The organism is Pseudonocardia tropica (assembly GCF_040105315.1).
GTDB lineage: Bacteria > Actinomycetota > Actinomycetes > Mycobacteriales > Pseudonocardiaceae > Pseudonocardia > Pseudonocardia alni.
Genome location: NZ_JBEDNP010000001.1, coordinates 228,752 through 284,481, shown reverse-complemented (window position 1 = coordinate 284,481; position 55,730 = coordinate 228,752). Strand labels below are relative to the sequence as shown.

At 74.1% G+C, this 55,730-nt stretch carries 58 protein-coding genes and 1 tRNA gene (2 of these 59 running past the window's edge); 25 read left to right on the top strand and 34 right to left on the bottom strand.

The window, feature by feature from the left end:
• From WHI96_RS01380 to WHI96_RS01340, 9 genes are all read right to left on the bottom strand, one after another.
• Positions 1 to 65: the 5' end (the start) of a hypothetical protein gene (locus WHI96_RS01380; RefSeq protein WP_345648049.1), read on the bottom strand. It extends 2,356 nt beyond the left edge of the window; 65 of the gene's 2,421 nt are visible here — the first part of the coding sequence; its start codon is at positions 63 to 65; its stop codon lies beyond the left edge, outside the window.
• A complete protein-coding gene (locus tag WHI96_RS01375; RefSeq protein ID WP_425571646.1) occupies positions 62 to 910 on the bottom strand; it encodes a LytR/AlgR family response regulator transcription factor in 849 nt (282 codons plus the stop codon). Before WHI96_RS01375 ends, WHI96_RS01380 begins: the two co-directional genes overlap by 4 nt.
• A 171-nt stretch (positions 911 to 1,081) precedes the next feature.
• Positions 1,082 to 1,969 (bottom strand): S49 family peptidase, encoded by an 888-nt coding sequence (locus WHI96_RS01370; protein WP_345648044.1) that lies wholly within the window; start codon positions 1,967 to 1,969, stop codon positions 1,082 to 1,084.
• A gap of 123 nt (positions 1,970 to 2,092) precedes the next feature.
• Positions 2,093 to 3,304, bottom strand: a complete 1,212-nt coding sequence (locus WHI96_RS01365) for a sensor histidine kinase (protein ID WP_345648041.1) — start codon at positions 3,302 to 3,304, stop codon at positions 2,093 to 2,095.
• A gap of 32 nt (positions 3,305 to 3,336) precedes the next feature.
• A complete protein-coding gene (locus WHI96_RS01360) occupies positions 3,337 to 4,215 on the bottom strand; it encodes a DNA-formamidopyrimidine glycosylase family protein (RefSeq protein ID WP_345648039.1) in 879 nt (292 codons plus the stop codon).
• Between the two features lie 8 nt (positions 4,216 to 4,223).
• Complete coding sequence (locus tag WHI96_RS01355) at positions 4,224 to 4,664, bottom strand: hypothetical protein (RefSeq protein WP_345648036.1); 441 nt, start codon at positions 4,662 to 4,664, stop codon at positions 4,224 to 4,226.
• Between the two features lie 108 nt (positions 4,665 to 4,772).
• The gene (locus WHI96_RS01350; protein WP_345648033.1) at positions 4,773 to 5,297 is read right to left on the bottom strand and encodes a cupin domain-containing protein; all 525 of its coding nucleotides are present in this window, start codon (positions 5,295 to 5,297) and stop codon (positions 4,773 to 4,775) included.
• A gap of 42 nt (positions 5,298 to 5,339) precedes the next feature.
• Positions 5,340 to 5,720 carry a hypothetical protein gene (locus WHI96_RS01345; protein ID WP_345648030.1) on the bottom strand — a complete coding sequence of 127 codons (381 nt, stop codon included), beginning with the start codon at positions 5,718 to 5,720 and terminating at the stop codon, positions 5,340 to 5,342.
• On the bottom strand, positions 5,717 to 5,998 hold the full coding sequence (locus WHI96_RS01340) for a DUF4326 domain-containing protein (protein ID WP_345648027.1): 282 nt from the start codon (positions 5,996 to 5,998) through the stop codon (positions 5,717 to 5,719). Before WHI96_RS01340 ends, WHI96_RS01345 begins: the two co-directional genes overlap by 4 nt.
• 123 nt (positions 5,999 to 6,121) lie before the next feature.
• Here WHI96_RS01340 and WHI96_RS01335 point away from each other — a divergent pair, with 123 nt between their 5' ends.
• Entirely contained in the window at positions 6,122 to 6,607 is a 486-nt protein-coding gene (locus WHI96_RS01335; RefSeq protein ID WP_345648024.1) for a MarR family winged helix-turn-helix transcriptional regulator, read from the top strand.
• A 2-nt stretch (positions 6,608 to 6,609) separates the two neighbouring features.
• Positions 6,610 to 9,417: an MFS transporter gene (locus WHI96_RS01330; protein ID WP_345648021.1), complete on the top strand. Its 2,808-nt coding sequence runs from the start codon at positions 6,610 to 6,612 to the stop codon at positions 9,415 to 9,417.
• Between the two features lie 69 nt (positions 9,418 to 9,486).
• On the opposite strand, the gene WHI96_RS01325 is transcribed toward WHI96_RS01330, so the two are convergent.
• Together WHI96_RS01325 and WHI96_RS01320 are read right to left on the bottom strand one after the other, a co-directional pair.
• Positions 9,487 to 11,295: a gamma-glutamyltransferase family protein gene (locus WHI96_RS01325; RefSeq protein ID WP_345648018.1), complete on the bottom strand. Its 1,809-nt coding sequence runs from the start codon at positions 11,293 to 11,295 to the stop codon at positions 9,487 to 9,489.
• A 39-nt stretch (positions 11,296 to 11,334) separates the two neighbouring features.
• A complete protein-coding gene (locus WHI96_RS01320) occupies positions 11,335 to 13,062 on the bottom strand; it encodes a TM0106 family RecB-like putative nuclease (protein WP_345648015.1) in 1,728 nt (575 codons plus the stop codon).
• A 156-nt stretch (positions 13,063 to 13,218) separates the two neighbouring features.
• On the opposite strand from WHI96_RS01320, the gene WHI96_RS01315 reads away from it, so the two are divergent.
• Positions 13,219 to 14,106: a DUF6474 family protein gene (locus WHI96_RS01315; protein WP_345648012.1), complete on the top strand. Its 888-nt coding sequence runs from the start codon at positions 13,219 to 13,221 to the stop codon at positions 14,104 to 14,106.
• Between the two features lie 131 nt (positions 14,107 to 14,237).
• On the opposite strand, the gene WHI96_RS01310 is transcribed toward WHI96_RS01315, so the two are convergent.
• Genes WHI96_RS01310 through WHI96_RS01300 form a run of 3 tightly spaced genes read right to left on the bottom strand, consistent with a single transcriptional unit; the run spans position 14,238 to position 16,831 of the window.
• The gene (locus tag WHI96_RS01310) at positions 14,238 to 15,641 is read right to left on the bottom strand and encodes a dihydrolipoyl dehydrogenase family protein (RefSeq protein WP_345648009.1); all 1,404 of its coding nucleotides are present in this window, start codon (positions 15,639 to 15,641) and stop codon (positions 14,238 to 14,240) included.
• Positions 15,642 to 15,689: 48 nt separating this feature from the next.
• Entirely contained in the window at positions 15,690 to 16,349 is a 660-nt protein-coding gene (locus WHI96_RS01305; protein ID WP_345648006.1) for an NAD(P)H-binding protein, read from the bottom strand.
• Between the two features lie 26 nt (positions 16,350 to 16,375).
• Entirely contained in the window at positions 16,376 to 16,831 is a 456-nt protein-coding gene (locus WHI96_RS01300; RefSeq protein WP_345648004.1) for a DUF4442 domain-containing protein, read from the bottom strand.
• Between the two features lie 188 nt (positions 16,832 to 17,019).
• Here WHI96_RS01300 and WHI96_RS01295 point away from each other — a divergent pair, with 188 nt between their 5' ends.
• The 3 genes from WHI96_RS01295 to WHI96_RS01285 all read left to right on the top strand — a co-directional run bounded on the left by WHI96_RS01295 (position 17,020) and on the right by WHI96_RS01285 (position 19,939).
• Positions 17,020 to 18,048: an NAD(P)-dependent alcohol dehydrogenase gene (locus WHI96_RS01295; RefSeq protein WP_345648002.1), complete on the top strand. Its 1,029-nt coding sequence runs from the start codon at positions 17,020 to 17,022 to the stop codon at positions 18,046 to 18,048.
• Between the two features lie 83 nt (positions 18,049 to 18,131).
• Positions 18,132 to 19,199 (top strand): amidohydrolase family protein, encoded by a 1,068-nt coding sequence (locus WHI96_RS01290; RefSeq protein WP_345647999.1) that lies wholly within the window; start codon positions 18,132 to 18,134, stop codon positions 19,197 to 19,199.
• A 35-nt stretch (positions 19,200 to 19,234) separates the two neighbouring features.
• Positions 19,235 to 19,939 carry an iron-sulfur cluster assembly protein gene (locus tag WHI96_RS01285; RefSeq protein ID WP_345647997.1) on the top strand — a complete coding sequence of 235 codons (705 nt, stop codon included), beginning with the start codon at positions 19,235 to 19,237 and terminating at the stop codon, positions 19,937 to 19,939.
• A gap of 158 nt (positions 19,940 to 20,097) precedes the next feature.
• Here the strand turns inward: WHI96_RS01285 and WHI96_RS01280 are convergent, their stop codons facing one another.
• Genes WHI96_RS01280 through WHI96_RS01260 form a run of 5 tightly spaced genes read right to left on the bottom strand, consistent with a single transcriptional unit; the run spans position 20,098 to position 24,006 of the window.
• On the bottom strand, positions 20,098 to 20,844 hold the full coding sequence (locus tag WHI96_RS01280) for a class I SAM-dependent methyltransferase (RefSeq protein ID WP_345647994.1): 747 nt from the start codon (positions 20,842 to 20,844) through the stop codon (positions 20,098 to 20,100).
• A 19-nt stretch (positions 20,845 to 20,863) separates the two neighbouring features.
• Entirely contained in the window at positions 20,864 to 21,205 is a 342-nt protein-coding gene (locus WHI96_RS01275; RefSeq protein ID WP_345647991.1) for a TfoX/Sxy family protein, read from the bottom strand.
• Positions 21,206 to 21,222: 17 nt separating this feature from the next.
• Complete coding sequence (locus WHI96_RS01270) at positions 21,223 to 22,365, bottom strand: 5-methyltetrahydropteroyltriglutamate--homocysteine S-methyltransferase (RefSeq protein WP_345647988.1); 1,143 nt, start codon at positions 22,363 to 22,365, stop codon at positions 21,223 to 21,225.
• 60 nt (positions 22,366 to 22,425) lie between these two features.
• On the bottom strand, positions 22,426 to 23,205 hold the full coding sequence (locus tag WHI96_RS01265; RefSeq protein ID WP_345647986.1) for an enoyl-CoA hydratase/isomerase family protein: 780 nt from the start codon (positions 23,203 to 23,205) through the stop codon (positions 22,426 to 22,428).
• Positions 23,206 to 23,223: 18 nt separating this feature from the next.
• On the bottom strand, positions 23,224 to 24,006 hold the full coding sequence (locus tag WHI96_RS01260; protein ID WP_345647983.1) for an IclR family transcriptional regulator: 783 nt from the start codon (positions 24,004 to 24,006) through the stop codon (positions 23,224 to 23,226).
• A gap of 51 nt (positions 24,007 to 24,057) precedes the next feature.
• Between WHI96_RS01260 and WHI96_RS01255 the strand changes: the two genes are divergently transcribed.
• On the top strand, positions 24,058 to 24,684 hold the full coding sequence (locus WHI96_RS01255; protein WP_345647980.1) for a nucleoside/nucleotide kinase family protein: 627 nt from the start codon (positions 24,058 to 24,060) through the stop codon (positions 24,682 to 24,684).
• Between the two features lie 139 nt (positions 24,685 to 24,823).
• Here the strand turns inward: WHI96_RS01255 and WHI96_RS01250 are convergent.
• Positions 24,824 to 24,909 (bottom strand) — tRNA-Leu (locus tag WHI96_RS01250).
• Positions 24,910 to 25,171: 262 nt separating this feature from the next.
• Here WHI96_RS01250 and WHI96_RS01245 point away from each other — a divergent pair.
• The 10 genes from WHI96_RS01245 (at position 25,172) to WHI96_RS01200 (ending at position 36,927) form a co-directional block, all read left to right on the top strand.
• Positions 25,172 to 26,506, top strand: a complete 1,335-nt coding sequence (locus WHI96_RS01245; RefSeq protein WP_345647977.1) for an FHA domain-containing protein — start codon at positions 25,172 to 25,174, stop codon at positions 26,504 to 26,506.
• A gap of 110 nt (positions 26,507 to 26,616) precedes the next feature.
• On the top strand, positions 26,617 to 27,090 hold the full coding sequence (locus WHI96_RS01240; RefSeq protein ID WP_062399103.1) for an FHA domain-containing protein FhaB/FipA: 474 nt from the start codon (positions 26,617 to 26,619) through the stop codon (positions 27,088 to 27,090).
• Between the two features lie 134 nt (positions 27,091 to 27,224).
• On the top strand, positions 27,225 to 28,565 hold the full coding sequence (locus WHI96_RS01235) for a PP2C family protein-serine/threonine phosphatase (RefSeq protein ID WP_062399101.1): 1,341 nt from the start codon (positions 27,225 to 27,227) through the stop codon (positions 28,563 to 28,565).
• The gene (locus tag WHI96_RS01230; RefSeq protein WP_345647972.1) at positions 28,565 to 30,052 is read left to right on the top strand and encodes an FtsW/RodA/SpoVE family cell cycle protein; all 1,488 of its coding nucleotides are present in this window, start codon (positions 28,565 to 28,567) and stop codon (positions 30,050 to 30,052) included. The genes WHI96_RS01235 and WHI96_RS01230 overlap by 1 nt, the downstream gene beginning before the upstream one ends.
• Positions 30,049 to 31,518 (top strand): peptidoglycan D,D-transpeptidase FtsI family protein, encoded by a 1,470-nt coding sequence (locus tag WHI96_RS01225; protein ID WP_345647969.1) that lies wholly within the window; start codon positions 30,049 to 30,051, stop codon positions 31,516 to 31,518. The genes WHI96_RS01230 and WHI96_RS01225 overlap by 4 nt, the downstream gene beginning before the upstream one ends.
• Before the next feature lie 40 nt (positions 31,519 to 31,558).
• A complete protein-coding gene (locus WHI96_RS27790) occupies positions 31,559 to 33,310 on the top strand; it encodes a serine/threonine-protein kinase (protein WP_425571641.1) in 1,752 nt (583 codons plus the stop codon).
• On the top strand, positions 33,307 to 35,271 hold the full coding sequence (gene pknB, locus WHI96_RS01215; protein ID WP_345647966.1) for a Stk1 family PASTA domain-containing Ser/Thr kinase: 1,965 nt from the start codon (positions 33,307 to 33,309) through the stop codon (positions 35,269 to 35,271). The genes WHI96_RS27790 and pknB overlap by 4 nt, the downstream gene beginning before the upstream one ends.
• Before the next feature lie 20 nt (positions 35,272 to 35,291).
• Positions 35,292 to 35,927, top strand: a complete 636-nt coding sequence (locus WHI96_RS01210) for an aminodeoxychorismate/anthranilate synthase component II (protein ID WP_345647963.1) — start codon at positions 35,292 to 35,294, stop codon at positions 35,925 to 35,927.
• 203 nt (positions 35,928 to 36,130) lie between these two features.
• Positions 36,131 to 36,391, top strand: a complete 261-nt coding sequence (crgA, locus tag WHI96_RS01205; protein ID WP_345647960.1) for a cell division protein CrgA — start codon at positions 36,131 to 36,133, stop codon at positions 36,389 to 36,391.
• A gap of 101 nt (positions 36,392 to 36,492) precedes the next feature.
• The gene (locus WHI96_RS01200) at positions 36,493 to 36,927 is read left to right on the top strand and encodes a PH domain-containing protein (protein WP_345647957.1); all 435 of its coding nucleotides are present in this window, start codon (positions 36,493 to 36,495) and stop codon (positions 36,925 to 36,927) included.
• A gap of 195 nt (positions 36,928 to 37,122) precedes the next feature.
• Here the strand turns inward: WHI96_RS01200 and WHI96_RS01195 are convergent, their stop codons facing one another.
• Both WHI96_RS01195 and WHI96_RS01190 read right to left on the bottom strand, forming a co-directional pair.
• Entirely contained in the window at positions 37,123 to 38,277 is a 1,155-nt protein-coding gene (locus tag WHI96_RS01195; RefSeq protein WP_349302336.1) for a rhomboid family intramembrane serine protease, read from the bottom strand.
• Between the two features lie 37 nt (positions 38,278 to 38,314).
• Positions 38,315 to 38,860 carry a peptidylprolyl isomerase gene (locus WHI96_RS01190; RefSeq protein WP_345647951.1) on the bottom strand — a complete coding sequence of 182 codons (546 nt, stop codon included), beginning with the start codon at positions 38,858 to 38,860 and terminating at the stop codon, positions 38,315 to 38,317.
• 43 nt (positions 38,861 to 38,903) lie between these two features.
• Here WHI96_RS01190 and WHI96_RS01185 point away from each other — a divergent pair, with 43 nt between their 5' ends.
• On the top strand, positions 38,904 to 39,308 hold the full coding sequence (locus tag WHI96_RS01185; RefSeq protein WP_345647948.1) for a hypothetical protein: 405 nt from the start codon (positions 38,904 to 38,906) through the stop codon (positions 39,306 to 39,308).
• 27 nt (positions 39,309 to 39,335) lie between these two features.
• On the opposite strand, the gene WHI96_RS01180 is transcribed toward WHI96_RS01185, so the two are convergent.
• Positions 39,336 to 40,496, bottom strand: coding sequence for an alpha/beta hydrolase family protein (locus tag WHI96_RS01180; RefSeq protein WP_345647945.1), 1,161 nt, complete (start codon positions 40,494 to 40,496; stop codon positions 39,336 to 39,338).
• A gap of 232 nt (positions 40,497 to 40,728) precedes the next feature.
• Here WHI96_RS01180 and WHI96_RS01175 point away from each other — a divergent pair, with 232 nt between their 5' ends.
• A complete protein-coding gene (locus WHI96_RS01175) occupies positions 40,729 to 41,277 on the top strand; it encodes a hypothetical protein (protein WP_345647942.1) in 549 nt (182 codons plus the stop codon).
• Positions 41,278 to 41,383: 106 nt separating this feature from the next.
• Here the strand turns inward: WHI96_RS01175 and WHI96_RS01170 are convergent, their stop codons facing one another.
• The 7 genes from WHI96_RS01170 to WHI96_RS01140 all read right to left on the bottom strand — a co-directional run bounded on the left by WHI96_RS01170 (position 41,384) and on the right by WHI96_RS01140 (position 47,465).
• Positions 41,384 to 41,944, bottom strand: a complete 561-nt coding sequence (locus WHI96_RS01170) for a GNAT family N-acetyltransferase (RefSeq protein ID WP_345647939.1) — start codon at positions 41,942 to 41,944, stop codon at positions 41,384 to 41,386.
• 61 nt (positions 41,945 to 42,005) lie between these two features.
• Positions 42,006 to 42,764: a dihydrofolate reductase family protein gene (locus WHI96_RS01165; protein ID WP_345648557.1), complete on the bottom strand. Its 759-nt coding sequence runs from the start codon at positions 42,762 to 42,764 to the stop codon at positions 42,006 to 42,008.
• Between the two features lie 2 nt (positions 42,765 to 42,766).
• Complete coding sequence (folP, locus tag WHI96_RS01160) at positions 42,767 to 43,633, bottom strand: dihydropteroate synthase (RefSeq protein WP_345647936.1); 867 nt, start codon at positions 43,631 to 43,633, stop codon at positions 42,767 to 42,769.
• A gap of 421 nt (positions 43,634 to 44,054) precedes the next feature.
• On the bottom strand, positions 44,055 to 44,783 hold the full coding sequence (locus WHI96_RS01155; RefSeq protein ID WP_345647933.1) for a BPL-N domain-containing protein: 729 nt from the start codon (positions 44,781 to 44,783) through the stop codon (positions 44,055 to 44,057).
• A gap of 248 nt (positions 44,784 to 45,031) precedes the next feature.
• Complete coding sequence (locus tag WHI96_RS01150) at positions 45,032 to 45,628, bottom strand: GNAT family N-acetyltransferase (RefSeq protein WP_345647930.1); 597 nt, start codon at positions 45,626 to 45,628, stop codon at positions 45,032 to 45,034.
• A 65-nt stretch (positions 45,629 to 45,693) separates the two neighbouring features.
• Positions 45,694 to 46,902 (bottom strand): acyl-CoA dehydrogenase family protein, encoded by a 1,209-nt coding sequence (locus WHI96_RS01145; protein ID WP_345647928.1) that lies wholly within the window; start codon positions 46,900 to 46,902, stop codon positions 45,694 to 45,696.
• A 32-nt stretch (positions 46,903 to 46,934) separates the two neighbouring features.
• Positions 46,935 to 47,465, bottom strand: a complete 531-nt coding sequence (locus WHI96_RS01140; RefSeq protein WP_345647926.1) for an SCP2 sterol-binding domain-containing protein — start codon at positions 47,463 to 47,465, stop codon at positions 46,935 to 46,937.
• A 98-nt stretch (positions 47,466 to 47,563) separates the two neighbouring features.
• On the opposite strand from WHI96_RS01140, the gene WHI96_RS01135 reads away from it, so the two are divergent.
• From WHI96_RS01135 to WHI96_RS01125, 3 genes are all read left to right on the top strand, one after another.
• On the top strand, positions 47,564 to 48,169 hold the full coding sequence (locus WHI96_RS01135) for a TetR/AcrR family transcriptional regulator (RefSeq protein ID WP_345647924.1): 606 nt from the start codon (positions 47,564 to 47,566) through the stop codon (positions 48,167 to 48,169).
• 394 nt (positions 48,170 to 48,563) lie between these two features.
• Positions 48,564 to 48,944, top strand: a complete 381-nt coding sequence (locus tag WHI96_RS01130) for a hypothetical protein (RefSeq protein WP_345647921.1) — start codon at positions 48,564 to 48,566, stop codon at positions 48,942 to 48,944.
• Between the two features lie 112 nt (positions 48,945 to 49,056).
• Positions 49,057 to 49,443 (top strand): hypothetical protein, encoded by a 387-nt coding sequence (locus WHI96_RS01125; RefSeq protein WP_345647918.1) that lies wholly within the window; start codon positions 49,057 to 49,059, stop codon positions 49,441 to 49,443.
• A 114-nt stretch (positions 49,444 to 49,557) separates the two neighbouring features.
• On the opposite strand, the gene WHI96_RS01120 is transcribed toward WHI96_RS01125, so the two are convergent.
• Entirely contained in the window at positions 49,558 to 51,153 is a 1,596-nt protein-coding gene (locus WHI96_RS01120; RefSeq protein ID WP_345647915.1) for a hypothetical protein, read from the bottom strand.
• An 81-nt stretch (positions 51,154 to 51,234) separates the two neighbouring features.
• On the bottom strand, positions 51,235 to 51,957 hold the full coding sequence (gene deoC, locus WHI96_RS01115; RefSeq protein ID WP_345647912.1) for a deoxyribose-phosphate aldolase: 723 nt from the start codon (positions 51,955 to 51,957) through the stop codon (positions 51,235 to 51,237).
• A 168-nt stretch (positions 51,958 to 52,125) separates the two neighbouring features.
• Between deoC and WHI96_RS01110 the strand changes: the two genes are divergently transcribed.
• Complete coding sequence (locus WHI96_RS01110) at positions 52,126 to 52,590, top strand: STAS domain-containing protein (protein WP_208820428.1); 465 nt, start codon at positions 52,126 to 52,128, stop codon at positions 52,588 to 52,590.
• On the opposite strand, the gene WHI96_RS01105 is transcribed toward WHI96_RS01110, so the two are convergent.
• The gene (locus WHI96_RS01105) at positions 52,566 to 54,014 is read right to left on the bottom strand and encodes a flavin-containing monooxygenase (RefSeq protein ID WP_345647906.1); all 1,449 of its coding nucleotides are present in this window, start codon (positions 54,012 to 54,014) and stop codon (positions 52,566 to 52,568) included. The two genes, WHI96_RS01110 and WHI96_RS01105, sit on opposite strands and share 25 nt — an antisense overlap.
• Positions 54,015 to 54,127: 113 nt before the next feature.
• Here WHI96_RS01105 and WHI96_RS01100 point away from each other — a divergent pair, with 113 nt between their 5' ends.
• Together WHI96_RS01100 and WHI96_RS01095 are read left to right on the top strand one after the other, a co-directional pair.
• Entirely contained in the window at positions 54,128 to 55,075 is a 948-nt protein-coding gene (locus tag WHI96_RS01100) for a calcium/sodium antiporter (RefSeq protein ID WP_345647903.1), read from the top strand.
• 22 nt (positions 55,076 to 55,097) lie between these two features.
• A complete protein-coding gene (locus WHI96_RS01095) occupies positions 55,098 to 55,292 on the top strand; it encodes a hypothetical protein (protein WP_073573721.1) in 195 nt (64 codons plus the stop codon).
• A gap of 4 nt (positions 55,293 to 55,296) precedes the next feature.
• Here WHI96_RS01095 and WHI96_RS01090 read toward each other — a convergent pair whose 3' ends face one another.
• On the bottom strand, positions 55,297 to 55,730 hold the final stretch of the coding sequence (locus WHI96_RS01090) for an ATP-binding SpoIIE family protein phosphatase (protein WP_345647899.1). The gene runs 1,273 nt beyond the window's last position; 434 of the gene's 1,707 nt are visible here — the last part of the coding sequence; its start codon lies off the right edge, out of view; the stop codon is at positions 55,297 to 55,299.

Below are 55,730 nucleotides of genomic sequence, written 5' to 3'. Positions count from 1 at the left end.
TCGTCCGCGGCCCGGTCGGACTGCGGACGCACCGACGGCGAGACGCCGCCGGTGGACCTGCTCACCTCTGGCTCCACGCCTGCTTGGTCGCGCGGACGAGGCGGTCCTTCAGTTCACGGGTGTGCCGACGGCTGACCGGCAGCTCCGCGGTCTCCGGGCCGGACCCGATGCGCACGACGTAGCCGGACCCGGCCAGCCGAAGCTCGGTGACCAGCGGCAGCGCCACCAGGAAGGAGCGGTGGATGCGCACGAAGCCGGCGTCGCGCCAGCGGTCCTCGAGCACCGACAGCGGGATCCGGACGAGGTGGCTGCCCTCGGTGGTGTGCAGCCGGGCGTAGTCGCCCTGGGCCTCGACGTAGCGCACGGCGGACCGCGGCACCAGCTTCGTCGTGCCGGCGAGCTCGACCGGGATGACCTCGTCGTCGCCGCCGGTCTCCTCCCGCACGGTCTCGACCGGCTCGCTGCGACGGGTCGACAGGATCCGGTCGAGCGCGGCGGAGAGGCGCTCGGTGCGCAGCGGCTTGAGGAGGTAGTCGATGGCACCGACGTCGTAGGCGTCGACCGCGCGGTCGTCGTGCGCGGTGACGAACACGATCGCCGGCTGCACGGCCATGTTCTGCAGCACCCGGGCCAGCTCCAGGCCGTCGAGACCGGGCATGCGGATGTCGAGGAACACGGCGTCGATGTCGGTCTGCTCGGCGACGTCCGTACCGGTCCCCGCGCCGGGTGCCGCGGCCGCCCCGGCCCGGCGGCCGTTCAGGATGCGCAGGGCCTCGGTGGACTCGCCGGCCTTGAGGACCGTCGCGACGCGCGGGTCCTCGTCGAGCAGGAAGGCCATCTCCTCGAGCGCGGGCTGCTCGTCGTCCACCGCGAGAACGACCAGTCCGCGAGTGGTGTCGTTGCTGTCCACGATCTCCTCATCCTGCTTCCGGGCCTGCGCCGGGAAGCCCATCCGCTCGATGATCGCCCGGCGCCGCGACCATGGTGACGTGCCGACGCGCGTGATGCCAGGGCACGAACCGGATCGGTGACCGTCCGGACACGGGGTGCAGCTCGGCCGTGGTACGCACGGTCACGGGTGTCACAGCCCGTAACGGGCCCACGCCGCCCGCGTCTCGAGGGCGGAGAGCAGCTCGTGCCCGGCCCCGGCGATACCGCCGGAGAGGCCGGCCTGGGCCGCGGACCCGCCCGCGCCGAGGCGGGCGAGCAGCGGCCTGCGCTGCTCCACCGGGCGCTGCTCGGCGTCGGGGAAGCGTTCGGTCAGGACGTCGTGGGCACTGCCGATGCCGTCCACCAGGCCCAGCGCGCGGGCCCGCTCGCCCAGCCACACCTCGCCGTCGAACAGCTCGGTGTCGGTCGCGAGCCGGTCTCCACGCCGCTCCCGCACCCATCCGGTGAACCGCTCGTGCAGCTGTTCCTGCAGGCCGGTGAGCCAGGCGACGTCCTCGGACCGCTCGGGCAGGAACGGGTCGAGCCGCGACTTCGACCCGCCCGCGGTGTGCAGCCGCCGGGAGACACCCCACCGCTCGATCAGGCCGTCGAGCCCGAACCCGGCGCTGATCACGCCGATCGAGCCGACGATCGAGGTGGAGCAGGCGTAGATCTCGTCGGCGGCGCAGGCCAGCCAGTAGCCACCGGACGCGGCGACGTCCTCGCAGAACGCGAGCACCGGCACGTCCTTCTCCGCCGCCAGTGAGCGGATGCGGTCCCCGATCAGCTGGGACTGGGTCGGCGAGCCGCCCGGGGAGTTGATCACGAGTGCGACGGCGGCGAGCCGCTCGGGCGCGAAGGCCCGCTCCAGGACCTTCTCCGTCGAAGAGATGTTCAGCACCTGGCGCGGTACCGGCGCGGCCTGGGCGCTGATGACGCCCTGCATCCGCACGACCGACACCACCGGAGGGCCGACCGACTCTCCCAGCCTGCCGGGCAGACGTGAGGTCACCGCCGCGGGAATACGCAGGACGTCCATGCCGTCCCACCGTACGCGCGAGCACAGGGTGACGTGGTGTGACCGGATCGGCACAGCTCGCGACCATCCAGGTCACCCGTACGGCCCATCGGACCGCCGGAGGGTCCCACGGATGCCCGCCGGTCAGGCCCGGATGCCCGCCCGGAACTTCGGCACCCGCAGCGTGATCTTCATACCGGCACCGATGTTGGTGTCGACGACGAGGCCGAAGTTGTCGCCGAAGGCCGAACGCATGCGGTCGTCGACGTTGCCGAGGCCGACGTGCGCCCCGGAGAGGTGGGCGTCGTCGAGGTCCTCGTTGAGCCGGGCCGGGTCCATGCCGACGCCGTCGTCCTCGACGACGATCACGCACTCCGACCCGGCGTTCTCCGCGCGGATGGTGACGGTGCCGCCGTTGGGCTTGCCGGACAACCCGTGCCGGACGGCGTTCTCCACCAGCGGCTGCAGCGCGAGGAAGGGCAGGACGACGTTCTGCACCTCCTGGTCGATCTGCAGTTTGATGTTGAGCCGGTTCCCGAAGCGGGCCTTCTCCAGCCGGACGTAGCGCTCGATGTTGTTCAGCTCGTCGAGCAGCGTCGTGTACTCACCGGCCGAGCGGAACGAGTACCGGGTGAAGTCGGCGAACTCGATGAGCAGCTCGCGGGCCCGCGCCGGGTCGGTGCGGATGAACGAGGCGATCGTGGTGAGCGCGTTGTAGACGAAGTGCGGCGAGATCTGGGCGCGCAGGGCTCGGACCTCGGCCCGGTTGAGCCGGGCGCGCGAGTCGTCGAGCTCGGCGAGCTCCAGCTGGCTGGACACGTAGCGCGCGACCTCGCCGGTGGCCCGCAGCACCGGGGGACCCGCCGTCGACGGGGTGAGCGCGGCGAGCGTGCCGATGATGTTGCCGTCGCTCTCCAGCGGGACGACGACGATCCCCCGCACCTCGCACCCGGGCTGGTTGCACTTGATGGAGGTGTGGCTCATCAGCTCCATCCGGCCGGTCCGGACGACCGTGTCGGCGAGCGTCTGCACGTCCTGCTGGTGCTGGTCGGCGGTGCCGTCCCAGCCCAGGACCGTGCCGCGGGAGTCGGTCATCGCCATCGCCGAGGTCTCCAGCAGCTGGCGCAGGTACGGCAGCGCCTGCGACGCCGAGCGCGACGACAGCCCCTCGCGCAGCACCGGCGCGGCCAGCGCGACCGTGTGCAGCGCGGAGAACGTGGCCTTGGCCAGCGGCGAGACCATCGTGTTGCGCCGGTTGCGCTGCCACAGGAAGAAGAACACCGCGACCACACCGACGATGACCGCCACCACGAGCAGCAGCGCCATGGAGGGGGTGAGCGTGGTGGATCCGTCCACGACTGCGAGCACCCCCGTTCCCGCGCCCGCCACTAGCGCACCAACCGGGACAGGCGGCGGTCGGCGAGCGGTTTCCCCCCGGTCTGGCAGGTCGGACAGTACTGGAACGATCTCTCCGCGAACGACACCTCGCGCACGGTGTCGCCGCAGACCGGGCAGGGCAGCCCGGTGCGGGCGTGCACCCGCAGCCCGGAGCGCTTCTCCCCCTTGAGCTCGGCGGCGCCCTGACCGACCGAGCGGGCCACCGCGTCGGACAGCACGGCGTGCAGCGAGTCGAACAGGGTGTCCCGGGCGGCGGCGTCGAGCCGGGATGCGGTGGCGTAGGGCGACAGGCGCGCGGTGTGCAGGATCTCGTCGGAGTAGGCGTTGCCGATGCCGGCGAGGGTGGACTGGTCGGCCAGCAGCGTCTTGAGCCTGCGGTTGTCGCCGTCGAGCAGCTCGTCGAGACCGGCCCTGGCCAGCTCCAGCGCGTCCGGCCCCAGCCTCGCGATGCCCGGGACCTGAGCCGGGTCGTCCACCAGGTACACGGCGAGCCGCTTCTGGGTGCCCTGCTCGGTGAGGTCGAACCCCGGCCCGCCGACCTGGTCGAGGTGCACCCGCAGCTGCAACGGGCCGCGGCCCGGCCTGGGCGGGGTGACGCCCGCGGTGGTGTGCCAGCGTAGCCAGCCGGCCCGGGACAGGTGCGTGACCAGGTGCAGCGGGCCGGTGTCGGGGCGGTCCTCGAAGTCGACCGACAGGAACTTCCCGAACCGTGACGCCCCGGTCACCACCCGGCCCACCAGCGCGGACACCGGCGGGTCGAACGTCTTCAGCGCGCTCATCGAGGCCAGGTCCACCCGGGCCACCGGGCGGTACACCGCGTGCTCACGCAGGTGGTGGGCCAGGGCCTCCACCTCGGGCAGTTCGGGCACCGCGACTCCTAGTTGATCGGCTGCAGCGGGCTGTCCGCGTGGCCGGGCGTCGAGCGGTTCTTGAGGCTGCGCACGACCACCTTGGTCTCCTCGCGCGCGGTGGCGAGCCCGCGCACCATGCCCGTCCACTTCTCCGGGGGCAGGTCGTAGCCGCCCTGGGTCTTCGCGGTGATCGTGAACGGCCTGCGCAGCAGCCAGCGGAACGGGAAGAAGCCCAGTCCGACGATGACGACGAGCCAGTAGAACCAGGGGAAGACCACCCCGCTGGGCACCCAGACGACGAGGACCAGCCAGAAGAACGCCAGCGTGCTGAGGACCAGCACGACCGCACCGTTACCCGCGTCGACGTCGTGCTCGAACTCGTCACCGACCGCCGGCGTGGTCCACTCGATCCGCCGGCTCACCTGCCATTCACGGTAGTCCGCCGCGATGACCGTCTTCGTCGTCAAGGTGTCCGCTCCCCTGCCCCGGTACCGCCCACGATGCTCCCACAGGGGGCCGACAGAACCGAGTATCCGCGCGCGGGCCACCCGGCGGTGCGGGGACGGGCGGGGGCCTCAGCAGGCGGGCTCGGCGGGCTCGCGTTCCGGGGCGCCGGGGGCCAGCAGCTCCGAGCGGGTCAGCACGACCGGGTCCGCGCTGTCGTTGCGCAGCTCGTTGGGCCTGCCGTCCTCCAGGAAGAACGCCTCCCCCGGGCCGAACGGGCGCGGCTCGCAGGAGTCGGCGCGCTGCACGGTCACCGTGCCGGACCGCACGACGGAGATCACCGTGCCGGGGTGGCGGACCCAGCCGCTCGCCTGGCCCGGCTGCAGCACCTCGGTGCGCACGAGCAGCTCGGCGGGGCCGGGCGTGGAGATGTCGACCGGGCGGTCGAGGCGCCCCCGGGCGTCGGAGCCGGCCTGGGTGACCGGCACGTCCGGGACGCCGGGGAGCGCGGGCTCCGTGGTCGGCGCGGGGGCGGCGGACGCCGACGGAACGGCCTCGCCCTCGTGACCGAGCTGCCCCGGCTGGGCGCACCCCGTGAGCAGGGCGGCGGTCGCGACCAGCAGGGCCGGTCCGAGAAGGTGACGGGCGAGCGGCACGGGCGGTGTCCCTCCGGACGCGATGCGTGATCGCACCGCACGTTAGTGGCCGATCACCACGCGAGCGGCAGCCGGGTCGTCCCGTTGACGAGGTCGGACGTCGGGCGGGGTACCTCGCCGTCGAGCCGGGCCGGGGGCAGGCGCGTCCATGGTGCGCACCGTCCGGCGCGGGAACGGCAGGTCGGCCGGGTCGGGGTCGTCGGCCGGGCTGCGCAGGACGTGCCGGACGTCGTCGTAGCGGGTGGCCGCCCAGAACCCGGGTCCGGCCGGCCACGGGCCGACGGCGAGCTCGCCCTGCCCGGAGACGGGCGCGGTGTCGCGCAGCAGCCGCAGCGCGTCGTGCGGCGCCCCGCGGGCGAGCACGCGCGGGTCGAACACGTCGGTGTCGATCCCGTCCGGGTCGACCCCGTCGGGGCCGCTCACCGGTTCGCCACCTCGATCAGCGTGTCCGCGTGGCAGGGGACGTCCTCGGCGCACCAGCAGCACAGGTCCCTGCCCGCGAGCTCGGTCCGGGCCCGTTCGACCAGGTCGGGACGCTCCTCGAGCAGCCAGCGACGGTGCGCGGCGATGGCCGGTCCCCGCCCCGTCTCGCGGACGTCGAAGGGGTTGCCCCACGGTCCGGGCCGGGTGACGAGCACGGCACCGTCGGGTTTGCGCCACCCCTTCGTGCGACGCAGCCGGATCCGCTGTGGAGTGCTCACGGCCGCACCGTAGTCAGGTGGCGCAGCTCACGGCCATTTGCTTTGCATTGCGCAACGCATCAGCGCATGCTTGCGCGGGTCAACTAGTTGCGTGATACATGCACTACCGAGAGGGGGTCCGCGATGAGTACCGCACAGGCTGCCACCGCCGAGCCCGCCGACGCCGACCTGGAGCTCGCCGACTCGATCGTCCGGGAGCTGTTCCTGCTGGTCCGCCAGGTGAAGCGGTCCGGTGAGCGGCACCGCCCCGAGATGATCGTCGACATGGCCGCGTACCACGTGCTGGCCCATCTCCACTTCGGCGGCCCGCAACGGGCCGGCGAGGTCGCCGCCACCTTCCACTCCGACCCCTCCACGATCAGCCGGCAGGTGTCCGGCCTGGTCAAGGCGGGCCTCATCGAGCGGCGCGCCGACCCCGACGACGGGCGCGCCTCCCTCCTCGCCGCGACCGACGAGGGCGTCCGCGTGATCGAGACCGAGCGACGCCGTCGCGCGCACGTCATCGCCACCGTGCTGGCCGCGTGGAGCCCCGACGACCGGCAGGCCCTCACCGGCCTGCTCGGCCGCTTCCTCGACGACTACCAGACCTTCGAAGCACAGGAGTCCTGAGAATGTCCACCGCTGCCGCCAGTGCGCAGCGCCCCGTCGCCACCTCCGGCGACGGCGAGCTGACGCACCGGCAGATCCTGACCGTCCTGGGTGGACTGATGCTGGGCATGTTCCTGGCCGCCCTGGACCAGACGGTCGTCTCGACCGCGATCCGCACCATCGCCGACGACCTGTCGGGCCTCAACCTGCAGGCGTGGGCGACGACGGCCTTCCTCATCACCAGCACCATCACCACGCCGCTGTACGGCAAGCTCTCCGACATCTTCGGCCGCAAGCCGCTGTTCATGACCGCGATCACGATCTTCCTGATCGGGTCCGTGGCCTGCACCCTGGCCTGGTCGATGTACTCCCTGGCCGCGTTCCGCGCACTGCAGGGTCTCGGCGCGGGCGGCCTGATGTCGCTGGCGCTGACCATCCTCGGCGACATCGTGCCGCCGCGTGAGCGTGCCCGCTACCAGGGCTTCTTCCTGGCCGTGTTCGGCACCTCGAGCGTGATCGGCCCGGTCATCGGCGGCCTGCTGTCCGGTGTGGACACCATCGCCGGTATCGACGGGTGGCGCTGGATCTTCCTGGTCAACGTGCCCATCGGGCTCGTCGCGCTGGTCGTCGTCTACCGGGTGCTGAACATCCCGCACGTCCCGCGGCCCGCCCGGATCGACTGGCCCGGCGCGCTGGCCCTGGCACTGTGCCTGGTGCCGCTGCTGATCGTCGCCGAGCAGGGCCGCGAGTGGGGCTGGGGCTCCACCTCGTCGGTCGTCTGCTACGTCATCGGCGCCGTCGGTCTGCTGCTGTTCCTGCTGGCCGAACGTGCCTACGGCGACGCCGCGCTGCTCCCGCTGCGGCTGTTCCGTACCGGCATCTTCTCGCTGTCCGCGGTGCTCAACCTGCTCATCGGTATGGCGATGTTCGGCGGTATCGCGCTGCTGCCGCAGTTCCTGCAGATCGTGCACGGCGCGACACCGATCGAGGCCGGCTTCATGATGCTGCCGCTGGTCGGCGGGATCATGGTCGCATCGATCCTCTCCGGCCAGCTGACCTCGCGCACCGGCCGCTACAAGATCTTCCCGGTGATCGGCACCGCGTTCATCACGATCGCGATGGTGCTGCTGTGGCAGACCGTCACGCCGGCGATCCCGATCTGGCAGCTCGACCTGACCATGGCCCTGCTGGGTCTCGGCCTGGGTCTGTGCATGCAGACCCTCGTGCTCGCCGTGCAGAACGCGATGCCCGCCCGCGACATGGGTGTCACCACCTCCTCGGTGACGTTCTTCCGGCAGATGGGCGGCACGCTGGGCACCGCGATCTTCCTGTCGGTGGTGTTCTCCACCGCCGGCGACAAGATCGCCGACGCCATCCGGGCCGCGCTCGGCACGAGCTCGTTCCGGGCCGCGCTGACCGACCCCGCCGTCGCGGCCGACCCGGCCAACGCCCAGGTCGTCGGGGCGCTGCAGTCCGGGCAGGCCGGCGGCCTGTCCACCTCGGTGCTGGCCGACTCCTCGTTCCTGCAGCGGATCGACCCGCGGCTGGCCGCGCCGTTCCAGGAAGGCTTCACCAGCGCGATGACGCTGGCGTTCCTCATCGCGGCCTGCGTGATCGCGGTGGCCTTCGTCCTGGTGCTGTTCGTCAAGGAGCTGCCGCTGCGCACCATGTCCGGTGCGCAGGCCGCCCGGGCCGAGGCCGCGGGCGAGGGTGCCGCCGCCGCGTCGGTCCCGACCGAGGCGCTCGCGACGGTCGCCCCGGCCCCCGCCCCGGCCGGCCGGGTCGACGGCGGTGGGCGCGGAGCGGACATCGCGCCGCCCACGACGCCGCTGCCCGTCGTCGACCGGCAGGAGCCGCCGCACCCGGCGCCCCAGCCGCAGCCCCGTCCGCGCAACGGCACCGTCGGGGACGCCGCCGCGGCCGCGGGCCTGGACCACCTGCACTCCACGTCCGGTGACGGCCCCGCCGTCACCGGACGGGTCCAGGGCGGCACCGGCGCGCCGGTCCCCGGGGCGGTCGTCACCGTCACCCGGCTGTCCGGCGACCAGGTGGGGCGCACCACCACCGACGGCGACGGCCACTACCGCATCGCCGTCGACCAGCCCGGACGCTTCCTGGTCGTCGCGGCCTCGGCGGCGCTGCCGCCGCACGCCGCCACGGTCTCGGTCGGCACCGAGCCGGTCCGCCACGACGTGCGGCTGTCGGTGAGCAGCGGCATCCGGGGCACCGTGCTCGACGCCGCGGGGACGCCCCTGCCCGGGGTCACCGTCTCGCTGATCGACCACGGCGGCGACGTCGCCGCGGCCGGCCGGTCCGGTGAGGGCGGCCGCTGGGCGCTCGACGGCGTCCCGGCCGGGCGCTACACGCTCACGGCGGCCGGCGAGGGCGTCGACCCGGTGGCGGTCGGTGTCGAGGTGCCCGGCTCCGGCACGGCGGTCCAGGACCTACGGCTGCCGCAGCGCTCCCGGCTCACCGGCCGGGTCACCGCGGCGCCCGACGGGCACCCGGTGGGGCACGCACTGGCCACGCTGATCGACGCCGAGGGCGCCGTCGTCGGGTCGCGGCTGTCCGGCCCGGACGGGACCTTCGCGTTCGAGGGCCTGCCCGCGGGCAGCTACACCCTCGCGACCAGCGGCTACGCCCCGGTCGCGACGGTGGTCGCGCTGGAGCCGGGCCGGGTGACCCACTCCGACGTGGAGTTCCCGCTCCCGCTCGACGGACAGGCGTCCACGAACGGCAACGGGTCCGCGTCGAGCAACGGCAACGGGATGCACAACGGCCGGCACGTCCGGGAGGGCGAGCAGGGTCTGCGCGGCGAGGCGCACCGCTGACCCACCCGTTCGTGTTCCACGTGGAACGCCCCGTTCCTCCCGTCGCGGGAGGGCGGGGCGTTCCGCCGTCTACAGCGCGATCGCCGCGCCCACCCCGGACCGGGGGTCGACCGCGGCGTGCAGCGTCCCGGGCCCGCCGCCCCCGGGGACGGCGGCGCCGGTCCCCACCGCGCACATCCGGCCCAGCGCCCAGGCGCCCGCGTCGTCCACGACGTGCCCGCGGCGGGTCAGCCCGGCGAGGGTGTCGGCCCCGAGCCGGGACTCGACGACGAGCCCGTGCGGCTCCCAGCCGCGCGGCGCGAAGGACGCGGGGAACGCCGTCGAGTGCCAGGTCGGCGCGTCGATGGCGGCCTGCAGGTCCGGCCCGCCGTGCATCAGCGCGAGCAGGAAGGCGAGCTGCCACTGGTCCTGCTGGTCCCCACCGGGCGTCCCGAACGCGAGCGCGGGCTCGCCGTCGCGCAGCGCCAGCGACGGGGACAGCGTCGTGCGCGGCATCCGCCCGGGTGCCAGCGTGCTCGCGAGCCCCTCCTCCAGCCAGAACATCTGGCCGCGGGTGCCGAGGCAGAAGCCCAGCGCCGGGATCGTCGGCGACGACTGCAGCCAGCCCCCCGACGGCGTCACCGAGATCATGTTCCCGGCGGCGTCGACGACGTCGACGTGCACCGTGTCCCCGCGGGCGACGCCGTCCCGCGACACCGTGGGCTCGCCGGTGCCCGGCCCCTCCGTCCCGGAGCCGCGCCCGGCGCCCGGGGTCGCCGCGTAGTCCCCGATCCGGGGGGTGCGTCCTCCGGGCGAGCCGGGTCGCAGCCCGCCGTCCGAGGCCGGGCCGATCAGGCCCCGCCGGTCGTCGGTGTAGGCGTCGGAGAGCAGGTCGGCGAGCAGGGCGGGGGTCGCGCCGTCGCCGTACCAGGCCTCCCGGTCGGCGAAGGCGAGCTTCGCGGCCTCGGCGGCGGCGTGCACCGTGTCGAGGGTCGCGACACCGCCGGGCAGCTCCAGGTCCAGGCCCGCCAGCAGCCGCAGCTGCTGCAGCAGGACCGGCCCCTGCGACCACGGGCCGCACTTCGCGACCGACCAGCCGGACCCGGCGTCGGCGACGAGCGCGTCCTCGTAGTGCGCCGACCAGCCGGCCAGGTCGTCGGCGGTGAGCAGGCCGGTGTGGTCGCGCCCGGTCTCGTCCCGGACCGGGGTCGCGGCGAACCGGCCGATCTCCTCGGCGACGAACCCGCGGTACCAGGCGTCGCGGGCGGCGTCGATGCGCGCCTCCCGGCTCGGGCCGACGGCCTCGTCGAGCAGCCGGCGCCAGGTCGCCGCCAGCGCGGGCAGCCGCACCAGCTCGCCCGCCGCGGGGACCCGGCCGTCGGGCAGCCAGGTCGCCGCCGACGACGGCCAGTGCGTGCGGAAGTGGTCGGCGACCGTGCCGATGGCCGCGGGCACCCGCGGGACCAGCGGGAACCCGCCCGCGGCGTAACCGAGCGCCGGCGCGAGGACGTCGGCGAGCTCCCAGGTGCCGTGGTCGCGGAGCAGGGTCAGCCAGCCCTCCCACGCCCCGGGGACCGTCGCCGGGAGCAGGCCGGTGCCGGGGACGATCGTGCAGCCCAGGTCGCGCAGCCGGTCGGCCGTCGCGGCGGCCGGGGCCACGCCCTGGGCGCACAGCACCCGCGGGACCGGGTCGGTCGCGGTGACGAACACGGCGGGCAGCTCACCGCCCGGACCGCACAGGTGCGGCTCGACCACCTGCAGCACGAACCCGCAGGCGACGGCGGCGTCGAAGGCGTTCCCGCCCTGCGCCAGCACCGTGGCCGCGGCGGCGGTGCCGAGATGGTGAGTGCTGCTGACCGCGCCGTGCGGCCCGATCCGGTCGTGTCCCCTGGGTCCCACGACCCGGATCCTCACACGCTCGCGCGTGCCCCGCGGACCTCAGGCGGGGTCGCGCAGCTCGCTCACCAGCGGGACCTCCAGCACCCGGTCCGAGGACATCCACTCGCGCAGGGCGCGGGTGGCCAGCACGTCGTCGGTGTTGTAGCCGAGCAGCCGCTCCCGCTGGACCGGGTCGGGCTCGCCGCCGTCGAGCGCGACGGCGTCGCGGTACCAGCGCATGGAGTTCTCCCCACCCGCCTCCGGGTCCCGCCAGGAGAACCCGGCGGCGGGAGCGATCTTCTTCAGCCCCTTGCCCTGCGAGCACAGGAACCAGGTGGAGACCACGCCGTAGAGGTCCACCCAGCACGGGTCCGCGACGAACGCACGCACCTCGGCCTCGGTCGGTATCCCGGGCATCCCGGCGAACCGCTGCGCCGAGGCGATCATCCAGCGGTTCTCGGCCTGCTCGTTGTAGCAGTAGGCGGCGAACGTGCGCCCGGACGCGAGCGTGGCGGCGCGCAGGCCCGCGAACCACGTCCAGAACTCCCCGAACGAGCGGCCCTCGTCGCGGGTGGGCAGCGGGTCCCAGGTCGCGAACGCCCGGTAGCCGGGCTCCGGGTCCCCGTCACGGGCACCGCCGGGCAGCGTCAGCAGCGCACCCCACAGGTAGGCGCCCGACTCGCCGAAGCTCTCCATGTCGACGTCGACCTCGACGTCGGCGCGGGTGACCGGCACCCGCGGCACCCGGCGGGCGACGGCGAGGCCCTGGCGGCGCGCACGGGCCAGCGCCACGAGGTCGGTGAACGGCGGCCCGGGCAGCGGGCCGGTCAGCTCGGCGGGCGGGTCCGCCGGGTCCAGCGCGGCCAGCCCCGCGACGGTCGCGACGCCCGACTCCCGCAGCAGCCGCGCCGTCTCGCCGTGGGCGACCAGGCTGACGTCGTCGACCTGCTCCAGCTCGGCCTCGCACGTCGGCCACCAGGGGCAGCGGCGGCACTCGGTGATCCGCGACGGCGCCGCGAGCGCGGGACCGTCGGTCGCCGCGGCCCGGGCGACGGCGGCCCGGTCGGTGAACCGTGCGTCGTACTCCTCCAGCGTGGACCGGCCGCCGGGCCAGTGCCCGGCCCGCAGGTCGTGCCAGACGACCACGTCGGCGTCGAGCCCGATCACCCCGCCGAGCCGCGGGGCCGACTCCGGCGGCGCCCAGCCCGCGGCCTCCAGCAACCGGGTGAGCTGGGCCAGGGCCAGCAGGTCGCGCGGCTGGGAGCGGACCTTGCGGTCCGGGTCGTGCCGGGCGCGCTGCGGCCACGGGTCGGTGACGGCGGTGGTGCGCGCGCCCTCACCCGGATCGGTGATCCGGCGACGCACGACGAGCAGCGGGACGTAGCCCCCGGTGGGCGTGCGCACGAGCAGCTCCGCGGTGCCGCGCCGGTCGCCGTCGACGGGCAGCACCGCACCCCAGACCAGCGGCGCACCGGCCGCGACGAGCTCGGCCGTGCGCTCCGCCCGGGCCGCCCGCGGACCGGCGCCGGTCCCGGCGGGCCCGGCCGCGCCGTCCGGCCAGGTGCTCGCCCAGTCCGCACCCCAGGTGCGCGCGAGCAGCTCGCCGATCCGCACCCGGTGCGCCCCCGCGTCGGCCCGGCGCTGCTCGATCGCCGGATCCGGCAGCGCCCGCGGCCGCTCCGCCGCCGACGGGTCGTGGTCCAGGTGCACCCGGCGGCGGCACCCGCTCAGCGCCGCCGCGTCCAGCAGGACACGGGGTGCGGTACGGGGTCCGGTCGAGGTGCTCACGGCTCCCGAGGGTAGAGACCACCCCCGACAGGACCGGATCCGCGTAACACCCCGTTCCCCCACCCGGGTGGTGTCGGTCCTGCGCATGCGGTGGGCGGGGCCCTAGGCTGCGTCGACACGGCGATCATCTGCCGAGCCGACCCGGGAGGACACGACATGGGACTGCTGCGCAGGAAGCCGAGCGCGGGCGAGCGCGCCGCGGCGGCGACCAGGGAGGCGGCGGTCGACGCGTCGGAACGGGTGCAGTCGGCCACGGTCCAGACCCTCGAGTACACCCGCGAGACCGCCGACAAGGCCGCCGAGAAGCTGCACCAGCGCGCGGTGAAGGCCCGGAAGAAGGCCGAGGCGGCGTCCCGGCGGGCGGAGAAGGCCGGCCGACGGGCCGCGCGCAGCACCCGTCGCGCCGTCGGGGAGGGCACCGCCACCGCGAACAGCCTGCTGAGTTCGGCCGACCTCAAGGCCCGCTCGGCCGACCGGAAGGTCGCCAGGGCCGCCGCGAAGGCCGACGCCGGGGCCCGCAAGGCCGAGGCGAAAGCCGCGCGCGCCGCGGAGAAGGGCCGGCTCAAGAGCGAGACGCTGGCCGCGAAGCAGGCCGAGCGCGACCGCGTCGCCCGCGAGTGGAACGCCAAGAAGGTGCAGCGCTACCTGGGCGTCGCCAAGATCCTCGCGCCGCTGCTGGCGCCGTACGCGATGGCCGCGGCCGGGTCGCTGCGCCACCGCCTCGACGACCACCGCTCCCGGCGCCTCGGCGTGTCCCCGGACGAGCTGGGCGGCTACTCCGGCCCCGGCGGCCGGCTGCACGCACGGCTGTCCCGGATCGCGCGCACCATCACCGAGCTGCGCGAGGACGGGACCGTCGAACGCGACCAGGCCGCGAAGCGGTTCGCCGACGAGACCGAACCGCGGCTGCACGACCTCGCCGCCGCCGTCCGGGCCGCGGAGAACATGCCGGCCGCCCGCCGCAAGGCCGCCTACCGCACGGTGTCGGCCGACCTGGACCGCATCGAGGTCCGGCTGCTCGACCACCTGGGCGTCCGCTCCTGACCCTCCGCCCGGGGCCCGGGGCCCGGGCCCGGGCGGGTACTCATGGAGCTTCGGTCCGGTGCCGCCGGACCAAAGCTCCATGAGTACACCGGGGCGGGGCGGGGCGGGGCGGGCCGCGGTGTCGGTGCGCGCTACGCGCGGTAGGTCTCCAGCAGCCGCAGCCACACCTCGCTGATCGTGGGGAACGCGGGCACGGCGTGCCACAGCCGGGCCAGCGGCACCTCACCGACCACGGCGATCGTCGCCGCGTGCAGCAGCTCGGCGACCCCGGGTCCGACGAAGGTGACCCCGAGCAGCACCTCGCGATGCGGGTCGACGACGGCGACCACCCGGCCGGACCAGTCGTCCGCGGTGAGCGAGGACCCGGCGACGGCGATGTCCATGTCGACCACCCGCACGTCGAGCCCCTCGGCGCGGGCGGCCGCCGCGGTCCGACCCACCCAGGCGACCTCGGGGTCGGTGAACACGACCTGCGGCACGGCGTGGTGGTCGGCGGTCGCCGCGTCCTCGCCCCAGGCCGCGTCGTCGAGCGGGCGGCCCGCGGCGCGTGCGGCGATCGCGTGCGCGGCGATCCGGGCCTGGTACTTGCCCTGGTGGGTGAGCGGGGCGCGCCCGTTGACGTCGCCGACGGCGTAGAGCCAGTCCCCCGCGGCCAGCCCCGAGTCGTCGACCACGACCTCCCCGCGCCCGCCGGGGGCCACGCCCACCGAGTCCAGGTCCAGCCCGTCGGTGGCCGGACGGCGCCCGGTCGCGACGAGCAGCCGGTCCACCTCGACCTCGTCACCGCCGCCGCGCAGCACCGTCGCGTCCCCGTTCCGGCGCACCTCGTCCAGGCCGGTACCCAGCCGCAGGTCGACGCCGGCCTCCCGCAGCCCGGCCGCGACCCGCTCGGAGGCCTGCGGCTCGGCGCCCGGAAGCACCCGGTCGCCGTGGTTGAACAGCGTGACCTGCGCGCCCAGCCGGGCGTGGGCCAGCGCCATCTCGCAGCCGACGACACCGCCGCCGAGCACCCCGAGCCGGCGCGGGACCTCCCTCACCGAGGTCGCCTCGCGCGAGCCCCAGTACTCGACCGTGTCCAGCCCCGTGACGTCCGGGACGACCGGCACACTGCCGGTCGCGACGACGACGGCGTGGCGCGCGGTCACCACGGTCTCGGTGCCGTCGGCCGCGGTCACGATGACGCGCTTCTCCCCGGCCAGCCGGCCCCGCCCGCGCAGCACGGCCGCGCCGGCGCCCTCGGCCCACCGCACCTGGCCGCTGTCGTCCCAGTCGGAGGTGAACGTCGTGCGGCGTTCGAGGACCTTCGCCGGGTCGAACTCGGCCCGCACCCCGGGCAGCCGCCGGGCGTCCGCGACGGCCTGCGGGGTGCGCAGCAGCGCCTTCGACGGGATGCACGCCCAGTACGAGCACTCCCCGCCGAGGAGCTCGGCCTCCACCAGCGCCGCGGACAGGCCGGCGTCCACCGCGTAGCCCGCGGCGTTCTCACCGACCGGGCCCGCTCCGATCACGACGACGTCGTAGCTCTGCTCGCTCATGGCACCGACCTTCCCGCAGGAGGGCCGTGTCATGTCACCCCGGTGCCGTCACCCCAGCGCGGTGACGGCGTCGCCCAGCTCGGTCTCGCCGCTGCGCAGCTCCAGCGTCGTGCCGGCCGTGCCCGGCGCGACCAGCAGCGCGGCGACGGCCGCGGCGGAGTCGTCGCGGGTCACCTCGCCGTACTCCACCGGCGGCGGGGCCAGGGTGACGCGACCGGTGCCCGGGTCGTTCGTGAGCTTCCCGGGGCGCAGGATCGTCGCGTCGAGCCGCGTGTCGGCGCGGATCGCGTCCTCGGCGGCCTTCTTCGCGCGGATGTAGGCGGCCCACACCTCGCCGCGCTCGGGATCGGGCTCGGCGTCCACCCCGGGCGAGGAGACCAGCAGGTAGCGGCGGACCCCCGCCGCGGCGGCCGCGTCGGCGAGCAGGGTGGCGCCGTCCCGGTCCACGGTCTCCTTGCGCGCGACGCCGCTGTCCGGCCCGGCCCCCGCCGCGAAGACGACGGCGTCGGCGCCGGTCAGGTGCCCCGCGAGGTCCGCGGCGGAGATCGTCTCCAGGTCCGCCACGACCGGGCTCGCCCCGGTGGCCGCCACGTCGTCGACGTGGTCGGGGTTGCGCACGATCGAGCGCACCGTGTGCCCCTGCCCCGTGAGCAGTGTGGACAGTCGCAGCGCGATCTGTCCGTGTCCTCCGGCGATCACCACGTCCATGCGGCCACGCTAGGCCGGACGACCGCTCACCGCCTGTTCGGCTTGAGCGTCCAGACGATCGTCATCGCCCCGGTCTGCACGCCGTCGGCGTCGGTCAGGGTGACGTCGACCGAGAACTCCGGGCGGGTGCCGGCGTCGAGCTCGGCGAGGACGTCCGCGGCCGGACGGGTGAGCACGGCCTCGGCGCGCAGGTCGCCCCGGGCCAGCTTGAGGTAGCGGATCTCGGACCGGACGACCAGCGGCACGGCCCGGTCCCCGGCCGAGGCGAACGCGGCCAGGCCGACCGCACCGGAGGCGGTCTCGCCCAGGCCGAACATGACCGCGGCGTGCGGCCCGCCGACATGGTTGTGCTGGTCGGACCGGTCGGGGAGGAACGCCTCGACCCGGTCGGTCGTGATCGCCCCGAAGGTGATCCCGGCGGTGCCCACCCACGGCACGGCCTGCGTCATCGCGTCGGCCACCCAGCTCGCGTCATCAGCCATGACCAGACCCTACTCGGCAGTAACCTGTCAGGAAAGCGACGCCCGTTTCCTCACGATTCTCGCCGAACGAGAACGAACCCACTTGTCCGTCGTGCACAACGGGGTTGAGATCGGTGTGACAACAGGCACACCAAGTCCCACCACCACGATGCGCAACGCCGCGCGTCCGAGGCTCGGAGGTACCGCCAGTGAAGGCCGTGCGGGTGCACGCGTACAAGCAGGACCCCCAGATCGACGACATCGAAGAACCGACGATTCAGGGTCCGCTCGACGTCATCGTCAAGATCGGCGGTGCCGGCGTGTGCCGCACCGACCTCCACATCATCGACGGGGACTGGGCCGACATCCAGAACCCCGACCTGCCCTACGTCATCGGGCACGAGAACGCGGGCTGGGTGCACGCGGTCGGCGACGGCGTCACCAACGTGAAGGTCGGCGACACCGTCATCCTGCACCCGCAGCCGTCGTGCGGGCTGTGCACCATGTGCCGCTACGGGCGCGACATGCAGTGCACCGGCGACGCGTTCTTCCCCGGCCTGTCGAACAACGACGGCGGCATGGCGGAGTACCTGCGCACGACCGCGCGGTCCTGCGTGAAGCTCAACCCCGACACGAACCCGGCCGACGTCGCCGCGCTGGCCGACGCGGGCATCACCGCCTACCACGCGGTCCGCAAGGCGGTGCCGTTCCTGTACCCGGGCACCACGGCGGTCGTGCAGGGCGCGGGCGGGCTCGGCCACATCGGCATCCAGGCGCTCGCCGCGCTCACCGCCACCAAGATCATCGTCGTCGACAAGAACCCGGACGCGCTCGCGCTGGCCAAGCAGATCGGCGCGGAGGAGACCGTGGTCGCCGACGGAAACCAGGTCGAGGCCGTCCAGGAGCTCACCGGCGGTGGCGCGACGGTGGTCTTCGACTTCGTCGCCGAGCAGGGCGCGGAGAACGACGCCTGGGCGATGACCGGCCCGGCCGGCTACAACTTCGTCCTCGGCTACGGCGGCAACCTCTCCGCCCCCACGCTGGACTTCGTCGCCGGCGAGAAGAACATCATCGGCAACATCGTCGGCACCTACAACGACCTCGCCGAGCTCATGGTCCTGGCCCAGGCCGGGAAGGTCACCCTGCACACCGTCCAGTACAAGCTCGACCAGGCGCTGGAGGCCCTGCACGACCTGGACGCGGGCAAGGTCCGCGGCCGGGCGATCCTCGTTCCGTGACTCAGTCATACGTACGTACAGGACGAACGTTCTTTCCCTGACCCACCACCGATCAGCAGAGCTGCTGACGCAGGAGGAACCACATGTACGAGAAGGACGGCGAGAAGTACTTCATCGTCGACTCCCACAGCCACTTCTGGGACGCCTCCCGGGAGAACTGGGTCGAGGGTCGCGAGCAGTACGCCAAGGGCTGGATCGACTGCTTCTACGGCTACCACCAGCTCGGCCCGCCCGAGACCCACTGGGACTGGGAGCACTACCTCAAGGTCTCGCAGGACGACTTCGAGCGCGACGTCTTCATCGAGGGCCACGTCGACCACGTGGTCTTCCAGTCGACGTACCTCAAGGAGTGGTACAAGAACGGCTTCAACACCGCCGACCAGAACGCGGCGCTGCTGGAGAAGTGGGGCGACCGGATCATCGTCAACGGGCGTTTCGACCCGCGTGACGGCGACGAGGGCATGAAGCAGTTCGAGGCGGACTGCGCGAAGTACAAGCACAAGGGCGTGAAGCTCTACACCGCGGAGTGGAACGGCAGCTCCCGCGGCTTCAAGCTCACCGACCCGGAGTGCTACCGCTTCCTGGAGCGGGCCCAGGAGCTGGGCATCAAGAACGTGCACGTCCACAAGGGCCCGACGATCTGGCCGCTGGACAAGGACGCGTTCGACGTCGCCGACGTCGACCACGCGGCCACCGACTTCCAGGGCCTGAACTTCATCGTCGAGCACGTCGGCCTGCCGCGCATCGAGGACTTCTGCTTCATGGCGGTGCAGGAGCCCAACGTCTACGCCGGTCTGTCGGTCGTCGTCGGTGGCCTGATGCACGCCCGCCCGAAGTTCTTCGCCAAGGTGATGGGCGAGCTGCTGTTCTGGGTCGGCGAGGACAAGATGACCTTCGGCAGCGACTACAACATCTGGACGCCGAAGTGGCAGGTCGAGGGCCTGGTCGACTGGCAGATGCCCGACGACGACCAGTTCGCCGACTACCCGCGCCTCACCACCGCGTCGAAGAAGAAGATCCTCGGCCTCAACGCGGCGAAGCTCTACGACCTGGAGGTCCCGGCCGACTGCCGGCTGCCCGACACCACGGCCGACGAGCCCATGGCCCCGGGCGAGGAGCTCGTCGACAACAAGGCCGGGGCGCAGGCGTGACCCCGCGGCCTGCTGAGAGCCCGCTCCGGCAGGCCGTGTGGTCCGCGCTGGGGACGGTGCTCGACCCGGAGCTGGACGAGCCGATCACCGAGCTCGACTTCGTCGAGTCGTGGTCGGTCTCGCCCGCCGGTGAGGTCGTCGTCGGGCTCCGGCTGCCGACGTTCTTCTGCGCTCCGAACTTCTCGTTCCTGATGGTCGCCGACGCCTACGACGCGGTGACCGCGGTACCGGGGGTGACGAGGGCGGAGGTGACGCTGGCCGACCACCACGCCTCCGACGAGATCAACGGTGGGGTCGCGGCGCACGCCGGGTTCGTCGAGTCCTTCGAGGGCTCGATCAACGGGCAGGCCGCGGCCGAGCTGGACGAGCTGCGCCACACGTTCCTGGCCAAGGCCGCGCTGGCCGGCCAGGACCGGGTGGCCCGCCCGCTCGTCGACGCCGGCCGGGGACCCGACGAGCTGGCCGGGCTGACGCTCGGCGAGCTGGTCGGGACCGAGGCCGACACCGAGGAGCTGACCCGGATGCGGACCCGCCGCAGGGCGATCGGCCTGCCCGCCGGCGACGACGCACCGCTGCTGGTCCACTCCGACGGCACCGCGGTGACCGTCGAGCAGGTCCCGCTGCACCTGCGTCGCGCGCGGTTGCAGCGGGTCGGGATCGAGACCAACGGGGAGTACTGCAAGGGCCTGCTGAAGATCCGCTACGAGACCGGGAGGACCGCCGCCACCGCCGGCCACTGACATCCGGCACGGCACCGACACGGGCCGCGTCCCCACACCGGGGGCGCGGCCCGCGTGCGTGCGCCCGCTCCCGCCCGCCGCCCGGCACTCATGGAGCGAAAGCACCGTGCCACCGGACCGAAGCTCCATGAGTGCGCCGCCGGGGGCGGGGCGCGGACTCAAACCGGGGCGGCGTCCAGGACGCGGACGGTGTCGACGAGGCGGTAGCCGTCGCCCTCGCGGAACGGCTCCAGGGCGCCGAGCAGGGCGGCCCGGACCGCGCCGGGGCCGGCGGCGCGGGCCGCGTGCCGCCCCGGACCGGAGGCCAGCACCCCGGCGACGAGGTCGTCGGCGTCGGCGTGGACGACCGGCACCCGCACGACCGCGACCTCCCGGACGGCCAGCCCGGCCGGCTCCGCGAGCCGGACCAGCCGTGCGGGATCGGTCAGCGGGGGCGCGCCGACGCCGCTGCGGTCCGGGCCGGGATTGTTCTGCGGGGGTGCGGGCGCGGCCCCGGTGAGGGGGGCGAGCGCCGCACCGATGACGGCGGCGTCGCACTCGTCGGGGGTGCCCCAGACCGTGGCCCGCACCGCGCCGCCCGGGGCGCAGACCCGGCCCGCCTCGCGCAGGGCCGACACCGGGTCGGTGAGGTGTTCGAGCACCTGCACCAGCACGACCAGGTCGAAGGCGGAGTCGGCGAAGGGGAGCTCGTGGGCGTCGGCGACCCGCAGGTCGGCCCCGGGCGCCGCCCGCTCGGCCGCGGCGAGCGCCCGGCGCTCGGCGTCGACGCCGGTGACGGCCAGCCCGGCGGCCGCCGCGTCGGCGAGCAGCCGGCCCGCGCCGCAGCCGACGTCGAGCAGTCGGGAGCCCGGCCCGGTCCCCGCCAGCACGCGGTCGGTCAGCGGGGAGGCGGCATCGGTGCTCACCGGGCAGACGCTAGCCCGGTCACCGCTTCGACGGGAGCGTCCCCACGACGGCGACGGCCTCGGCGACCCACCCGGCCAGCTCGTCGCCGTCGAGGTCGTCGACGTCGGGCTCGCCGGTCACCCACAGCCAGCCGGCCATCTCGCGGCCGCCCATCACCATCCGCTCGGTCCGCGGGCGCTCCAGCAGCTCCGCGGAGCGGTCCGCGGCCACCCGCACGAGCAGCCCGCCGCGCCCGCTCGCGGCGACGGCCATGTGCCCGTCGAGCAGGAAGGCGAGCCCGCCGAACATCTTCTTCTCGGTCACCGGCCGCCCCGCGAGCAGGCTGCGGAGGCGGGCGGCGAGACCCTCGTCGTAGGCCACCCGGCCGAGTATGGCCCTCAGCGGCCCCAGACGTCCTCGGCGACCGAGACGATCAGCTCCAGCTTGCGCTTCTGGTCGTCGACGGTGAGCTCGTTGCCCTCGACGGTGGAGGAGAACCCGCACTGCGGTGACAGGCACAGCTGGTCCAGCGGCACGTACCGCGCCGCCTCGTCGATCCGGCGCTTGAGTGCGTCCGGGTCCTCCAGCACCCCGGACTTGGTCGTGACCAGCCCGAGCACCACCTGCTTGCCCGCCGGGACGAACCGTAGCGGGGCGAACCCACCGGAGCGCTCGTCGTCGAACTCGCAGAAGAAGCCGTCGACGCCCAGCGTGCCGAACAGCGCCTCGGCGACGTGGTCGTAGCCGCCCTCCGCGGCCCACGAGGACCGGTAGTTGCCCCGGCACATGTGGGTGGTGACGTACATGTCCGACGGCCGGTCGGCGATCGCGGCGTTGATCTGGCGGATGTAGCGCAGGTGCTGGGTCTCCGGGTCGTCACCCTTCTCGGCCAGCTGCGCGCGGTGCGCCGGGTCGTTCAGGTAGGCCAGCGCGGTGTCGTCGAGCTGCAGGTAGCGGCAGCCGCGGTCGTACATCGCGTGGAGCTGGTCGGCGTAGGCGGCCGACAGGTCGGACCAGAAGTCCTCGACGTCGGGGTAGACCTCGGTGGAGATGACCGACCGGCCGCCGCGGGCGTAGACCATGCTCGGCGAGGGGATCGTGAGCTTGGGGGTCGCCGTGGTGACCTGCGCGGCCAGGTACTCGAATGCCGAGGCGAAGACGGGTTCGTCGAGGTGCACCCGGCTGTCGACGGCCATTCCCGCGGAGGTGAAGTTGTTCTGGCCCGCCGCGTTGCGCATCGCGACCTCGACCCGGCCGGAGGTCTTCGTGACGCCGCCGAGGGCGTGGATGAAGTCCATGTGCCAGGAGGTGCGGCGGAACTCGCCGTCGGTGGCCGAGCGCAGGCCGACCGACTCCTGCAGCGCGACGACGTCGGTGATCGCGGCGTCCTCGGCCGCGCGCAGGCCGGCGTCGTCGAGCTCGCCCGCGGCGTGCCGCTCCCGGGCGGCGAGCAGGGCGGGCGGCCGCAGGAGCGAGCCGACGTGGTCGGCCCGGAACGGCGGGACGGTGCGGACGAGCGACTCCACTGTCTTCTCCGGCATCGGGCGAACGTATCGCCGTGTCCGCATGTCCGCCGACGTCACTTCCGCAGAATGGAAGGTCTATCGCGCACGCCAGTGCGGGGACCGCTTCTCCCGGGCCGCGGCGGCACCCTCCGCCGCGTCCTCGGTGGTCGCGACGACCTTCCGCAGCGTCTCGCCGAAGCGGATCGCCTCGGTGGTGCCCATCTCCGGGCCGCGCACCGCCATCTCCTTGATGGCGCGCTGGGCCAGCGGCGCCCCCGCGGTGAGCCGCCGGGCGAGGTCGCGGGCGGCGTCGCCCAGCTCCTCGTGCGGCACGACCCACCCGGCGAGGCCGATCTCGTGCGCCCGCCGTGCGTCGATCGTCTCGCCGGTGAGCAGCAGCTCCATCGCGTACTGCCGGTCGATCATCCGGGGCAGCCGCAGCGCACCGACGATCGTCGGGACGCCCAACCGGGCCTCCGGGAAGGAGAAGGTGGCGCGGTCCGAGGCGATCACGAAGTCGCACCAGGTCAGCAGCGTGACGCCGTAGCCGACGGCGGGCCCGTTCACCGCGGCGACGATCGGCTTGAAGATCTCCCAGCCGCTCTCCAGCGAGTTCACCGTCGGCCGCTCGAAGAAGCTGCCCGGGAAGTCGCCCGCCGGGTTGCCGGTGGTCGAGCGCATGTCCGCCCCGGCGCAGAACGCCGGCCCCGCGCCGGTCACGATCGCGACCCACGCCTCGTCGTCGGTGCGGAAGCGGTCCCAGGCGGCGTTGATCGCGCGCCGCATGTCCCCGTCGATCGCGTTGCGCCGGTCCGGGCGGTCGTAGGTGATCGTCACGACGTGCCCGTCGCGTTCGTAGCGCACCCCGTCGGCCATCGGACCATCCTGGCGGGCTCAGCCGGACGCGGCGACCCCCGGCGCCGCGGCCAGGTGCCGGGCCAGCGGCACCGCGGCCTCGCGCACCGCGCGTTCGAGCTCCCAGCGGCGCCCGGTGAAGTCCGCCCGGCTGACGACGACCGACAGCGCGGCCCCGCCGCCCGGGTGCGGCACCGCGACCGCGAGCCCGGCCCGGCCGCGGGCGTGCTCCTCCACCTCCACCGCGACCCCCGCCGAGCGGACCCGCAGCAGGTCGCGGTCGAGCAGCCGCCGGTCGGTGAGGGTGTGCGGGGTCAGCGGTGCCAGCGGCCCGTGTCCGACGCCGAGGACGTCGGCCAGCCGTCCGGCGTCGAGCCCGGCGAGCAGTGCCTTGCCCGGTGCGGTCGCGTGCGCGGGCAGCGGCTCCCCGGTCACCTCGCCCGGCCCCGGGTGCGCCGCACAGGTCTCGGTGTGGGCGACGACGACGTCGTCGGACCGCAGCACGGCCAGCACCACCGCCGCGCGGGCCGTGGTGTGCAGCTCGGCGAGCACCTCCCGGGCCGGGGCGGGCGGCACGATCGGGTCGGTCATCCCCCGGTACAGCCCGACGACGCGGTAGCCCAGCCCGTATCCGCGCACGGCGTGCAGGCGGACCAGGTAGCCCTCCTCGACGAGCGTCCCCAGCAACCGGTACGCCGTCGGCAACGGCAGCTCCAGCCGCCGGGCGAGGGCCTTGGCGCTGACCCCGTCGCCCGCCTCGGCGACCGCCTCGAGGACCCGCAGCGCTCGGCGCAGCACCGCTCCCGCGCCGTCGCCGACCATCCGCCTAGTGTCGCTGCGGGACCGAGGGCACGCCAGGACCGGGAGGACGACATGGCAGGGGCGTTCCGGCCCGTCGACCGGGCGGGGCTCGCGGCGCACCTGGCCGAACGCGCCGGGGAGCCGTCCGGGCGGGTGCGCGTGCTCGTCGACGGCGCCCCGCCCGCGGCCCCGCTGGAGCTCGCCCGGGCGGTCGCGGAGCGGCTGCGGTCCGGCGGCCGACCGGCCCTGGCGGTCGACGCCGACGACTTCCTGCGACCGGCCTCGGTGCGCCTGGAACTCGGGCGCACCGACCCGGACATGTTCCTCGACGGCTGGCTGGACGAGCCCGCGCTGCGCCGCGAGGTCCTCGCCCCGATGGGACCCGACGGCAGCGGTCGGGTGCTGCCCCGGCTGCGCGACACGGTGCGCGACCGCGCCTACCGCGACGAGCCGGTGCCGCTCGGGCCGGACGGGGTGGTGCTGCTCGCCGGCGGGCGGCTGCTGGGCCGGGGCCTGGCCGCCGAGCTGACCGTGCACCTGCGCGTCGGCGGGGCTGCGCTGCGCCGCCTGCTGCCCCCCGACGACGCCTGGACGGCCGCCGCGTACGCCCGCTACGAGAGCGAGGGCGACCCCGGTTCGTTCGCCGATGTGCTCGTGATGGCCGACCATCCCGACCGCCCGGCGCTGCGGGACGCCTGATCGGCGCACGGCGTCCGGGCACGGAGCGTGGCCGGAACCGGGGACAACGACAAGCGAGACCGGATCGGGCTACACCCGGAACCGATCTCGCGATGGCGGTGGTGACCGCCGGAGGGGGAGAATCCCCGATGAGGGGAGGTGGTGGGCGAGGAGGGAGTTGAACCCTCACGTCCTTTCGGACACACGGACCTGAACCGTGCGCGTCTGCCATTCCGCCACTCGCCCGAGCGACGCGAGAAAGTTAGCACCCCGCTCGGCAGCCGTTCGCAGGGGGGTCCCCTGCCCGTCGATCACCAGCTGGGGGGGCCGCGGCGGTCGGGACACCGGGATGCGCCGTGGCGCCGGGCCGGGTACATCGGAGGGGAGCACGTCGGTGGCACTGCGGGGCCGGTCGCCCGCTCGTGCCGGGCCCCGCCGTGCCCGGCGGATAACACAGATACGATCGGTCGCACATCACCGACACGCCGATGCGGATGGAGGAGATCTTTTGGGCCGCGTGGACCGCTTCGAGCGCCGACTTCAGGGGTTCGTGGGCGACGCCTTCGCGCGGGTCTTCGGGGGCAGTGTCGTCCCACAGGAAGTCGCACAGGCACTGCTGAGGGAAGCCGAGGACAACGTCGAGCAGCTCGCCGGAGGTCGCCAGCTGGCGCCCAACCGGTACACCGTTCTGCTCAGCCCCAGCGATCTCGACCGGATGGCGGGCGACGAGGACGGGGTCGTCCGATCCCTCTCGTCGCACGTGGCGAAGGAACTCACCGACCAGGGCTGGGACACCTACGGTGAGGTCGTAGTCTTTCTGGAGCGCTCCGAGGCGCTGCACACGGGACAATTCCGCACCCGCTCCGCTGTCGACCCCGACGCTTCCCGTCGGGCCGCCAACCGAGCACGCACCGCAGGAGAAGCACCCATGAGCCAGCAACCGGGCCACCCCGAGGAGAACGGGCAGTACGGATACGACCGGGGCGCACCCGGCGGGTACGGCCAGCAGACCTACGCGCCTCAGGGGTACGACCAGGAGCAGCAGGGCGGCTACGGCCAGCAGCAGCAGGGCGGGTACGACCAGTACGGGCAGCAGCAGGGCGGCTACGGCCAGCCCGGCTACGACCAGTACGGCCAGCCCCAGCAGGGCTACGGCCAGCAGCAGCCCGGGTACGACCAGCAGCAGCCCGGCTACGACCAGTACGGGCAGCAGCAGGGTTACGGCCAGCAGCAGGGCTACGGCCAGCCCCAGCAGGGCGGGTACGACCAGTACGGCCAGCAGGGCTACGGCCAGCCCCAGCAGGGCGGCTACCCCCAGCAGGGCTACGAGCAGGGCTACGACGGCTACGGCCAGCCCCAGCAGGGTGGCTACGGCCAGCCCCAGGGCTACGCCCAGCCCGGCTACCCGCAGCAGGGTGGCTACGAGCAGGGCTACGACGGCGGCTACGGCCAGCAGCAGGGCTACGCCCAGCCGGGCTACCAGCAGGGCGGCTACGACCAGGGCTACGACGGCCAGGGTTACGGCGGCCAGGGTGGCTGGGGCGCTCCGGCGCAGCTGACCGCGATGCTGATCCTGGACGACGGGTCGAACCGCAACTACCAGCTGGCCGAGGGCACCCACGTCATCGGCCGCGGTCAGGACTCCCAGTTCCGGCTCCCGGACACCGGCGTGTCCCGCCGGCACCTGGAGGTCACCTGGGACGGCCAGGTCGCGACCCTGAACGACCTGGGCTCGACCAACGGCACCACGGTGAACAACTCCCCGGTGCAGTCCTGCCAGCTGACCGACGGCGACGTGATCCGCGTGGGCCACTCCAGCCTGGTGTTCCGCACCCAGGGCTGAGCCACACCCGCGGAGCGGACCGCGCAGCGACAGCGGTGCGTCCCCGCCCGCCCGGTGATCCACCGGGCGGGCGGAGCGTGCAGGAACACGAGAAGGGCGAGTAGGACGACGTGCCGGAACTGGTACTGCAACTGACCCGGGGCGGCTTCCTCGCCCTCCTGTGGCTGTTCGTCCTGCTCGCGCTCCAGGTGGTCCGCTCCGACCTCTACGCCGCGTCCGGTCTCCGCACGGCCGCACCCGGCCGCGCGGGCGGGGGCCGGGCCGCCAGGGTCCGCGGCGGTGGCCGCGGCAAGGTGGCCCGCCAGCTGCTCGTCACCCAGGGCCCGCTGGCCGGCAGCCGCATCACGCTCGACTCCCGGCCGATCCTCATCGGCCGCGCCGACGACTCGACCCTCAAGCTCGACGACGACTACGCCTCCACCCGGCACGCCCGCATCTCGCAGCAGGGCGACGACTGGTACGTCGAGGATCTCGGGTCGACGAACGGCACCTATCTGGAACGTAATAAGGTCACCGGGCCCACCCGGGTCCCGCTGGGGACACCGGTCCGCATCGGCAAGACGGTGATCGAGCTGCGATCGTGACGGACACGGACCGACCATGAGGTACCGACCGTGAGCCCCGTGCGACCGACCGCTCCCCCGGTGCCGCGGCCGTCCGACCGGTCCCGCGGCGCGGGATCCGCCCGACGTGCCCCGACCGAAGCCGGAGCCGCCCCGTGACACTGGTGCTGCGCTACTCGGCCCGCAGTGACCGCGGACTGGTCCGGCAGAACAACCAGGACGCCGTCTACGCGGGCCCCCGCCTGCTCGCCCTCGCCGACGGCATGGGCGGCCACGCCGCGGGCGAGGTCGCCTCGTCCCTGGTGATCTCCGCACTGGCCCCGCTCGACGACGACGTGCCCGGCGACGATCTGCTCGCCGAGCTGCGCGAGGCGACCCACGACGGCAACGAGGCGATCTCCCGCCACGTCGCCGAGGCCCCCGACCTCGAGGGCATGGGCACCACGCTGACCGCGATCCTGTTCGCGGGCTCGCGCCTGGGCATGGTCCACGTCGGCGACTCGCGCTGCTACCTGCTGCGCGACGGCGAGTTCGCCCAGATCACGAAGGACGACACGTTCGTCCAGTCGCTGATCGACGAGGGCCGGATCACCGAGGAGGAGGCGCACACGCACCCGCAGCGGTCGCTGCTGCTGCGCGCCATCACCGGGCAGGACGTCGACCCGTCGCTGTCGATCCGCGAGGCCCGCGCCGGGGACCGCTTCCTGCTGTGCTCCGACGGCCTGTCCGGCCCGGTCAGCGACGAGACGCTGCACGACACGCTGACCGACTACGCCGACCCGCGCGAGTGCGCCGACCGCATGATCGAGCTGGCGCTGCGCGGCGGCGGGCCGGACAACATCACCTGCATCGTCGCCGACGTGGTGGACGTCGACTACGCAGACGACGCCCCGATCATCGGGGGCTCCGCGGGCCGCAACCCGCGCGCCGGCGACGGCGACTACCGCCACGACGAGCGGACCCCGCACTCCTCGGCGCAGCGCGCCGCGGCCACCACGCTGCCCCGCACCGAGCCGGTGCGGCTGGAGCCCGCCGCCGCGGAGGAGCCGCGGCGCCGGCGCGGCCTGCGCCCGGTGCTCGCACTGCTGGGCGTGCTCGTGGTGCTCGTGGCGGGTGTGTTCGTCGCCCGGGCGCTCGTGCTGCAGCAGTACTACGTGGCCGTCGACCAGAACCAGGTCGCGATCTACCAGGGTGTGCGCGGCAACGTGCTCGGTGTCCCGTTGCAGCGGGTGGCCGAGTCCACCGACATCGGCCTCGACGACCTGCCGCAGGCGGTCCGCAGCCAGGTCACCGACGGCATCGTCTCCGACGAGGGCGAGACCGGCGCCCGGGAGACCGTCGACCGGCTGCGGGAGCGCATGCTCCCGCTCTGCTCCACGCTGAACCCGCCGCAGCCGCCCGCGGTCGTCCAGGTGCCCGGCGCCCCGCCGGTGACGACGACCCCGCTGCCGACCGCGACCCCCGAGCCGGGCCGGAACTGCCGGCTCGACGGCTGATGGCCACGGGCAGCTCCGCTGCGGAGCCGACCACGCCCACCGGCCGCGGCATCGAGCTGCTGATGCTGGGCCTGGCCGCCGTGCTCACCACCGGTGCGCTGGTGCTGGTGGAGGCGAACCAGGAGCAGTCGCTGACGACCGACCTGCTGTGGGTGGGTCTGGCGTACCTCGTGCTGTTCGCGGGTGCGCACGTGGCGGTGCGCTTCCTGGCGCCCTACGCCGACCCGCTGATCCTGCCGTCGGTCGCGCTGCTCAACGGCATCGGCCTGGTGATGATCCACCGGCTCGACCTGGCGAAGGCCGCCCGCGCGGAGGCCACCGGGAGCCCGGTGCCGAGCGGGCTGATCGGCGCCCAGATCACCTGGACCGTCGCGGGCCTGGTGTTGTTCGCCCTGGTGCTGTTCTTCGTCCGGGACCACCGCACACTGGCCCGCTACGGCTACACCGCGGGCTTCGTCGGCCTGGTCTTCCTGGCGATCCCGGCGTTCCTGCCGTCGTCGGTCTCCGAGGTCAACGGGGCCAAGCTGTGGATCCGCATCCCGGGTGGCCCCGGCATCCAGCCCGGCGAGTTCTCCAAGATCCTCCTGATCATCTTCTTCGCGGCCTACCTGGTCCAGAAGCGCAACCTGCTCTCCACCGCGGGTCGTCGCTTCCTGGGCATGGAGCTGCCCCGCGCCCGTGACCTGGCACCGCTGCTCGTCGCCTGGGGGCTCTCGGTCGGCGTGCTCGTGCTCCAGCGCGACCTCGGCAGCTCGCTGCTGATCTTCGGCCTGGTCCTGGTCCTGCTCTACACCGCGACCGAACGCGTGTCGTGGATGGTGATCGGGCTGCTGGCGTTCTCCGGCGGTGCCGTCGTCGCCTACAACCTGTTCGACCACGTCCAGACCCGCGTGCGGATCTGGCTGGACCCGTTCGCCGACTTCAGCGGCGGCGGCTACCAGCTCGCGCAGGCGTTGTTCGGGCTCGGCACCGGCGGCGTCGGCGGGACCGGGCTGGGTGCCGGACGGCCGGACATCGTGCCCTTCGCCGAGTCCGACTTCATCTTCTCCTCGCTCGGCGAGGAGCTCGGGCTGATCGGGCTGGCCGCGATCCTGCTGGTCTACCTGGTGCTCATCACCCGCGGGCTGCGGTCGGCGCTGGCCGTGCGCGACTCCTACGGCAAGCTGCTCGCGACCGGGCTGTCGTTCTCGGTGGCGCTGCAGATCTTCGTCGTCATCGGCGGGGTGACGAAGCTGATCCCGCTGACCGGTCTGACGCTGCCGTTCCTGTCCTACGGCGGCTCGTCGCTGCTGGCGAACTACGTGCTGGTGGCGATCCTGCTGCGGATCTCGCACGTGGCCAGGGCACCGCTGCCCGTCCGGCCCGCGAAGCCGCGGGCGCCGATCGCCGAGGCCAGCACCGAGCTCGTCCAGCGTCCCGGGACGGGCCGTTCGGACACCCGTGACGACAACCGCACCGACACCGCCGCCCAGAGGAGCGAGACGTGAACCGCCCGGTCCGCCGCGTGGCACTCGCCGTGATGGTGATGATCGTGGTCCTGCTCGGCAACATCACCTACGTGCAGGTGGTCATGGCCGGCCAGTACCGGGACGACTCCCGCAACCAGCGCTCGCAGATCGACGAGTACTCGCGTCAGCGCGGCCAGATCGTCGCCGGCGGGCAGGTCCTCGCGCAGAGCGTCGAGAGCGACGGCCGGCTGCGGTTCGCCCGCCAGTACCCGCAGGGCGAGATGTTCGCGCCGGTCACCGGCTTCCTGTCGACCGTGTACGGCAAGACCGCACTCGAACGGTCCACCGACGAGGTGCTCAACGGCACCGACGACCGGCTGTTCGTGCGCAGGCTGTCGGACCTCATCACCGGCCGGGACCCGGCGGGCGGCAACGTGGTGACCACCATCGACCCCGAGGTGCAGCGCGCCGCCTACGACGGGCTGGCCTCCCGCGGGTACACCGGCGCCGCCGTCGCGCTGGTGCCGCAGACCGGCGAGATCCTGGCGATGGCCTCGACGCCGTCGTTCGACCCGAACCCGCTGGCCTCGCCGAACCCGGCGCAGCAGCAGGAGGCGTGGAAGCGCTACGGCGCCGACGACCCGGGCCCGATGACCAACCGGGCGATCAACGAGATCGAGCCGCCCGGCTCGACGTTCAAGCTCGTCACCACCGCGGCCGCCCTGCAGAACGGCTACACCCCGGACAGCCAGCTCACGGCCGCCCGCAACATCCAGCTGGCCGACTCCACCACCACTCTGGAGAACTACAACGGTTCGGCCTGCGGCGGCGGGGCGACGGCGTCGCTGCGCGAGGCGCTGGCGCGCTCCTGCAACACCGCGTTCGCCCAGCTCGGCGGCGAGCTCGGCCCGGACAAGCTCCGCGCCCAGGCCGAGGCGTTCGGCATCGGCCGCACCGACCTGCAGATCCCGATGCCCGTCACGGCGTCGCAGGTCGGCCCGATGTCCGACACCCCCTCGACCCAGCAGTCCGCGATCGGGCAGCGCGACGTCCGGCTGACCCCCATGCAGCTGGCGATGATCGGCGCCTCGATCGCCAACGGCGGCCAGACGATGGCCCCGCACCTGGTCAGGGAGATCCAGAGCCAGACCCTGGACGTCGTCGACACCACCGACCCGGACCGGATGTCGCGGGCGATGCCGGCCGACGTGGCCCGCACGATGACCGACCTGATGCTCGGCTCGGAGGACCGGACCTCGGGCGGCGGCAAGATCACCGGCGTCCAGATCGCGTCGAAGACCGGTACCGCCGAGCACGGCACCGACCCGAAGAACACCCCGCCGCACGCCTGGTACGTGGCGTTCGCGCCGGCCGACGACCCCAAGGTCGCGGTGGCGGTGCTCGTCGAGAACGGCGGCGACCGGGCGCTGGAGGCGACCGGTGGCTCGGTCGCGGCCCCGATCGGGCGGGCCGTGATCGCCGAGGCGCTGCGGGACGCCCAGTGAGCCCGCGGTACCCGGCCCGGCGCAGGTCCCCGGCGGCCCCGTGAGCGCCCTGTCGGCCGGGCAGCTGATCTCCGAGCGCTACCAGCTGGACCGGCGGATCGCGGTCGGCGGGATGGGCGAGGTCTGGGAGGCCTCGGACACCCGGCTCGGGCGCAGCGTCGCGGTGAAGGTCCTGAAGGCGGAGCTCTCCGACGACCCGGAGTTCCTGCACCGGTTCCGCATCGAGGCCCGCACCGTCGCCTCGCTCGACCACGCCGGGATCGCCGCCGTGCACGACTACGGCGAGGACGACAGCCCCACCGGCGGCGGGCGCACCGCCTACCTGGTGATGGAGCTCGTCCGGGGTGAGCCGCTGTCGTCGCGGATCGGGCGCGGGCCCATCCCCGCCGACGAGGCGCTCGACATCCTCGAGCAGGCGGGCCGGGCGCTGTTCGCCGCGCACGAGCGCGGGTTCGTCCACCGCGACGTCAAGCCCGGCAACATCCTGCTGCGCACCGACGGCGTCGTGAAGCTGACCGACTTCGGCATCGCCAAGGCCGCCGACGCCGTCCCGGTGACCCGGTCCGGGATGGTCATGGGCACCGCCCACTACATCGCTCCGGAGCAGGCCTCCGGCGAGGAGGCCGGGCCGTCCGGCGACGTCTACTCGCTCGGCATCGTCGGCTACGAGTGCCTGGCCGGGGTGCGGCCGTTCCGCGCCGAGAGCGCGGTCGCGGTGGCGATGATGCAGGTCCGCGACGACCCGCCGCCACTGCCGGACGAGATCCCCGAGCGGGTCCGCGAGCTGGTCTCCTCGGTGCTGGTCAAGGACCCCGAGCAGCGCTACGCCGACGGCGCCGAGTTCGCCGACGCCGTCGCCGCGGTCCGGCGCGGGCACCGGCCGCCACCGCCCGGCATCCCCGCCCCCGGCGGGTACGCACCCGACTTCCGCGGCGACGACGGCACCGGCTCGCGGCACGCCCTGCAGGAGACCGGACCGGGGAGCGGCGACGACGGCCCGTCGGCGGGCGGTCCCGACACCGCCGACCGTGGCCCGCGCACCGGTGACCCCGGCCCCGACGGCGCCCGCCGCACCGGGCCGGACCAGGGCGTGTCCCGCCCGGTCACCGGTCCGTACCCCGGTGGCGCGCCGGGCAGGCCGCAGGGCCCGCGTACCCCGGGCGGCACGCCGTCCTGGTCCGGGCCGGTCCCGGTGCCCCCGGGCTCGCCGCCCTACGGGGCTCCGCTGCGGCCGCCGCACACCGGGCCGCACAGCGGTGGTCCCCCGGGTGGCCGTCGTCCGGGCGGGCCGCCCACCGGCCCCGGGGTCCCGGGGCGGCAGCGATCGGCGCCGACGCGTCCGCCGGTGCGTCGCAACGCCTCCGCCGACCGGATGCCCGAGCAGCATCCGTCCGGCCCGCTCGACCTCGGCCCGAAGCGTTCCGGACGGGCGAAGGCGTGGCTGGCCGTGCTGTTCGTGATCCTGACGCTCGCCGCCGTGCTCCTGGCGGTGATGATCTTGAGGGGCGCCTCGCCCGACGACATGCGGCCCGGCTCGCTGGGGGTCGCGCCCGGTACCGTGGTGACCGCGGCCGGTCCCTCGGCCGGGTCCACGGGACCGGCGGTCCCGGCGGAGCCGTTCGCCGTCCCCCGTGCCCAAGATCGACCGGAGGTGCCCGGTGATGCCCCGGTGATCCCACCGAACGGTCGCTCCGGCGCACATGTCGCCCGTACGGGACCGGCAGTGAGCGCCGACCGGCATGATGAGCACGCCTCCGACGGACTCGATGAGTACGGGAATCTGAACCGATGACGACACCACGACTGCTCTCCGAGCGCTACGAGCTGGGCGACCCGCTCGGCTACGGCGGCATGTCCGAGGTCCACCGCGGCCTCGACACCCGGCTCGGCCGGGACGTGGCGGTCAAGGTGCTGCGCGCCGACCTGGCCCGCGACCCCCAGTTCCAGCTTCGCTTCCGCCGCGAGGCGCAGAACTCGGCGTCGCTGAACCACCCGGCGATCGTCGCGGTGTACGACACCGGCGAGGTCGAGTCCGAGTTCGGGCCGCTGCCCTACATCGTCATGGAGTTCGTCGACGGGCAGACGCTGCGCGAGATCGTCAAGACGACCGGCCCGATGACCCAGCAGCGGGTCGTCGAGGTGATGGCCGACGTCTGTGCCGCGCTCGACTTCTCGCACCGGCACAACATCATCCACCGCGACGTGAAGCCCGCGAACGTGATGATCAACGGCGTCGGCGCGGTCAAGGTCATGGATTTCGGCATCGCCCGTGCGCTGGGGGAGGGCCAGAACGTCACCCAGACCGCGGCCGTCATCGGCACGGCGCAGTACCTGTCCCCCGAGCAGGCGCGCGGCGAGGCCGTCGACGCCCGCTCGGACGTCTACGCCGCGGGCTGCGTGCTGTTCGAGCTCCTGACCGGCGAGCCGCCGTTCACCGGGGACACCCCGGTCGCGGTCGCCTACCAGCACGTGCGGGAGGACCCCCGGTCCCCGTCCGAGCTGAACCCGTCGGTGCCCCCGGCGCTCGACGCTGTGGTGCTCAAGGCGCTCAGCAAGAACCCGGCCAACCGCTACCAGTCGGCCGCCGAGATGCGGGCGGACCTGGTCCGCGTGCGCAACGGCGAGCCGGTGCACGCGCCGCTGGTCATGAGCGAGCACGAGCGCACGCACATGATGGCCCACGACGGCGCGACCCAGGCCATGGCGACGCGCCGGCTCGACGCGGGCGGCCCGCCCACCGGCCGACACACGATGCCACCGCACCATCCCGACTACGCCGACGGCGAGGGCCGCGGGGGACCGCGCAAGGCCCTCCTGTGGGTCGCCGCGCTCGCGGTGATCGGCCTGCTCGGCTTCGTCAGCTTCCAGCTGTTCTCCTCCTCGGGCCCGGACCAGGTGTCGGTGCCCGACGTGCTCGGCCAGTCCCCCGACCAGGCCCGCCAGACCATCACCCAGGCCGGACTGCTGTTCTCCCAGCAGGACCAGCCGTCGGACGTCGCGCAGGTCGGCAAGGTCGTCCGCACCGACCCCGGCGGCGGCAACCAGGTCGCCGAGAACAGCCGCGTGACGGTCTACGTCGGCAGCGGGCCCGCGCAGGTCACGGTGCCGAGCGTGGAGGGCCTGTCCCCGGACGAGGCCGAGGCCAAGCTCCGGGAGGCCGGCCTGCAGGTCGGCGGCCGCACCGACCGCGACACGAGCGACTCCAGCCAGGTCGGCAAGGTCATCACCTCCGACCCGGGGCCGGGCCAGCAGGTCTCGGGCGACACCTCGGTGTCGCTGGTGGTGGGCCGCAAGCAGCAGACCGTCGCCGTACCGGACGTGGCGGGCCAGTCGGCCGACGCCGCCCGGGCGACGCTGCAGAACGCCGGCTTCCGGTCGATCTCCACGACCGAGGTCGACAGCAGCGGCTCGGCGGGCCAGGCGGTCGGCACGAACCCGTCGGCCGGGACCCGGGTCACACCCGACCAGACCATCACGATCCAGATCAGTCGCGGGAACCAGAACCAGGTGCCCAACGTCGTCGGCCAGCCCGTCGACAGCGCGATCAGCACGCTGCAGGAGGCGGGGCTGAGCCCGTCGATCCGCCAGGTCGACGTCTCGGACTCCTCGCAGAACGGCATCGTGCTGCAGCAGAGCCCGTCCGGCGGGTCGGAGGCCTCGAGCGGCCAGACCGTCACCCTCACCGTCGGCAGCTACTCCGGTGGCAGCAGCAGCGACGGGGAGAACGGCAGCAACGGCTTCCCGTTCAACTGACGATGTTCCCGGGAGGGACCGTGCGCGTACTCGTCGTCGACAACTACGACAGCTTCGTCTACAACCTGGTCCAGTACCTGGCCCAGCTCGGTGCCGACCCGGTGGTCCGGCGCAACGACGAGGTCGAGCTCGACGAGCTCGACGAGGTGGGCGCCGTCCTGGTCAGCCCCGGTCCGGGGACCCCGGAGCGGGCCGGTCGCAGCGTCGAGGTCATCCGCCGCGCCGCGGAGCGCGGCACGCCTCTGCTGGGCGTGTGCCTCGGCCACCAGGCGCTGGCCACCGCCTGGGGCGGGGTCGTCGAGCGCGCGCCCGAGCTGCTGCACGGCAAGACCTCGGAGGTCTTCCACGACGACACCGGGGTGCTCACCGGGCTGCCGTCGCCGTTCACGGCCACCCGCTACCACTCGCTGACGATCGCGCCCGACGGCCTGCCGTCGGAGCTGCAGGCGACCGGCCACACCGAGACCGGCCTGATCATGGCCGTGCGGCACCGGGAGCTCCCGATCTCCGGCGTGCAGTTCCACCCGGAGTCCGTGCTGACCGAGGGCGGGCACCGGATGCTGGCGAACTGGCTGCGCCAGGCCGGCCACGACGTGCCGGAGGACCTGGTCGTACGGCTGTCCGACGAGATGGCCGGGCTGGTCGCCGGGGTCTGATCCCCGCCCGCACCACCCGGCGTCCCCGTGACGTGTGACGCCTGTGTCGCCCGTGTGACCCGGACGGCGACGCGGTCGCGATACCGTGGTGGCGGATCTGTCCGGGTCGCCACGTCCCCGACCACGGTGCCCCGTCGCAGGTCCCGCCCCCGGCCGGCGCACCGGCCGGACCCGTGTCCGACTCCGACAGGCGATGAGGTCAGATGCCGAAGTCGAAGGTCCGCAAGAAGGCGGCCTACACCCCGCCCCCGGTCAGCCGCACCCCGCAGAAGGTCGCGGGACCGACACACCCCGCCTACATCGCCGTCATGGTCGCGATGTGGGTGCTCGGCCTGGCCTGGCTGGTGGTCAACTATCTGGCCGGTCCGTCCATCCCGTTCATGCTGGCGCTCGGCAACTGGAACTTCATCATCGGTTTCTCACTCATCGTGATCGGCCTGCTGATGACGATGCGGTGGCGCTGAACAGCAGAAATACACGAATGTGAGTTGTCCACCATGTGGATGAAGCCTGTGGACAACTTCACATGAACACACAGGGTGATCGAGTTCGATGGTCGACGCCGGTGGGCGCGGTCGTCGCACTCTGGGTGCTGTCGGTCGCCGCGACCGGCTGGTCGGTCGCGGTGCTCGTCTCCGGGGCGGACGCGGCGGGTGCGCTCGTCGCGGGCGTCGCGGCGCTCGGCCTCACCCTGGCCGCGGCGTCGGGGACCCGTGCCCGGCCCCGGCTGGAGGCAGGTCCCGAGGGGCTGACGGTCCGCAGGCTGACCTGGACCCGGCACGTGCCCTGGGGGCGGGTGGACGACCTGCGGCTGCTGCGGACCCGCAGGCTGGGCCTTGAGTCGGTGCTGCTGGAGCTGGAGCTGCGCGACGTCGACGACCGCGAGCGGCTCGTCGTGCTCGGCCGGGCCGAGCTGGGCGCGGATCCGGTCGACGTGTTCGACGACCTCACCGCCCGGCGCCCGGGCCACCGCCCCGACGTGGGCCCACCCGAGTTCTGACCCGCCACCCGCACCTCGGCGGGCACCGGATCCGGGCCCCCGGCGGCCCGGTCGGCGGGCGGCCGCCGAGATGCACCTCAGGGTCGTCCCGTCTCACCGTCGGCAGCCCTGAGCTGCATCTCGGCGCACGGACCGACGTCGGCAACGGTCGGGTCTCCGCCGTTCGGGCGGATGGGGTGCGGGTGGCGCGACGCCTCAGACGCCGGCAGCCGTGAGCAGCCCCGCCGCGCGCACCCCGATCAGTACCAGCGCGAGCACGGCCAGCCCGGAGACCGCCAGCAGCTGGGTCCGCCTGCGCTGCGGGGACCCCGTCCCGAGGTGGACCAGCGCCGCGGTGACAGCGGCGCCGAAGACGAGCCCGCCGAGGTGCCCCTGCCAGGAGATCCCCTGGATGCTGAGGCTGATCACGGCGTTGATCGCGATGACGGCGACGACCTGCCCGGTCGGCAGCTTCAGCCGCCGCAGCAGGACGAACAGTGCCCCCATCAGGCCGAACACCGCACCGGAGGCGCCCGCGGTCGCCCCGACCGGGGAGCTGAACAGCATGACCGCGGCCGCACCGCCGAGCATGGAGACGCCGTAGACGGCGACGAACCGGGCCCGGCCCAGGACCGTCTCGACCTCACGGCCGATGATCCACAGGGCGTACATGTTGAACGCCAGGTGCAGCGGGCCGATGTGCAGGAAGCCCGAGGTGATGATCCGCCAGTACTCGCCGTCGGCGACCAGGAGCGGGACGAGGCCCCCGGCGTCGAACAGCGGCGAGCGGAAGTTGGACATCACGCTGCCCGCCGTGACCGCGGTGAGCGCGTAGACCACCACGTTGGCGACGATCAGCCCGGGGACGATCACCGGCTTCCCGGTGCGGCTCGCACCGGCGACGTTGCGCCGGCGCGGGGTCGTCCGCGCGCCCTCGGCGAGGCAGTCCACGCAGTGCTGACCGACCGGGGCCGGCCGCAGGCAGTCGGGGCAGGCGGGCCGGTCGCAGCGCGAGCAGGCCAGGCCGGTGGGCCGGTCGGGGTGCCGGACGCACACCGCCGCGGCGCCGGGCGCGCCACCGGGGCCGGTCGGGCCACCGGGGCCGGTCGGGCCACCGCCCGGAGCGGGGGACCCGGATCCGTGTGGGCCGGCGCCGTACGGGGTCTGCCCGTACGGCAGGTCCGGCGTCACCGGTCCGGCACCGCCCGACGGCGGATCGCCCGGGGCGCCCGGGGCGCCCGGCGGCCACTGGGGCTGCGGGTAGCCGGGCGGCGCCGGGTAGTACGGCGCGCCGGCAGGGCCGGGGGAACCCGGCCCGCCCTCGGGCTCGCCGGGTGTCCCGGATCCGCTGCTGTCGGGTCGTCCGTTCACCACGGCCCGTCCACTCGGTCGTCGCAGACCTGCGGGGTCAGGACCGCTCGATCTCGATCTTCTCGATGACCACGTCGGTCAGCGGCCGGTCGGCCTGGCCGGTGGTGGTCTGGGCGATGGCGTCCACGACGGCCCGCGACTCGGCGTCGGCGACCTCACCGAAGATGGTGTGGCGCCGGTTCAGGTGCGGGGTGTTGCCCACCGTGATGAAGAACTGCGAGCCGTTGGTGCCCGGCCCGGCGTTGGCCATGGCCAGCAGGTAGGGCTTGTCGAACTTGAGGTCCGGGTGGAACTCGTCGCCGAACTGGTAGCCCGGGCCACCGCGACCGGTACCGGTCGGGTCGCCGCCCTGGATCATGAAGCCGCTGATCACCCGGTGGAAGATCGAACCGTCGTAGAACGGCCCGGAGTCGCCGGCGCTCGCGTTCGGGCCGGTGTAGTCCTTGCTGCCCTCCGCGAGGCCGACGAAGTTCGCGACCGTCTTCGGCGCGTGGTCGCCGAACAGCACGACGCGGACGACGCCCTCGGAGGTGTGCAGGACGGCCGTCGTGTTGGCGTTTCCTGGTTCCGTCACGGCTACCATCGTGCCAGTAAGCAGCCGCATCCGTGGGAAGCAGGTCCGGAACATGAGTGCCGAGAGGACGCGGGCCCGTGCCCGCAAGGACGCGGCCGAGGCCGTGCACACCGTCGCCGACGCCGGCCGGATCGCCGGTGGCGCGGTCGCCGACGCCGTGGCAGGAGGGGTCTCGTCCCGCCTGTCCGGCCTGTCCGACGTGGTGTCCGGCTCGGTCCACGACGCCCGGCGCGCGCTGGCCGAGGTCGTCGAGCCGACCCCGGCGCGGGTGCGCCGGGCCCCGTGGATCGTGGCCGTGCTGCTGCTGACCGCGGCCGCGGTGTGGGGCTGGGCGACGGTCCTGCAGCGCGAGCGCGAGGTGAACCCGGGGACCCCGGTGCCGACGAACCCGCCGACCGACGACCAGATCCACGGCAAGCCGATCGGTCAGGGCCGGTCGCAGACGAGCGGCCACTGAGCCCGGGCCCGTCCCGGAGCGGACGGGTCAGGCCGGGCGCAGGGTCCGCAGGAAGCCGGTCACGGCGGCCTCGTAGCCGTCGGGATCGGCGTTCCAGCTGCCGGTGTGCTCGGTACCGGAGAACTCCCGGTAGGTGACCGGCCAGCCGTGCTCGGGGGCGGTCGCAGCCAGGTCCCGGCTCAGTGTGACGGGCACGGCGGTGTCGGCGTCGCTGTGCAGGACGAGCGTCGGCGGACGGACCGCGGGTGGACGCCGGACCAGGTCGAACCGGTCGAGGTCGATCCCGATCCGGCGCGCGGTGAACCGGGCCGCGACCCCGGCGAGGGTCGGCGGGAGACCGCGGTTGCGGGCCTGCCGGCGCAGCGTGCGACGCCAGTCGAGCAGCGGAGCGTCCCAGAGCACGGCGTCGACGAGGTCGGCGTGCGGGGACCGGTCGAGGAACGCCCCGCCCACCGCGGCCCCCATCGACCACCCGACCAGCACCAGCCGGCGCGCGCCGTGGACCAGGGCGTAGGCCGCGGCGGCATCGACGTCGCGCCATTCGGTGTCGCCGAGGTGCGAGCGCCCGTCCGGTGACTCCGGGGCGGTCCCGTCCCCGCGGTAGCTGACGACGAGCTGGGTCAGCCCGGCCGCGTGCAGCGCGGGCAGGATCCGCAGTGCCTCGCGCCGGGTTCCGCCCCGGCCGTGCACGCACAGCGCCCAGGTGTCCGGGTCACCGCCGTCCGGGGCGGGGATGCGCCAGGCCGGGGCGAGGCCGAGGTCGGTGGGCACCCGGACGTCGTCGAAGGGCAGCCCGCGGGCGGACGGGTCCGGGTCGAACGGGCCGGCGTCGAGCACCGCGGGGCCGGTCGCCGGGACCGGGCCGGCATGCAGCTCCCGGACGACGGTGCGGCGCCCGCGGTCCAGGACCGGACCGACGACGGCGAGCCCGGCCGGGCCGCGCAGCCCCCACACGCCCGGCTGCGCGGACAGCCGGGTCCGCGCCAGCTCGACGGTGCCGTCACCGGTGGCGACGACCCGCTCGGGCAGCCCCGGGTGCGGCGACGGGTGCAGCAGGATCGTCGAGTAGTGCCAGCCGATCGCGGCCGCGGCGGCGCCTCCCGCCCCGCCCAGGGCCCCCGCCAGCGCACCCGCGACGGGCGCCGAACGACGGACCGAGTGGCGGACGGAGGAGCTCGGCGCGCGCACACACCCATCCTGCTCCCCCGCGGACGGGTGCTGCGAGCGGACCACCGGAAACCTCGTGGAGTGACGAGAAGGGACCGTACGTGCGACACCCCTCTCAGGTTGCCACTCGTACGGGTGAAGATCGCCGTCGAATGACTGCGGAACGCAACCGGCCGATGTGGGTCTCGTTGTCCCCCGGCGAGGGTCGCCCGTCGCCCCTCCGCTCCCCGACCCCCATTGGAAGGACGTGCGCATGACCCCGCTCGCCCGTACCGCCCTGCGGCTGTCCCTCGCCGGCGCCGGCATCGCCGCGCTCGGCACCGGCGTCGTCGGCCAGGCATCGGCCGCCGAGCTGCCCGAGGCACCCGACGCCCCGGACACCTCCGCCCTGCCGTCCTACGAGGACGGCACCCTGTCGAACGACGCGAACAGCGTCTCCTTCGGCGAGCTGCAGACCCCGCACGGCGAGACCTCCGGTCTGCCGGAGCTCCCCTCCGCCGACGCGCTCCCCGGCCTGCCGGGCGCCGACTCGCTGCCGGGCGCCGACTCGCTGCCCTCCGCCGACTCGCTGCCCTCCGCCGACTCGCTGCCCTCCGCCGACTCGCTGCCCTCCTCCGACTCGGTGCCGGGCACCGCGTCGCTGCAGTCCTCCGACGACACGCCGGAGCTGCCCTCGGCCGACGACGCCCCCGAGATCCCCTCCGCGGACGAGGCCGACCTCCCGTCGGCCGACGACGCGGGCGCGCTGCCCGTGCTCGAGATCCCGGGCGTGATGTACGTCGAGGCCCCGACCGTCTCCTGACGTCGGACCGACCGGCGCCGGACCCCGGACCGGCCCTCGCGACGTCGCCCGTCCGGTGTCCCCGACGACCGGGGGCCCGGGCGGGCGACCGCGTACGCCGACGGGGTCAGGGCCGGCCGTGGCGCGGGCGCGGCGGTGGCGCGGGCACCACCGGTGCGCGGACGATGAGCTCGTAGCGGTCGAAGGACCCCTCGTCGTCGACGACGTGGCGCAGGAACCGGAACCCGGCCCGTCGCGCGACCCCGACCGATGCGGTGTTCTGCGGGTCGACGTCGATGGAGATCCACCGCACGTCGCCCCGTTCGCCCAGGTAGCGGGCCGCGAGCCGGACCGCGCGCGTCGCGAGGCCGCGACGGCGGTACGCCGCGTGGACGCCGTAGGACAGACCGGCCCGGTCCCCCGCGGGGTCGAGGTCGACGTCGATGGTCCCGGCGAGGACGGCGCCGCCGTCGACCCGGATGCCGAAGCTCAGCTTCGGCCCGTCGTCGGCCCAGCGTTCGATCGCACGACGGACGTGGGCGCGGGCGGTCGCCGGGGTGGCGGGTGCGCCACCGAGCCAGCGGACGATCTCGGCGTCCTCACCCGCGAGGTGGGCCGTCACATCGTCCCAGCCGAGCGGGCTGAGGACGACGACGCCGTCCGCCAGCATGTTCGAGGGACGCGACACGTGACCATCCTGCCCCAGACGTCGCCGTGCGTGATCGGGTAGCCCCCTCCGGTGTTCCCCGTCAGGACGACGGCGCCTCGCGCGCGCGGTAACGCACGAGGAGCGTGTCGTCGCCGGTGACGACGCTGACGAGCTCGAGACGCGCGGGGTCCATGCCCGCGCCGCGGGCGATCCGACCGGCCTCGCCGGAGACCAGGAACGGCGCCAGGGTCAGCCGCAGCTCGTCGACCAGGCCCGCCTCGGCCAGGCTGCCGAACAGCGCGGGTCCGCCCATGCAGTTGATCCGGCGCAGCCCGCGCTCCCCCAGCACCGCGACCGCGACGGCGAGGTCGACCGACTCGTCGCCGGTGAGCACGACCTCGGCACCGACGTCGGTCCACCGGTCGCGCAGGTCCGCCGGGACCGACTCGCAGGTGAGCACGATCGTGGGGACCTCGGTGTCGGTCAGCACCGGCGCCGACGGGTCGAGCGACTTCCCCGACGAGGTGACGACCGCCGTCGACGGCAGCTCCGACAGCCCGAAGCGGCGGCGCCGGTCGTCCATCCGGTCGTTGTGCTTGACGCCCGTGAACCCCTCGGCGGTGGCCGTCCCGGCCGCGACGAGCACGACGTCGGCCAGGTCGGTCCCCAGGTCCAGCACCGCGCGGTCGGGCGGGGTGGACAGCCCGGCCGAGCTGCCCTCGACCTCGACGGCGCCGTCGGCGCTGGACACGAAGTTGACCGACAGCCGGAGGCGGTCGTCCGGGTAGGCGTAGAGCCGTTCGAGCTGCTCGGTCGACAGCGGTCCGGCGTCGGCCGCCGGGAAGATCTGGTGGATCATGCTCACGCGAGCAGTCTCACCGCCCGCGACGGGTTCCGCTCGCCACGGACGGTGGCGACCATCTCGCAGGTCTCCCGGGTGGCCCGGACCTGGTGGGCGCGCACCATGGCGACGCCACGGTCCGCGGCCAGTGCCGTCGCGGCGAGGGTGCCGGTCAGCCGCTCCTCCAGCGGCACGGCCAGGGACTCCCCGACGACGGTCTTGTTCGACATCGCCAGCAGCACCGGCCAGCCGGTCGCGACCATCTCCTCGATGCCGCGCAGGACCTGGAGGCTGTGCAGGGTGTTCTTGGAGAAGTCGATCGCCGGGTCGATGAGGACACCCCCGGCGGGCACGCCCGCGGCGACGGCCTTCTCGGCGAGCGCGACGGTCTGGTCGACGACGCTGCGGAGCACGTCGGTGTAGCGGGGCCGGTGCGGCTCGGTGCGCGGGGTCACGTGGTCGGTGTGGGCGCTGACGTAGCCCGCTCCGTACCGGGCGGCGACGTCGAGGATCGCCGCGTCGGCGGCGGCCCAGTTGTCGTTGACCAGGTCGGCCCCGGCGGCGCAGACGGCGTCGGCGGGACCGGCACGGAAGGTGTCGACCGAGATCGCGACGTCGGGGAAGGCGTGGCGCGCCCACTCCACGGTCGGCACGACCCGGTCGATCTCCTCCTGCTCGGTGACCTCGGTGCCCGGACTGGCCGGGACGCCGCCGATGTCGATGACGTCGGCACCCTCCCGGACCACCGCGGTGATCCGGTCCCGGGCCGCCTGCTCGGCGAAGGTGACGCCGTGGTCGTAGAACGAGTCGGGGGTCCGGTTGACGATCGCCATGACCATCGCCCGGTCCCGGTTCCAGGTACGTCCACGGAACGTCACGCTCGGCACGTGGTCTCCTCACAGCACGGGCGGGCCCGCTGCAGGACCCGGTTGGATCTCCATCCTCCCCGGGGCCCGGCGTGCGTGCCCACCCTGCCGGTCGTCAGCCGCGCGCGTACTCCCGCAGCGGCGGCTCGGCGGCCACCCGCCGCCCGGTCGCGATGCTGGTCGCGACAGCCCCGGCAGCCGCGCCTCGTTCGCCGGGAGCTGCGTGCGGTCGACGGCGGGGATGACGTCGGCCGGGCAGATCGACTGGACGCGGATGTGCGCGAGCCGCCCGCGTCGTCGCGGCGCAGCTCCGAGCTCGCCGCGGGCGGCAGGTTCGGGACCACGACCTCGTCGGTCAGGGTGTGGACTGCGGTGTGGTCGAGCCCGGCGAAGGTGTCCGGGCCGTCGCGTTCTCGTCGGTCCGACGACGACCGGGTGCGGCTCAGGTGGCCGTGCTGCGGTGCGCCGTGGTCACCAGATCCCGCGTCAGGTCGGTGTTGTCGGCGTACCCGGGACCCGAGAACCAGGTCTCGTCGGCCTCCGGGTGCGCCCCGACCAGCCCGATCCGGCCGCGCCCGACGGTCTGCGCGAGCGCCGCGACCGAGCCGTCGGCGTAGGTCGCGAGCACCTCGGCGGTGCTCCCGGGCGGCAGGTCGAAGGCGGCCCCGTCCTGGAAGTACAGGCGTCGCGCGGCTCCGCGCCAGTCCACGGTGACGGTCTCGCCCTCGGCCCCGGCGCCGTCGGCGGGCCGGACGGTGCCGTCGAACAGGCCGAAGCCCGAGCGACGGCCGGCGAGGTAGGCGCCGAGGCAGAAGCCCAGGTAGGTGCCGCCACCCCGGACGAAGTCCGCGACGACGCCGGCGTGGCCCTCCAGCACCGGCCACGCCTCGTCGACGGTCCCGCCGCCGGGCTGCACGTAGAGCGCGGCCCGGGACAGTGCCTCCGGGGAGAGGTCGGCGTCCTCACCGGACCCGACGAACTCGGTCCGGAACCCGAGCGGTGCGGCGGCGAGCAGCCGCTGCAGCGTCTCGGGCGAGCCCGGTGCGGTCACCGACGGCCCGCGGTGGATCAGGGCGAGCGGCGCGTCGCCCGCGGCGGAGGCCACACCCCGGCCGGCGAGGCCGGCCGCCACGGTGAGGGCTCCGACGGTCAGGAAGGTCCTGCGGTCCACGTGTGTCGTCCTCCGGAGTCGGGGGTAACCGGCGAGGACGTCACGAGGGGAGCGGACGGCGCCACCGGACCGGATGACGCAACACTGACACGGATGTCACCCGGACGGGCCCCGACGGACGACTGCGCTGCCGGACGGTCGGCCGTCCGCTGTGGACGGGCAGGGCCTCCGGCAACGGTACGACCGGCCGGGCGAGGCCGGTCCGCTGATCGTCGCAGCGGATCGGCGGGCCGGTCGCTCCCGGCCGGTCAGAGGCGGGAACGATGGGTCCGCGTGTCGGGACGGGCCCACCATGCGTCGCGGGTGACGTCGTACTCGACCTCGCCCTGCTCCGCGCCGGGCAGCCGGTCCTCGTACGTCTCGCCGGAGACGAACGCCCGCGCGAAGGAGAGACCGGCGGCCGCCATGGTGGCCCGTGAGGCGGTGTTGACCGCCATCGTCTGGGCGAAGATGCGGTCCAGCCCCAGGTCGGCGAAGCCGTGGCGGACGAGTTCCTGCGCTCCCTCACCTGCATAGCCGCAGCGCCACCGGCGTCGCAGGAGCCGGTAGCCCAGTGACGCCTGGCCCCCGGTGTCGGGCTGGTCCGGTCCCCGCGGTGCCTGCAGCATCCACAGGCCGACGCCACCGTCGTCGGCGAATCCGACCCAGAGTCCCAGCCCGGGCACCTCGGTCGCGGCCCGTCGCCGACGCCGGTGGTCGCGCTCGACCTCGGCCCGGCCGTGGGCACGGCCGGTGAGATGGCGCATCACCTCGGGATCGGAGTCCAGCTCGATCTCCAGCTCGAGATGCTCGTCGGCGAGCGGCACGAGCACCAGTCGCCGGGTGTGCAGGACCTGCTGGGCCATGCGTCGACCATGCCGGAGGCGGCAAGCGGATTGCGGTCGAGAGCGCCTCCGACAGGGCTCCGACCTCAGGAGAGGTGCTTCCCGGAGATCGCGCGGGCGATGACGAGCTGCTGGATCTGCTCGGTGCCCTCGAAGATGTCGTAGATCTTCGAGTCGCGGTGCATCCGCTCCACCGGGTGCTCGCGCGAGTAGCCCGCGCCGCCGAGGATCTGGATGGCGCGCTCGGTGGCCCACACCGCGACCCGGCCGGCCTTGAGCTTGGACATCGACCCCTCGCCTGCGGTGAACGGGACGTTGTTGCGGCCCATCCACGCGGCCCGGTGCACGAGCAGCCGGGCGGCGTCGATCTCGGTCCTCATGTCCGCGAGGGTGAAGGAGATCGACTGGTTCTCGATGATCGGGCGGCCGAAGGCGACCCGGTCCTCGGCGTACTCCAGGGCGTACTCGTAGGCGGCGCGGGCGATGCCGATCGCCTGCGCGCCGACCGTAGGACGGGACAGCTCGAAGGTCTGCATCGCGGCCGACCCCTTCGACCTCTCCCCGGACCGGGCGCGGGCCAGCCGCTCGTCGAGCTTCTCCTTGCCGCCGAGCAGGCAGGAGCCGGGGAGCTTCACGTCGTCGAGGAAGACGTCCGCGGTGTGCGACGCCCGCAGACCCATCTTCCTGATCTTGCGGGTGGACTCGAGGCCGGGGGTGTTCGGCGGGACGACGAACGCGGCCTGCCCCTTGCTCCCCAGTGCCGGGTCGACGACGGCCTGCACCACGTGGATGTTCGCGATGCCGCCGTTGGTGGCCCAGGCCTTCTGGCCGGTCAGGGTCCACTCGTCCGTCGCCTCGTCGTGGACGGCGCGGGTGCGCATCGCCGAGACGTCGGAGCCGGCCTCGGGCTCGGACGAGCAGAACGCGCCGACCTGCGGCTCGGAGGCGTCGCCGTAGCACTGCGGGATGAACTCGACCATCTGCTCGGGCGTGCCGGAGGCGAAGATGCCGGCCACCGCCAGCGTGGTCCCGAAGATCGCCATGCCGATGCCGCCGTCGCCCCAGAACAGCTCCTCGTTGACCAGCGGCACGGACAGGCCGGTCTCGTCGCCCCAGAAGGAGGCGAGGGTCTCGAAGTTGTAGAGCTCGATCTTCGCGGCCTCCTGCAGGATCGGCCACGGGGTCTCCTCGCGCTCGTCCCACTCGGCGGCGGCCGGGCGTACGACGTCGGCGGCGAAGCCGTGCACCCACTCCTGCAGCTCGCGGTGCTCCTCGGACAGTTCGAAGGAAGTCATCTCACCTCTCCGCTGGTGGGTCGCGGTTCTCGTCAGGCGGACGGGATCTGGAACATCTTCTGCAGGGCGGTCGCGAAGCCGACGTCGCCGGAGACCTTGAGCCTGCGCGTCATGAACAGGGTCACCGGGTTGGCGTTGTTCGTGGCGACCTTGAGGAACTCGGTGCCCGGCATGGTCAGCGCGGTGCGGGCGTCCTCGTCGGTGTCCTCGGTGACGGTGCAGGTCCCGTTCTGCATCACGGTCTGGAAGCTGTCGGTCGTCGAGCCGTCCTTGATGTGCCAGTGGACGACCTGCCGGTTCCCGGAGGCACCCTTCGACGAGTAGAACTCGCTCATCCGGCCGAAGATCGCCTCCAGCACCGGCCGGCGGACCTCGGAGGACATCACGGTCGCCAGCTGCTGCTTCGACGCGGTCTTGACCAGGCGGGCGAACAGCGACGGGTCGACGTCCTTCGCGTTCCCGTCACGCAGGGCCGTGCCGAGGGTGGAGATCAGCTGCTCGTCGGACAGGGACTTCGGGTCGACGCTGCGACCCAGCTCGTTGATGTCGACCGTGTCGGCCATCGCTCGCTCCACCTCGCCGTGGTTCACACAAGTGTCCGGTACTCGCCGTACCGGCTCGGACGGGGCGTACTTTACGCAGCAGTAGCTAAGCTGTCGAGATGGCACCCCCACCCCGCCGCAGGCTCCCTCCCGCGCAGCGCGAGAAGCAGGTCCTCGACGCGGCGGTGCGCGTGTTCTCCCGGGACGGGTTCCACGACGCGTCGATGGACACCGTCGCCGACGAGGCGGGGCTGTCGAAGCCGATGGTCTACACGCACGGCGGGGGCTCGAAGGAGGAGCTGCTGCGGCGGTGCATCCGCCGCGAGTCCGACCGGCTGCTGGAGTCGGTCTCCGGCGCCGCCGCCGGGGCACCGGCCGACGCCGAGGTGCGCCTGCACCGCGGACTCCGGGCGTTCTTCGCCAGCGTGACCACCCACCGCGACGGCTGGTCGGTGCTCTACCGCCAGGCCCGCACCGGGGCACTCGCGGACGAGGTGCACGCGGCGCGCACCCGCATCGTCGACCGGGTGGCACAGCTGCTGGCCGCCGAGCTGGTCGTCCCCGAGGGGGTCGACCCCGCGACGGTCACCACCCCGATCGCGGCGGCGCTGGCGGGTGCGGCCGAGGGGCTGGCCGACTGGGCCGGCGACGGCGGGGACCCCGACGACCTCGCCTCGACGCTGATGGCGCTGGTGTGGCCGGGGCTGGCCCTGCTGCGCTCGTAGTTCCTTCCGCCGGGAAATCGATCGTCGTGAAATTGATCACCGGGTCACGATCATCACCACAAGAGAGGGAAATCGGACCGTAACCCCGCCGTGTCCGCGCGCAACGGCATTCGCGCGCGTTATTCGCAGAGCAGATGCGAGTCGGATGTCACTCGAAGGGGTGATATCGCGGATCCAGTGTTCCAGCAGCTCAGAGGCAAGATCGCTTACTGTCCGGCAGAGCCGGATCGCTACGTGTGACACATCGTCAACGGTTCACCGAGACGGGTGTCGATGACGTCACCCGGTGTCGGCGCGCATTACGGGAGAACGCCGGTTACCTTTTTCGCAGTACGTCCCCCGAATTCCGGGGCGTGCAGCCGACAGCAGTGAACACATGAAGGGAACGCATTCCATGCGTCAGTCCGTGCGTACTCTGGCCGCCGCCGCCATCGCCGTCCCGATGACCCTCGGTGCGGCCGGGATGGCCTTCGCCGACGACACCGTCGAGCAGGGCCAGGCTTCCGAGGCCACCGCATCGTCCGAGCAGGGTGCCGCCACCGAGCAGGGCAACAGCTCGTTCGCCCCCGTCACCCAGGCGAACCCGGCGCTGAACGTGAGCGACGTCCTCGGCCTGAGCGACTTCGCCAACGAGGACTACGACGGCGGTGAGGGGTCCGGACAGCAGATCGTCCAGGACAACTCGATCGACTCCTCGAACGAGCAGGGCAACACGGCCTCCACCGAGCAGGCCCAGAAGACCGTCGTCGAGCAGATCGCCGGCCTCGCGGGCTGATCCGCCGCCGTCCCCGGCCGCCGGGGCACAACCCACCGCTCCGGCGCCGACCGCCCGTGCCGACCCCTACGACCGGGTCGGCCGGGACCCTTCCCCGAGAGGATCGTCCCCCATGCGCAAGTCCTTCCGCATCGCCGCCGCCGCGGCGCTCGCCGTCCCCATGACCATCGGTGCAGCCGGCATGGCCTTCGCCGACCACGAGCGCGGCGACCGCAGCGAGACCAGCACCCAGGAGACCACGGGTTCGGCCACCGGCACCCAGTCGTCGGAGAGCACCCAGGGCAACGCCAACGGCGCCCCGGTGACCCAGGCGAACCCGGCGGCGAACGTCGACGGCATCGCCTCGCTGAGCGACTTCGCGAACGAGGACGTCCGCGGCGGCTCCGGCCAGGAGATCGTGCAGGACAACTCGATCGACTCGTCGAACGAGCAGGGCAACAAGGCCTCCTCCGAGCAGGCCCAGAAGACCGTCCTGGACCAGGTCGCCGACCAGTCCTGAGACACCCGAGGTCCGGGGGCACAGCCCGGCTTCTCCGGCGAACGGGCCGGTCCGCAGACGGCGGGCCGGCTCGTTCGTGTGTCCGGGCCGCGGCTGCCGGCCGGGTGGTGGCGCTCAGCCCTCCGTCGCCGGACGGGTGACCAGGCGCCGGGTGCGGTCCGGCAGCCGGTCGACGATGCGGCCGATCCGCTCGGTGGTGCCCTGCAGCGGCGCGAGCGCGTCCGCCAGCACCCCGATCTGCCGGTCGAGCGCGTCGATCCGGGCCGCGACCGACCGCAGGTCCGGGGCGACGGCGGTCAGCTGGCTCGCGGCCTGCGCGAGGTTGACGTCCAGCGCGGCCAGCCGCGGGGTCCCCTCCGCGTCGGCGTCCGCGACGGCCGCGGCGATCCGCCGGACGGCGCCCTGGTCGCCGGTGGCGGCGGCCAGCGTCGCAAGGTCCTCCCGCACGGTGGCGAGCACCCGCAGCGGCTCCACCGCGCCCCCGAGGGCGGCGAGGTCGCCGGGGGTGCGGGCCAGCTCCTCCAGCGGTCCGACCGCCTCGGCGAGCCGCGCGAGGTCGGCCCGGGTCGCAGCCAGCTCGTGCACCGCGGGCACGGCACCGGTCAGGCTCTCCAGGTGCTCGCGGGCCGAGGCCAGCTCCCGCAGCGGCTCGACGGCGCCGGCGAGCTGCGCCAGGTCGGCGCGGGTGGCGGCGAGCTCCTGGAGCGGGGCGACGGCGTCGGCGAGGCGCTGCAGCGAGGTGACCGCCCCGGCCAGCGCGGCCAGGTCGCCCGCCGCGGGGGCCAGCTCGCGCAGCGGCGCCGCGGCACCGGCCAGCTCGTGCAGGTCGTCCCGGACCGCGGCCAGCTCGGACAAGGGACCGACGGCCGCGCCGAGCTCCCGCAGCGACTCCACCGCGCCCGCCAGCTCCGACAGCGGACCGACGGCGGTGCTGAGCTCGCGCAGCGGCTCGACGGCCGTGCCCAGCTCGCGCAGCGGCTCGACCGCCGTGCCCAGCTCGGTCAGCGGACCGACGGCGGTGGCGAGCTCCCGCAGCGCCTCGACCGCGCCGGCGAGTTCCGACAACGGACCGACGGCCGCGGCCAGCTCCCGCAGCGCCTCGACGGCCCCCGCCAGGTCCTGCAGCGAGGCCACCGCCCCGCTCAGCTCCCGCAGCGGCCCGACCGCGGCGGCGAGCTCGTGCAGGTCGCCCCGCACCGCGGCCAGCTCCCGCAGGTCCTCCCGCATCCCCGCCAGCTCGTGCAGGTCCCCGCGCACCGCAGCCAGCTCGTGCAGGTCCTCGCGCACGCCGGCCAGCTGGTGCAGGTCCTCGCGCAGCCCGGCGAGCTGGTGCAGGTCGTCGCGGGCACCGGCCAGCTCGCGCAGTGGTCCGGCGGCCCCGGCCAGCTCGACCACGGCCGCGGTCAGACGGTCGATCCGCTCGACGGTCACCGGGTCGTCCCACAGCGTCACGACCCGGCCGAGCACGTCGTCGAGCACCGGGGCGAGGCCGGTCAGGGCGGCGTCGACACCGGCGATGCGCCGCGGCAGCGCGGCGACGTCGGCCGCGACCGACGGCATCGCCTCGACCGCGCGCGGCGCCTCGGCCAGCCAGCCGGGCAGCCGGCGGCCGATCTCCACAGCCGCGCCGACCGTGCCGAGGGCGGCGCCGATCAGGGTCCCGGTGACGCCCGCGGGCGACCAGGAGCTCGGGAGGGGCTGCTTCGCCATCGGTCTCCTCCGGGGCTCACGGGAACGTGCTCGGGTCAGCTTCGCAGATCCGGCGGCCCGGTGTACCGCTCGGTAGCTCCCTCAGTACGACGCGTCGTCCACCCGGGCCGCGGCGTCGGCTCCGGCGTCGCGGGCCGCGGCGTCGTCGAGGATCGTGGCCGTACCGCTGGTGCCGAAGCGGGTGACGCCCGCGGCGTGGAAGGCCAGCACGGTGTCGAGGTCCCGGACCCCGCCGGAGGCCTTGACCTGGACCTGCGGTCCGACGGTGGCGCGCATGAGCGCGAGGTGCTCGGGCGTGGCACCGCCGCCGGCGAAGCCGGTGGAGGTCTTCACGAACGCCGCGCCCGCCGACTCGGCGGCCCGGCAGCCGGCGACCACGTCGTCGTCGGACAGCAGTGCGGTCTCCAGGATCACCTTCACGACGCGGCCGTCGGCGGCCCCGACGACGGCGGCGATGTCGGCCTCGACGTCGTCGGTCAGGCCGCTCCGCAGCCGGCCGACGTTCAGCACCATGTCCAGCTCGGCGGCGCCGTCGGCGATCGCCTGCCGCGCCTCGGCGGCCTTGGCCGCGGTGCTGGTCGTGCCGTGCGGGAAGCCGATCACGGTGCCGACGGCGACGCCGGTCCCCGCGAGCCGGGCGGCGGCGTGCGCGACGTCGGACGGGCGTACGCACACGCTGAAGATGCGGTAGCGGGCGGCGAGGTCGAGCTGCGCGTCGACCTCGGTGCGGGTCAGCTCGGGCTTGAGGATCGCGTGGTCGATCATCCCGGCGATCGCGGCGGCGGAGAGGGTCGTAGCGCTCACGGTGGTCCTTCGGGTCCCGGCGGGAGGATCGCCCCCGCGGGTGGTCGGCGGTCGGGTGCGAAGGCTACGCGCCCGGGGGCCGCCGATCAGCACATGCGGTGACGGCCACCCGCTGCAATGCTGCTCGGACGTGCCGGAGATCCCGGTGGCCGAAGGGGGTTCCCGACCATGGCGGACGACGACCGCTCCGTGCCGGATGCCGCGCAGGCCGCCGCTCCCGGGCCGACGCTGCGCTTCGAGCAGTCCAGCCACCCGGCGGGCGCCACCGTGCTGCACGCGATCGGCGCCATCGACGACGACACCTCCCCCGACCTGTGGGTCGAGATGGGCATCTGGTCCGAGGCCGGTCCCGAGCTCATCCTCGACCTGACCGGCGTGGACTTCCTGGGGACGGCGGGGCTGAACTCGCTGCTCCAGTCGCGCGACATGCTGGGCGCCGAGGGCAAACGTCTCCGGGTGTACTGCGGGTCGAGCCGTCCCGCCCGACGCGCACTCCAGGTGACCGGCGCGATGGACCTGTTCGACGTCGTCGACCGGATCCCCGAGGAGCCGGCCTCGTCGCGGAACATGCTGTTCGGCGTACCGGACCCGGACGTCCGCCTGGACGGTCAGCGCCGCTCGAACGACGGGTAGCCCGCGGCGGCCTCGTCGTCGCAGGCCCGCAGTACGCCCGCGACCCCGCCGGGCACCGCATGGGGCGCGACCGGCTCCGCCGGGCACGACAGCGCCTCGATCGTCGACAGGCCGTCGGCGTCCAGGGCGCCGATCGCCCGGTCGACCCACTCGACCTGCCCCTGCAGGCAGGCCGCGTCGTTGCCGTACCCGAGGGTCGGCGCCAGCGGCGCGAACAGGTTCGGGAAGCCGGGGTGCGCCATCCCGAACAGGCCCGGCCCGGTGCCGAGCAGCCGCCCGTCGCGGCCGACGACGTCGATCCCGGCCCGGGTCGCACCCGTGTCGAACCCGGTGGCCAGCACGATCGCGTCCAGCCCGACGACGGTCCCGTCGGCCAGCCCGACCCCCTCCGGCCGGATCCGCGTGACCGGGTTCCGGGCGACGGGGAGCACCTCGACGTCGTCGCGGTGGAAGCTCTCCAGCCAACCCTGGTCGGTCGCGACGGGCCGCAGGCCGTAGTCGTCGCCCTCCGGGACCAGCGCCGCCGCGAGGCGGTCGTCGCCCAGCCGCGCCCGCATCCGGTCCCGGACGACGGCGGCCGCCGCGGCCCGCAGTGCCGGGTCGGACGCGAGCCCGGCGAGCCGGGCCGGGTGCAGCGCCAGCGGGTCCTCGTCGTGGACCGTCCCCAGACTGTGGAGTCCTCTGTGGACAGACGGGTGTCCGGTGCCGGACGGTGTGGACCGGACCGCCTCGCGCATCGCGGGCAACCGGTCGCGGTAGGCCGCGCGCTCCGGCCAGCCGAACATCGGGTTGGCCGCGGGCAGCACGAACCGCGGGGTGCGGGCCAGGACGGTGAGCCGGCCGACCCGCCCGGCCAGGGCCGGGACCAGCTGGACCGCGCTCGGCCCGCAGCCGACGACGCCGACCCGCAGCCCGTCGAGCTCGGGTCCCCCGGCGGGCCACGCTCCGGTGTGGACGACCGGCCCGGTGAAGTCCCCCCGGCCGGGGACGGCGTCGGTGCGGGGCGCGGTGAACGCCCCCGTGCAGCGGACCAGGAACCGGGCCGACAGCTCGTCGTCGCCGGTGCGGACCCGCCAGCGGCCGCCGTCCCAGCGGGCGGCGGTGACCGATTTGGACAGTCGCAGGTCGCGGTGCAGGTCGAGCCGGTCGGCGACGAACCGCAGCCAGCGCAGCACCTCGTAGCCGGCCGGGAAGCGCTCGCTCCAGCCCCAGTCTCGGTACAGCTCGTCGGAGAACAGGTACTGGTACGCGGCACCCTCGGTGTCGATACGGGCACCCGGGAACCGCTGGTGGTGCCACACCCCGCCGAGTTCGGGCGCGGCGTCGACACAGGTCACCCGCAGACCGCGCCGGCGCAGCAGGTGCAGCGCGTACAGCCCCGCGACCCCCGCCCCGACGACCACGACGTCGTGCTCGTCCTCCACCGGCCCAGCGTGGCCGATCCGGGACGTCGCCGGACCGACCTGTCTCAGATCGACACGCGGCGCCCGGTGGGCGAGGCTGTACCTGTGGTTTCCGGCGGGACTCGGTAGCGCCCGTGGACGCGGTCCTGCTCGGGGTCGGCGGTCTCGTGCTGCTGCTCGTCGGCGCCGAGCTGCTGGTGCGGTCCGGCAGCAGGCTCGCCACCCGGCTGGGTCTGTCCCCGATGGTCATCGGGCTGACCGTCGTCTCGGTCGGCACGAGCCTGCCCGAGCTGGCGATCGGCATCGACGCGGCACGCTCGGGCAGCCCGGGCATCGCCACCGGCAACATCGTCGGCACCAACCTGGCGAACCTGCTGCTCGTGCTCGGTCTGGGCGCGCTGCTGCGGCCGGTCGCGTTCGACCGGCGCACGCTGCGCTACGACCTGCCCGCGATGGTCGCCGCCGCGCTGCTGCTGTTCGCCCTGTCGCGCGACGGGTCGATCGGCCCGGCGGGCGGGGTCCTGCTGCTGCTCGCCGCCGTCGGCTACGTCGTGCTGGTGCTGCGCACCTCCCCGCGCGAGGAGGTCACCGCCGAGGCCGACGCCGGCGACGGGCGCGGCGGCCCGCCGGCGCAGCTGCTGGTGCTGGTGGTGTCGCTGGCGCTGGTCGTGCTCGGCGCGGAGTGGCTGGTCGACGGCGCGGTGCAGGGGGCGCTGGTGCTCGGCGTGGACGAGGCGGTGATCGGGCTGACGGTCGTCGCGCTCGGCACGTCGGCGCCGGAGCTGGTGACGATGCTGGTCGCGGTCGCGCGGCGGGAGACCGGGCTCGCCGTCGGGAACCTGGTCGGGTCCAGCGTCCTGAACATCGCGCTCGTGCTGGGGGCGACGGTGCTCGCCGCACCCGGCGCGACGATCGCGGTCCCGCCGGACGTCGTCGACGCCGACCTGGTGCTGCTGGTCGTCGCGACCCTGGGGACGGGCCTGGCGATGCGGACCGGATCCCGCCTGTCGCGGCCCGAGGGCGGGCTGCTGGTGCTGGGCTACGCGGCCTATCTGACCTGGTTGGTCCTCACGCGGGTGTGAGCGGGTGTCGCACACTGGGCGCATGACCGCTTCCGACGACGCATGGTCCTGGCCCGACGCGACGACCGCGGCGCACGACCTCGCCGCGCACCTGGAGGACGCCGCCCGCGCCCTGCGCGACGGCCGCGCGGAGGTCCGCCGGTCCGCGACCGGCACGGCCTCCGACGGTCACCGGCAGCTGGAGGTCGACCTGACCTGGCGCGAGGACGCGTCCTAGGGGGTCAGCGCGCGGCGAGCTCGGCCCACACCCGCTTGCCGCGGCCCCGGGGGTCACAGCCCCAGGCCTGCGCGACGGCGTCGACGAGCTGCAGGCCGCGCCCACGCGCCGCCCGCAGGTCGAGCGGCTGGAGCAGCGGGCCACCCGCACCCTCGTCGTCGACCTCGATCCGAAGGGCGTCCCGGCCCCGGACCAGGGTCAGGCGGAACGCGGTACGGGCGTGGTCGACGACGTTCGCGACGAGCTCCTCGATGACCAGCATCGCGTCGGCGAGGGTGCCGGGGGCGAGGTCCCAGCCGACGAGGACGCGTTCCGCGGAACGCCGCGTCTCCCGGCCGACCCCGGCGTGCGGGACGTGCTCGGTGACGACCCGGTCGACGTCGCCGGTGCCGGGCTCCTCGACCTGCACGACGACCACCCCGGCGTCGTCGCTGAGGT

Excerpts from the sequence above, each read along its gene's own strand:
- WHI96_RS01095 (WP_073573721.1), top strand. The coding sequence starts at position 55,098 with ATGACCGCTTCCGACGACGCATGGTCCTGGCCCGACGCGACGACCGCG.
- pknB (WP_345647966.1), top strand. The coding sequence starts at position 33,307 with ATGACGACACCACGACTGCTCTCCGAGCGCTACGAGCTGGGCGACCCG.
- WHI96_RS01145 (WP_345647928.1), bottom strand. The coding sequence starts at position 46,902 with ATGACTTCCTTCGAACTGTCCGAGGAGCACCGCGAGCTGCAGGAGTGG.
- WHI96_RS01310 (WP_345648009.1), bottom strand. The coding sequence starts at position 15,641 with ATGAGCGAGCAGAGCTACGACGTCGTCGTGATCGGAGCGGGCCCGGTC.
- WHI96_RS01270 (WP_345647988.1), bottom strand. The coding sequence starts at position 22,365 with ATGCCGGAGAAGACAGTGGAGTCGCTCGTCCGCACCGTCCCGCCGTTC.
- WHI96_RS01190 (WP_345647951.1), bottom strand. The coding sequence starts at position 38,860 with ATGGTAGCCGTGACGGAACCAGGAAACGCCAACACGACGGCCGTCCTG.
- WHI96_RS01130 (WP_345647921.1), top strand. The coding sequence starts at position 48,564 with ATGCGTCAGTCCGTGCGTACTCTGGCCGCCGCCGCCATCGCCGTCCCG.
- WHI96_RS01330 (WP_345648021.1), top strand. The coding sequence starts at position 6,610 with ATGTCCACCGCTGCCGCCAGTGCGCAGCGCCCCGTCGCCACCTCCGGC.
- WHI96_RS01300 (WP_345648004.1), bottom strand. The coding sequence starts at position 16,831 with ATGGCTGATGACGCGAGCTGGGTGGCCGACGCGATGACGCAGGCCGTG.
- WHI96_RS01230 (WP_345647972.1), top strand. The coding sequence starts at position 28,565 with ATGGCCACGGGCAGCTCCGCTGCGGAGCCGACCACGCCCACCGGCCGC.
- WHI96_RS01335 (WP_345648024.1), top strand. The coding sequence starts at position 6,122 with ATGAGTACCGCACAGGCTGCCACCGCCGAGCCCGCCGACGCCGACCTG.
- WHI96_RS01140 (WP_345647926.1), bottom strand. The coding sequence starts at position 47,465 with ATGGCCGACACGGTCGACATCAACGAGCTGGGTCGCAGCGTCGACCCG.
- WHI96_RS01150 (WP_345647930.1), bottom strand. The coding sequence starts at position 45,628 with ATGGCCCAGCAGGTCCTGCACACCCGGCGACTGGTGCTCGTGCCGCTC.
- WHI96_RS01125 (WP_345647918.1), top strand. The coding sequence starts at position 49,057 with ATGCGCAAGTCCTTCCGCATCGCCGCCGCCGCGGCGCTCGCCGTCCCC.
- WHI96_RS01370 (WP_345648044.1), bottom strand. The coding sequence starts at position 1,969 with ATGGACGTCCTGCGTATTCCCGCGGCGGTGACCTCACGTCTGCCCGGC.
- crgA (WP_345647960.1), top strand. The coding sequence starts at position 36,131 with ATGCCGAAGTCGAAGGTCCGCAAGAAGGCGGCCTACACCCCGCCCCCG.
- WHI96_RS01120 (WP_345647915.1), bottom strand. The coding sequence starts at position 51,153 with ATGGCGAAGCAGCCCCTCCCGAGCTCCTGGTCGCCCGCGGGCGTCACC.
- WHI96_RS01260 (WP_345647983.1), bottom strand. The coding sequence starts at position 24,006 with ATGGTCGGCGACGGCGCGGGAGCGGTGCTGCGCCGAGCGCTGCGGGTC.
- WHI96_RS01135 (WP_345647924.1), top strand. The coding sequence starts at position 47,564 with ATGGCACCCCCACCCCGCCGCAGGCTCCCTCCCGCGCAGCGCGAGAAG.
- WHI96_RS01305 (WP_345648006.1), bottom strand. The coding sequence starts at position 16,349 with ATGGACGTGGTGATCGCCGGAGGACACGGACAGATCGCGCTGCGACTG.
- WHI96_RS01290 (WP_345647999.1), top strand. The coding sequence starts at position 18,132 with ATGTACGAGAAGGACGGCGAGAAGTACTTCATCGTCGACTCCCACAGC.
- WHI96_RS01110 (WP_208820428.1), top strand. The coding sequence starts at position 52,126 with ATGGCGGACGACGACCGCTCCGTGCCGGATGCCGCGCAGGCCGCCGCT.
- WHI96_RS01315 (WP_345648012.1), top strand. The coding sequence starts at position 13,219 with ATGGGACTGCTGCGCAGGAAGCCGAGCGCGGGCGAGCGCGCCGCGGCG.
- WHI96_RS01255 (WP_345647980.1), top strand. The coding sequence starts at position 24,058 with ATGGCAGGGGCGTTCCGGCCCGTCGACCGGGCGGGGCTCGCGGCGCAC.
- WHI96_RS01175 (WP_345647942.1), top strand. The coding sequence starts at position 40,729 with ATGACCCCGCTCGCCCGTACCGCCCTGCGGCTGTCCCTCGCCGGCGCC.
- WHI96_RS01265 (WP_345647986.1), bottom strand. The coding sequence starts at position 23,205 with ATGGCCGACGGGGTGCGCTACGAACGCGACGGGCACGTCGTGACGATC.
- WHI96_RS01165 (WP_345648557.1), bottom strand. The coding sequence starts at position 42,764 with ATGATCCACCAGATCTTCCCGGCGGCCGACGCCGGACCGCTGTCGACC.
- WHI96_RS01185 (WP_345647948.1), top strand. The coding sequence starts at position 38,904 with ATGAGTGCCGAGAGGACGCGGGCCCGTGCCCGCAAGGACGCGGCCGAG.